This window comes from Rhodoferax sp., assembly GCF_023700745.1.
Classification (GTDB): domain Bacteria; phylum Pseudomonadota; class Gammaproteobacteria; order Burkholderiales; family Burkholderiaceae_C; genus Rhodoferax.
The window spans coordinates 56,077-109,933 of record NZ_JAMPYG010000010.1; the positions used below are offsets into that span (position 1 = coordinate 56,077).

At 59.9% G+C, this 53,857-nt stretch carries 55 protein-coding genes (1 of these 55 cut by a window edge); 18 read left to right on the plus strand and 37 right to left on the minus strand.

The features are described 5' to 3' along the window. From NDJ10_RS09595 to NDJ10_RS09620, 6 genes are all read right to left on the minus strand, one after another. Positions 1 to 1,187, minus strand: partial view of an amino acid deaminase gene (locus NDJ10_RS09595; RefSeq protein WP_296161563.1) — the 5' portion only. It extends 112 nt beyond the left edge of the window; 1,187 of the gene's 1,299 nt are visible here — the first part of the coding sequence; it begins with the start codon at positions 1,185 to 1,187; its stop codon lies beyond the left edge, outside the window. A 17-nt stretch (positions 1,188 to 1,204) separates the two neighbouring features. Next, the gene (locus NDJ10_RS09600) at positions 1,205 to 2,173 is read right to left on the minus strand and encodes an oligopeptide/dipeptide ABC transporter ATP-binding protein (RefSeq protein WP_296161566.1); all 969 of its coding nucleotides are present in this window, start codon (positions 2,171 to 2,173) and stop codon (positions 1,205 to 1,207) included. Then, positions 2,170 to 3,231: an ABC transporter ATP-binding protein gene (locus tag NDJ10_RS09605; protein ID WP_296161568.1), complete on the minus strand. Its 1,062-nt coding sequence runs from the start codon at positions 3,229 to 3,231 to the stop codon at positions 2,170 to 2,172. The genes NDJ10_RS09600 and NDJ10_RS09605 overlap by 4 nt, the downstream gene beginning before the upstream one ends. A gap of 14 nt (positions 3,232 to 3,245) precedes the next feature. Beyond that, entirely contained in the window at positions 3,246 to 4,085 is an 840-nt protein-coding gene (locus NDJ10_RS09610) for an ABC transporter permease (RefSeq protein WP_296161570.1), read from the minus strand. 4 nt (positions 4,086 to 4,089) lie between these two features. Beyond that, positions 4,090 to 5,031 (minus strand): ABC transporter permease, encoded by a 942-nt coding sequence (locus NDJ10_RS09615; protein WP_296161572.1) that lies wholly within the window; start codon positions 5,029 to 5,031, stop codon positions 4,090 to 4,092. A 127-nt stretch (positions 5,032 to 5,158) separates the two neighbouring features. Further along, the gene (locus NDJ10_RS09620) at positions 5,159 to 6,718 is read right to left on the minus strand and encodes an ABC transporter substrate-binding protein (protein WP_296161574.1); all 1,560 of its coding nucleotides are present in this window, start codon (positions 6,716 to 6,718) and stop codon (positions 5,159 to 5,161) included. A gap of 237 nt (positions 6,719 to 6,955) precedes the next feature. Here NDJ10_RS09620 and NDJ10_RS09625 point away from each other — a divergent pair, with 237 nt between their 5' ends. Then, on the plus strand, positions 6,956 to 7,348 hold the full coding sequence (locus NDJ10_RS09625; RefSeq protein ID WP_296161576.1) for a RidA family protein: 393 nt from the start codon (positions 6,956 to 6,958) through the stop codon (positions 7,346 to 7,348). Positions 7,349 to 7,439: 91 nt separating this feature from the next. On the opposite strand, the gene NDJ10_RS09630 is transcribed toward NDJ10_RS09625, so the two are convergent. The 12 genes from NDJ10_RS09630 to NDJ10_RS09685 all read right to left on the minus strand — a co-directional run bounded on the left by NDJ10_RS09630 (position 7,440) and on the right by NDJ10_RS09685 (position 18,326). Continuing rightward, positions 7,440 to 8,396, minus strand: coding sequence for a Gfo/Idh/MocA family oxidoreductase (locus tag NDJ10_RS09630; RefSeq protein WP_296161577.1), 957 nt, complete (start codon positions 8,394 to 8,396; stop codon positions 7,440 to 7,442). After that, a complete protein-coding gene (locus NDJ10_RS09635) occupies positions 8,397 to 9,263 on the minus strand; it encodes a class III extradiol dioxygenase subunit beta (RefSeq protein WP_296161580.1) in 867 nt (288 codons plus the stop codon). Between the two features lies 1 nt (position 9,264). Further along, the gene (gene ligA, locus NDJ10_RS09640; protein ID WP_296161581.1) at positions 9,265 to 9,708 is read right to left on the minus strand and encodes a protocatechuate 4,5-dioxygenase subunit alpha; all 444 of its coding nucleotides are present in this window, start codon (positions 9,706 to 9,708) and stop codon (positions 9,265 to 9,267) included. A gap of 3 nt (positions 9,709 to 9,711) precedes the next feature. Further along, positions 9,712 to 10,617 carry an amidohydrolase family protein gene (locus tag NDJ10_RS09645; RefSeq protein ID WP_296161582.1) on the minus strand — a complete coding sequence of 302 codons (906 nt, stop codon included), beginning with the start codon at positions 10,615 to 10,617 and terminating at the stop codon, positions 9,712 to 9,714. 13 nt (positions 10,618 to 10,630) lie between these two features. Further along, a complete protein-coding gene (gene ligK, locus NDJ10_RS09650; RefSeq protein WP_296161584.1) occupies positions 10,631 to 11,314 on the minus strand; it encodes a 4-carboxy-4-hydroxy-2-oxoadipate aldolase/oxaloacetate decarboxylase in 684 nt (227 codons plus the stop codon). 13 nt (positions 11,315 to 11,327) lie between these two features. Continuing rightward, positions 11,328 to 11,855, minus strand: coding sequence for a hemerythrin domain-containing protein (locus NDJ10_RS09655; RefSeq protein WP_296161585.1), 528 nt, complete (start codon positions 11,853 to 11,855; stop codon positions 11,328 to 11,330). Positions 11,856 to 11,869: 14 nt separating this feature from the next. Beyond that, a complete protein-coding gene (locus NDJ10_RS09660; protein WP_296161587.1) occupies positions 11,870 to 12,901 on the minus strand; it encodes an amidohydrolase family protein in 1,032 nt (343 codons plus the stop codon). 29 nt (positions 12,902 to 12,930) lie between these two features. Beyond that, complete coding sequence (gene pobA, locus NDJ10_RS09665) at positions 12,931 to 14,124, minus strand: 4-hydroxybenzoate 3-monooxygenase (RefSeq protein WP_296161667.1); 1,194 nt, start codon at positions 14,122 to 14,124, stop codon at positions 12,931 to 12,933. A gap of 17 nt (positions 14,125 to 14,141) precedes the next feature. Then, entirely contained in the window at positions 14,142 to 15,473 is a 1,332-nt protein-coding gene (locus tag NDJ10_RS09670) for a TRAP transporter large permease (RefSeq protein ID WP_296161588.1), read from the minus strand. After that, complete coding sequence (locus tag NDJ10_RS09675) at positions 15,470 to 16,015, minus strand: TRAP transporter small permease (protein ID WP_296161591.1); 546 nt, start codon at positions 16,013 to 16,015, stop codon at positions 15,470 to 15,472. Before NDJ10_RS09675 ends, NDJ10_RS09670 begins: the two co-directional genes overlap by 4 nt. Before the next feature lie 93 nt (positions 16,016 to 16,108). Then, positions 16,109 to 17,143 carry a TRAP transporter substrate-binding protein gene (locus tag NDJ10_RS09680; protein ID WP_296161595.1) on the minus strand — a complete coding sequence of 345 codons (1,035 nt, stop codon included), beginning with the start codon at positions 17,141 to 17,143 and terminating at the stop codon, positions 16,109 to 16,111. A gap of 58 nt (positions 17,144 to 17,201) precedes the next feature. Then, positions 17,202 to 18,326 carry a 4-oxalomesaconate tautomerase gene (locus tag NDJ10_RS09685; protein ID WP_296161597.1) on the minus strand — a complete coding sequence of 375 codons (1,125 nt, stop codon included), beginning with the start codon at positions 18,324 to 18,326 and terminating at the stop codon, positions 17,202 to 17,204. Between the two features lie 137 nt (positions 18,327 to 18,463). Between NDJ10_RS09685 and NDJ10_RS09690 the strand changes: the two genes are divergently transcribed. Further along, on the plus strand, positions 18,464 to 19,372 hold the full coding sequence (locus tag NDJ10_RS09690; protein WP_296161599.1) for a LysR substrate-binding domain-containing protein: 909 nt from the start codon (positions 18,464 to 18,466) through the stop codon (positions 19,370 to 19,372). Between the two features lie 12 nt (positions 19,373 to 19,384). Here the strand turns inward: NDJ10_RS09690 and parC are convergent, their stop codons facing one another. Beyond that, positions 19,385 to 21,757, minus strand: a complete 2,373-nt coding sequence (gene parC / locus NDJ10_RS09695) for a DNA topoisomerase IV subunit A (RefSeq protein WP_296161600.1) — start codon at positions 21,755 to 21,757, stop codon at positions 19,385 to 19,387. Between the two features lie 405 nt (positions 21,758 to 22,162). Next, positions 22,163 to 24,133, minus strand: a complete 1,971-nt coding sequence (locus tag NDJ10_RS09700; RefSeq protein WP_296161603.1) for a DNA topoisomerase IV subunit B — start codon at positions 24,131 to 24,133, stop codon at positions 22,163 to 22,165. A 97-nt stretch (positions 24,134 to 24,230) separates the two neighbouring features. Between NDJ10_RS09700 and NDJ10_RS09705 the strand changes: the two genes are divergently transcribed. From NDJ10_RS09705 to bamC, 7 genes are all read left to right on the plus strand, one after another. Then, entirely contained in the window at positions 24,231 to 25,235 is a 1,005-nt protein-coding gene (locus tag NDJ10_RS09705; RefSeq protein WP_296161606.1) for a diguanylate cyclase, read from the plus strand. Positions 25,236 to 25,343: 108 nt separating this feature from the next. Continuing rightward, positions 25,344 to 26,492, plus strand: coding sequence for a branched-chain amino acid ABC transporter substrate-binding protein (locus NDJ10_RS09710; protein WP_296161609.1), 1,149 nt, complete (start codon positions 25,344 to 25,346; stop codon positions 26,490 to 26,492). Positions 26,493 to 26,571: 79 nt separating this feature from the next. Beyond that, a complete protein-coding gene (locus NDJ10_RS09715; protein WP_296161610.1) occupies positions 26,572 to 27,765 on the plus strand; it encodes an MFS transporter in 1,194 nt (397 codons plus the stop codon). Positions 27,766 to 27,769: 4 nt separating this feature from the next. Further along, positions 27,770 to 27,895: a hypothetical protein gene (locus NDJ10_RS09720; RefSeq protein WP_296161612.1), complete on the plus strand. Its 126-nt coding sequence runs from the start codon at positions 27,770 to 27,772 to the stop codon at positions 27,893 to 27,895. 14 nt (positions 27,896 to 27,909) lie between these two features. Then, on the plus strand, positions 27,910 to 28,470 hold the full coding sequence (locus tag NDJ10_RS09725) for a class I SAM-dependent methyltransferase (protein WP_296161615.1): 561 nt from the start codon (positions 27,910 to 27,912) through the stop codon (positions 28,468 to 28,470). 26 nt (positions 28,471 to 28,496) lie between these two features. Continuing rightward, positions 28,497 to 29,390, plus strand: coding sequence for a 4-hydroxy-tetrahydrodipicolinate synthase (gene dapA, locus NDJ10_RS09730; RefSeq protein WP_296161617.1), 894 nt, complete (start codon positions 28,497 to 28,499; stop codon positions 29,388 to 29,390). 41 nt (positions 29,391 to 29,431) lie between these two features. Then, positions 29,432 to 30,514, plus strand: a complete 1,083-nt coding sequence (gene bamC, locus NDJ10_RS09735; RefSeq protein ID WP_296161618.1) for an outer membrane protein assembly factor BamC — start codon at positions 29,432 to 29,434, stop codon at positions 30,512 to 30,514. Between the two features lie 153 nt (positions 30,515 to 30,667). Here bamC and NDJ10_RS09740 read toward each other — a convergent pair whose 3' ends face one another. The 6 genes from NDJ10_RS09740 to NDJ10_RS09765 all read right to left on the minus strand — a co-directional run bounded on the left by NDJ10_RS09740 (position 30,668) and on the right by NDJ10_RS09765 (position 35,852). Further along, positions 30,668 to 31,321, minus strand: coding sequence for a nitroreductase (locus tag NDJ10_RS09740; protein WP_296161669.1), 654 nt, complete (start codon positions 31,319 to 31,321; stop codon positions 30,668 to 30,670). A 65-nt stretch (positions 31,322 to 31,386) separates the two neighbouring features. Continuing rightward, positions 31,387 to 31,818, minus strand: a complete 432-nt coding sequence (locus NDJ10_RS09745) for a thioesterase family protein (RefSeq protein WP_296161620.1) — start codon at positions 31,816 to 31,818, stop codon at positions 31,387 to 31,389. A 3-nt stretch (positions 31,819 to 31,821) separates the two neighbouring features. Beyond that, positions 31,822 to 33,261, minus strand: a complete 1,440-nt coding sequence (locus NDJ10_RS09750) for a LutB/LldF family L-lactate oxidation iron-sulfur protein (protein WP_296161623.1) — start codon at positions 33,259 to 33,261, stop codon at positions 31,822 to 31,824. Beyond that, complete coding sequence (locus tag NDJ10_RS09755) at positions 33,258 to 33,980, minus strand: LUD domain-containing protein (protein WP_296161624.1); 723 nt, start codon at positions 33,978 to 33,980, stop codon at positions 33,258 to 33,260. Before NDJ10_RS09755 ends, NDJ10_RS09750 begins: the two co-directional genes overlap by 4 nt. Beyond that, entirely contained in the window at positions 33,977 to 34,789 is an 813-nt protein-coding gene (locus NDJ10_RS09760) for a (Fe-S)-binding protein (RefSeq protein WP_296161670.1), read from the minus strand. The genes NDJ10_RS09755 and NDJ10_RS09760 overlap by 4 nt, the downstream gene beginning before the upstream one ends. Before the next feature lie 112 nt (positions 34,790 to 34,901). Continuing rightward, a complete protein-coding gene (locus NDJ10_RS09765) occupies positions 34,902 to 35,852 on the minus strand; it encodes a histone deacetylase (RefSeq protein WP_296161625.1) in 951 nt (316 codons plus the stop codon). 192 nt (positions 35,853 to 36,044) lie between these two features. Between NDJ10_RS09765 and NDJ10_RS09770 the strand changes: the two genes are divergently transcribed. Continuing rightward, a complete protein-coding gene (locus tag NDJ10_RS09770; protein ID WP_296161626.1) occupies positions 36,045 to 36,581 on the plus strand; it encodes a phasin family protein in 537 nt (178 codons plus the stop codon). A 208-nt stretch (positions 36,582 to 36,789) separates the two neighbouring features. Here the strand turns inward: NDJ10_RS09770 and NDJ10_RS09775 are convergent, their stop codons facing one another. Next, a complete protein-coding gene (locus NDJ10_RS09775; RefSeq protein ID WP_296161629.1) occupies positions 36,790 to 37,725 on the minus strand; it encodes a DHHA1 domain-containing protein in 936 nt (311 codons plus the stop codon). Positions 37,726 to 37,745: 20 nt separating this feature from the next. Between NDJ10_RS09775 and NDJ10_RS09780 the strand changes: the two genes are divergently transcribed. Further along, positions 37,746 to 38,042 carry a 2Fe-2S iron-sulfur cluster binding domain-containing protein gene (locus NDJ10_RS09780; RefSeq protein ID WP_296161631.1) on the plus strand — a complete coding sequence of 99 codons (297 nt, stop codon included), beginning with the start codon at positions 37,746 to 37,748 and terminating at the stop codon, positions 38,040 to 38,042. On the opposite strand, the gene ylqF is transcribed toward NDJ10_RS09780, so the two are convergent. The 5 genes from ylqF to NDJ10_RS09805 form a co-directional block, all read right to left on the minus strand. Next, entirely contained in the window at positions 38,017 to 38,970 is a 954-nt protein-coding gene (ylqF, locus tag NDJ10_RS09785) for a ribosome biogenesis GTPase YlqF (RefSeq protein WP_296161632.1), read from the minus strand. The genes NDJ10_RS09780 and ylqF overlap by 26 nt on opposite strands. A 31-nt stretch (positions 38,971 to 39,001) precedes the next feature. Further along, complete coding sequence (gene arfB / locus NDJ10_RS09790) at positions 39,002 to 39,412, minus strand: alternative ribosome rescue aminoacyl-tRNA hydrolase ArfB (RefSeq protein WP_296161634.1); 411 nt, start codon at positions 39,410 to 39,412, stop codon at positions 39,002 to 39,004. A gap of 118 nt (positions 39,413 to 39,530) precedes the next feature. Next, complete coding sequence (gene yegQ / locus NDJ10_RS09795) at positions 39,531 to 40,931, minus strand: tRNA 5-hydroxyuridine modification protein YegQ (RefSeq protein ID WP_296161672.1); 1,401 nt, start codon at positions 40,929 to 40,931, stop codon at positions 39,531 to 39,533. A gap of 7 nt (positions 40,932 to 40,938) precedes the next feature. Continuing rightward, positions 40,939 to 42,033: a chorismate synthase gene (gene aroC, locus NDJ10_RS09800; RefSeq protein ID WP_296161636.1), complete on the minus strand. Its 1,095-nt coding sequence runs from the start codon at positions 42,031 to 42,033 to the stop codon at positions 40,939 to 40,941. 49 nt (positions 42,034 to 42,082) lie between these two features. Then, positions 42,083 to 42,547, minus strand: coding sequence for a CBS domain-containing protein (locus tag NDJ10_RS09805; protein ID WP_296161638.1), 465 nt, complete (start codon positions 42,545 to 42,547; stop codon positions 42,083 to 42,085). Between the two features lie 155 nt (positions 42,548 to 42,702). On the opposite strand from NDJ10_RS09805, the gene NDJ10_RS09810 reads away from it, so the two are divergent. Then, on the plus strand, positions 42,703 to 44,001 hold the full coding sequence (locus NDJ10_RS09810; protein ID WP_296161640.1) for an O-acetylhomoserine aminocarboxypropyltransferase: 1,299 nt from the start codon (positions 42,703 to 42,705) through the stop codon (positions 43,999 to 44,001). Further along, a complete protein-coding gene (locus NDJ10_RS09815) occupies positions 43,998 to 44,819 on the plus strand; it encodes an alpha/beta hydrolase (RefSeq protein ID WP_296161642.1) in 822 nt (273 codons plus the stop codon). The genes NDJ10_RS09810 and NDJ10_RS09815 overlap by 4 nt, the downstream gene beginning before the upstream one ends. An 84-nt stretch (positions 44,820 to 44,903) precedes the next feature. Here the strand turns inward: NDJ10_RS09815 and NDJ10_RS09820 are convergent, their stop codons facing one another. Then, positions 44,904 to 45,860 carry a helix-turn-helix domain-containing protein gene (locus NDJ10_RS09820; protein ID WP_296161644.1) on the minus strand — a complete coding sequence of 319 codons (957 nt, stop codon included), beginning with the start codon at positions 45,858 to 45,860 and terminating at the stop codon, positions 44,904 to 44,906. A gap of 117 nt (positions 45,861 to 45,977) precedes the next feature. Between NDJ10_RS09820 and NDJ10_RS09825 the strand changes: the two genes are divergently transcribed. Together NDJ10_RS09825 and NDJ10_RS09830 are read left to right on the plus strand one after the other, a co-directional pair. Next, complete coding sequence (locus NDJ10_RS09825) at positions 45,978 to 46,865, plus strand: MBL fold metallo-hydrolase (protein ID WP_296161646.1); 888 nt, start codon at positions 45,978 to 45,980, stop codon at positions 46,863 to 46,865. A gap of 58 nt (positions 46,866 to 46,923) precedes the next feature. After that, positions 46,924 to 47,412: an isochorismatase family protein gene (locus tag NDJ10_RS09830; protein WP_296161648.1), complete on the plus strand. Its 489-nt coding sequence runs from the start codon at positions 46,924 to 46,926 to the stop codon at positions 47,410 to 47,412. A 449-nt stretch (positions 47,413 to 47,861) separates the two neighbouring features. Here NDJ10_RS09830 and NDJ10_RS09835 read toward each other — a convergent pair whose 3' ends face one another. Next, positions 47,862 to 48,536 (minus strand): LysE family translocator, encoded by a 675-nt coding sequence (locus NDJ10_RS09835; protein WP_296161650.1) that lies wholly within the window; start codon positions 48,534 to 48,536, stop codon positions 47,862 to 47,864. A 107-nt stretch (positions 48,537 to 48,643) separates the two neighbouring features. On the opposite strand from NDJ10_RS09835, the gene NDJ10_RS09840 reads away from it, so the two are divergent. Beyond that, complete coding sequence (locus tag NDJ10_RS09840) at positions 48,644 to 49,123, plus strand: Lrp/AsnC family transcriptional regulator (RefSeq protein WP_296161652.1); 480 nt, start codon at positions 48,644 to 48,646, stop codon at positions 49,121 to 49,123. Positions 49,124 to 49,331: 208 nt separating this feature from the next. On the opposite strand, the gene NDJ10_RS09845 is transcribed toward NDJ10_RS09840, so the two are convergent. After that, positions 49,332 to 49,580: a DUF3297 family protein gene (locus tag NDJ10_RS09845; RefSeq protein ID WP_296161655.1), complete on the minus strand. Its 249-nt coding sequence runs from the start codon at positions 49,578 to 49,580 to the stop codon at positions 49,332 to 49,334. A gap of 72 nt (positions 49,581 to 49,652) precedes the next feature. Further along, on the minus strand, positions 49,653 to 50,891 hold the full coding sequence (locus NDJ10_RS09850) for a YihY family inner membrane protein (protein WP_296161657.1): 1,239 nt from the start codon (positions 50,889 to 50,891) through the stop codon (positions 49,653 to 49,655). Positions 50,892 to 50,912: 21 nt separating this feature from the next. Here NDJ10_RS09850 and NDJ10_RS09855 point away from each other — a divergent pair, with 21 nt between their 5' ends. After that, positions 50,913 to 51,365 carry a DUF2069 domain-containing protein gene (locus tag NDJ10_RS09855; RefSeq protein ID WP_296161659.1) on the plus strand — a complete coding sequence of 151 codons (453 nt, stop codon included), beginning with the start codon at positions 50,913 to 50,915 and terminating at the stop codon, positions 51,363 to 51,365. Beyond that, the gene (locus NDJ10_RS09860) at positions 51,346 to 52,785 is read left to right on the plus strand and encodes an FAD-binding oxidoreductase (RefSeq protein ID WP_296161661.1); all 1,440 of its coding nucleotides are present in this window, start codon (positions 51,346 to 51,348) and stop codon (positions 52,783 to 52,785) included. Before NDJ10_RS09855 ends, NDJ10_RS09860 begins: the two co-directional genes overlap by 20 nt. Positions 52,786 to 52,807: 22 nt before the next feature. Here the strand turns inward: NDJ10_RS09860 and dmpG are convergent, their stop codons facing one another. After that, a complete protein-coding gene (gene dmpG, locus NDJ10_RS09865; RefSeq protein WP_296161663.1) occupies positions 52,808 to 53,833 on the minus strand; it encodes a 4-hydroxy-2-oxovalerate aldolase in 1,026 nt (341 codons plus the stop codon). Positions 53,834 to 53,857: the final 24 nt, after the last annotated feature.

Below are 53,857 nucleotides of genomic sequence, written 5' to 3' on the forward strand. Positions count from 1 at the left end.
TCACCCACCTGTAGGGCGGCATGCTCGGGGCCGGTGCCGCGCAAATAAGCGTGCTGGTCGTTCAAGCCACTGATCTTCCAGTCGGCGGGCGCATCCGTCACAGCAGCGCTTCCCGGCTTGTAAAAAGACAGCGGGATGGGCAAGTCAAGATCGTAAGAAATATCGCGTTTGCCCACCGCCAGGATCACCAGCCCGGGCTCGGGGCAGGATTGCACCGAGGCCCAGACCTCCATGGCCGCCTGCAAACCGTCACTGCAATGCAGACGCGAATTGACCGCACTGACCATGCGTTTGTAAAACCCGTGGTCGTGTGTGACGTAGCAACCCGATCGCAACAGGCCGCGTACCGGACGCGACAGCTGAGGCTTGAGCCGGTTCGCCACCAAATCGAAAATCGCCGAACCGCCAGCCGTTAGGAGCACTTCCTCGTTGTCGAATAAATGCTGCTGGTCACAAACCACGGCAATGTCACAAACACGCTGCATCAGCGCTGCAGCATAAGTCTCATCCGCCGCTGACTGGCCGGTCGCGCCCAGGCCTTCATAGCATTCGATGCCAACCAGACGGCAAGCTGGACTGCCATGGAGGCGGCGGGCCAATGCCTGCGCCTCATCCTGGCTGCGGCAACCGGTCCGTCCACCCGCAACACCGATTTCCAGCAGAACCTCAAAAGGCTGCACGTCTGCCTGGGAGTCGTTCTGGGACTGGTACCAGGCTTCAATCAAGCCAAGTTGTGCCAGCGAATCCACCAGAAACACCACACGCAACCCGGCGTGCTCACGCTGCAGGTCCTGAATGCCGGCCAGATCGACCGCAGCGAAGACCTGGTTGGCGATCAGGCAACGGCGTGCACCCGCCAAGACACCGGCTCGCATCTGGACCACGGTGGCAAAGGTCAGACCCCAGGCCCCTTCATCGAGCTGGCGCCTGAACAACTGGGGCGACATGGTGGTCTTGCCATGCGGCGCCATGTCCAGGCCGTTGTCGACAGCGAAGCGCTGCATCCACGACAGGTTGTGCTGCAAGGCCTCTTGCTTGACCAGCGCCAGCGGCAGAGGCAGGTCACCGTCCAGCACGCACCAGCGCTGCGCGGCAATTTGCGAGCAGCGCAAGGGTGCGCTGGTGTGCGGAAAGCCCTTGAATGAATGGTCAATCTGCGGATCGAGAATGTCTTGCAACGTGGTCATGGAAACTTCCTTTTTGGTTACGCTGTCAGCAGCGTGATGTCATCGCGGATACAGGCTTTGAAACGGCCCTGCCCCATGTCCCGCAATTCGGGACGGGTACTGGCACAGGCGTCTGTCGCATGCGGGCAGCGGGTTCGAAACACACAACCGGAAGGCGGATTGACAGGACTGGGGATATCGCCCTTGAGTGCAATATAGTCGTTTTTTTGCTCGGGATCGGGCTTGGGCGAAGCGGCCAGCAATGCCTGGGTATAAGGGTGCCAAGGCTGCGCAAACAGCTCCGCCGTTGGCGCCACTTCCATGACACGTCCCAGGTACAGCACCACCACACGGTCGCACAAGTACTCAACCACATCCAGGTCATGCGAAATGAACAGCATGGTCAGCGACAGACGGTCGCGCAGATCGCACAGCAAGTTGACCACCTGCGCCTGAATCGACACATCCAGCGCGGACAAAGGCTCGTCGGCCACGATGAACTCGGGTTCGACCGCCAACGCCCGAGCCACCCCAATACGCTGGCGCTGGCCACCGGAAAACTCGTGCGGGTAGCGGCTCGCATGTTCGGCGCGCAATCCAACCAGTTCCAGCAATTCGGCGATACGCGCCTCCCGGGCTGCACGGCCCTTGGCCAAACCGTGCACCTGCAAGGCCTCCCCCAGAATATCCTTCACCCGCATTTTTGGATTCAGGCTGGCATAGGGGTCTTGGAAAATCATTTGCAGCTTGCTGCGCAAGCTTCGCATGCGGGCGCTGGAGGCCGCACCCAGGTCTTCACCCCGATACAGCACCTGGCCTGCGGTGCTTTCAATCAGGCGCAGCAGGGTGCGTCCAATAGTGCTTTTACCCGACCCAGATTCCCCGACCAGTCCCAGCGTTTCGCCGGCCTGAATCGAAAAGGACACATCGTCTACAGCCCGCACCGGTTTGACCCGTGAGCCGAAATAGCGGTGCAGTTGCTTGACTTCGACCAACGGTGCGCTCATGCAATACTCCTGGGTGGCGTCGCAGCGCGTTCGGCTGGTGAAAGCATGCAACGTACGAAGCGCTGTGCATTTTCTTGCAGCAAGGCCGGCATGGCACTGCTGCAGCCAGCCTGAGCGTAGTCACAGCGCGGCTCGAACGCACAGCCCGGCGGTGGCGCCAGCGGGCTGGACACCTGGCCGCGAATGGCATAGAGGCGCCGCGTGCCGCTGCCAGCCAACTCCCGCTTGCGCTGCTGTGCAGGCAGGCAAGCGAGCAAACCCTGCGTATAGGGGTGCCGGGGTGAAGCGAAGAGTTCTCGCACCGGGGCCGACTCGACAATGCGCCCGGCATACATCACCGCCACATCATCGGCGTGGTGGGCCACTACCCCCAGGTTGTGCGTGATGAAAAGAATACTCATGCCGGTTTCAACCTGCAGGCGACGCATCAGCTCCAGAATCTGCGCCTGGATGGTCACATCGAGTGCCGTGGTCGGCTCGTCGGCAATCAACAGCGTCGGATTACAGGCCATGGCCAGCGCAATCATCACGCGCTGGCGCATGCCACCCGACAGCTGGTGCGGGTACTCACGCAGCCGTTGTGCCGCAGCTGGCATCTCGACCAGCTCCAGCATGCGCTGGGCGTGAGCCATGGCAGCCTGGCGGTCCAGCCCCATGTGCAGGCGCCCCGCCTCCGCAATCTGTTCGCCCACCGTGAAGACGGGGTTCAGGCTGGTCATGGGTTCCTGAAAAATCATCGCAATCTCATTGCCACGAACGTGGCGCATGGCCGGCTCGGGCAAGGCCAGCAAATCTACCGTCTGACCTTCGCGGTTGGTAAACAGCGCCTGGCCACTGACCTGTGTGGATGCGGTGCGCGACAACAGGCGCATCAGCGTCAGGCTGGTCACCGATTTTCCGGACCCAGACTCACCAACCAGGGCCGTGGTTTTCCCGGGGCGGATGCTGAAGCTGACATCGGCCACCGCGCGGATCAGCCCCTCGTCGGTGTCAAAGAAAGTACTCAGATTACGGACATCGAGCCGCAGCGGTTCAAGAGAAGCAGGAGGCAAGTTCATGGGCTAGGACGGTCTCACATCGACTTTTTAAGCCGTGGATCAAGCAGGTCACGCACACCATCACCCAGCAGTTGCAAGGACAGCGCCGTCAGGATGATGGCAAACCCGGGAAACAAAACAATCCAGAGTGCCTGGTAGGCATACTGCTGACTACCAGCCACCATGGTGCCCCAGGTCGGAATCTCAGGCGGGACACCCACACCCAGAAAGGACAGCGCAGCCTCGGCCAGAATGGCATAGGCAAAGATGAACGAAGCCTGTACCAGAATGGGCGATATGAGATTGGGCAAGATGTGCCGCCACAGAATACGGGTGGTCGACACGCCCAGAGCTCGCGCCGCTTCAATAAAGAGCAGTTCACGCACCACCAGGGTCGAGGCACGCACCACCCGCGCCACGCGCGGCGTGTACACCAGCACCAGTGCCAGCACCACGTTGTACATCGACGGCTCCAGAATGGCCACCAACGCGATGGCCAGCAGAATGTCGGGGAAGGACATCATCGCGTCCACCACCCGCATGATGGGTGCATCGAGCCGGCGGAAAAAACCCGCCACCAGCCCAAACAGCGTTCCCAACGCAATGGCGCCCATAGCCGTCAACGCGGCAATGGTGAGCGAATAACGGCCACCAAAGGCAATCCGCGCAAACAGGTCGCGACCGAGTTCGTCTGTCCCCATGATGTGGCTGGCCGTAGGGGCCGCAAGGCGCTGGCTGATCGCCGTGTCATTGGGGTCAAAGCCGGTAATCACGTTGGCCAGCAACGCCATCACGACCACCATCAACAGGCAGATGGCGGCCAGCAGCACGATGCGCCGGCGGAACAGCTTTTTGAGAATCAGCGGGAATTTCATGGGGCTAATACTTCACGCGTGGATCGACTGCCATGTACAGCAGGTCGGTCAGAAAATTGATCACCACATAAATCATGGCAATCACCAGCAAGGCACCCTGGATCACCGGATAGTCACGCCGCAGCACGGCGCTCACCACCAGGTTGCCGACGCCGGGCAGACCAAACACGGTTTCCGTGACCACGGCCCCGCCGATCATCATCGCCACGGTCAGACCCAGTACGGTGATGATGGGCACCAGCGCATTGCGCAGCGTGTGCTTGAGCACCACCACATGTTCAGACAACCCCTTGGCGCGGGCGGTGCGCACATAGTCTTCACCCAGCACATCCAGCATGGACGCGCGCGTAAACCGGATGATCAGGGCCGAGTTGAGCACGCCCAGGACCACCGATGGCAGCACCAGATAGTGAATGCGTTCCATCAGTGCAGCGCCGGGGTCGCCATAGCCCGACACCGGAAACCAGCCCATGGACACCGCAAATATCTGCATCAGCACCAGCCCCATCCAGAAGCTCGGAATGCTGGCACCCAGCATGGCAAAGCCGGTAAGCAGCTGGTCAATGAATCTGCCTCGAAAAACCGCCGAAACAATACCGCAAGGCACACCGATTACCGTAGCAATAAAAACCGACATCAATGTCAACAAGGTGGTGGGTTCGGCCCGCTCCCACAGCGCCTGTGTGACCGGACGCTGCAGAAAGATAGACTCACCCAGATTGCCGTGCAAAAGTTCTTTGACCCAGTAGCCGAACTGCACCGGCAGTGGCCTGTCCAGGCCATACTCCTTCTGCACACGGGCAATGTCTTGCGCCGTCGCCTGATCCCCCAGCAACACCGCGATGGGGTCGCCCGCAGCGGCGTGCGTCAGCACAAAAACGATGACGGCAACCAGCGCCATGACCACCAACATGCCCATAGCGCGCGACAACAGATAGCGTGTCATGACGATCTTTCTTTAACACCCTAGGAACACAGAACTGACGGGCGCCCACCCAGCCACCCCAAGTCACCACACTGCACCCCGCGATGCAGCGCCGTACGCAAAGCAACAAGCGCGAGGGGCCGGATCATCAATTTTTCAAGCCGGTATTCCAGAAGAATGGCCAGGTCGAAGGAATGTAGCCCTGCAGCGCAGGCGATCTGGCCGACAGGCTGTTGAACTTACCCACATTGATATACGGCACTTCGTCATAAATCACCTGCTGGACCGCACCCCACAAGGCACCGCGCTTGGCAGGATTGGATTCCTGGTTCAGCTTGGCCAGTGCAGCCTGCTTGGCCGGCGAACTCCACCAGCCCGGGGCTCCCTCGCCAAGTTGCGGCGGCGACAGCATGGGTTCCGGGAACTGGCCCGAATGCGTGATGTAGATGTCCCAGAGCCTGGAGTCGCTGCGGCGTTGCACCAGCGTGGCCCAATCAACCACATTCAACTCAGGTTTGAAGCCGGCGCGCTTGAGCTGCTCGGCCATGATCAGCGCCATGTTGTAATGGAAGTCGTACTGACGGCTGGTCAGGATGCGGATGGGTTCACCCTTGTAGCCTGCCATAGCAGCCTGTTTTTTGGCCTTGGCTGCGTCACGTTCGTTGTATTTGTCTGCCCCTGCCGCCGAGTAAAACGGGGTGCCTTTGGGGAAATGGTTGGGTTCAGCCACAAAGAAACGCGTGTCACCAAAACCGGCAGCCAGCATTTCACCTTCGCCAATGCTGGTTTGCACTGCCTGACGCAAGGCCTGCGAGGCCAGCACACCTTCTTTGGTGTTGAACACCATGTACGGGAAACCAAAGGAAGGTGTCAGGATCGGAACGGTCTTGCCGCCTGATTTTTCCAGGCGACCCAGCGCCTCGGTCGGCAGCAGGTCGGCGAATTGGTATTGCCCGGCCAGCGAACCTTCCACGCGCGTGTTGGCGTTGGGCACGGGGATAAAACGCAGCTCATCGGCAATGGCAGTTTTTTTGCCACCATAGCCACTGGGAGCCTCTTGGCGCGCAGAGTAATGATCGAATCGGGTCAACAGCACATACTGGTCAGGACGGCGCTCCTTGAATTTGTAAGGGCCGGTTCCAATGAACTCCCTGAGTGGCGTGGCCATCGATTCCTTGGCCATGATGGCTGCCATGCCGGAAGGCATCGCCAGCTGCGACAGCAATGGTGCATAAGGTGTCTTGAGTGTGATCTCGATACCATGCTCACCCTTGGCTGAGAGGTCTGCCACGTCCTTGGACAATGCCTTGCCACGCGGTGACACATCCATCCAGCGCTTGAGACTGTCCACCACGTCTTCGGAATTCATTTCGCGACCATTGTGAAACTGCACCCCCTTGCGCAAGCTGATGCTGTAGTGTTTGCCATCGGCCGACACCTTGGGCAGGCCTTCAGCCAGCATCGGTGTGATCTTCCAGTTGGCATCAAAGGTGTAGAGCGGTTCATACACATGTTGCATGATGGTTGCCACAAGATCGATCGGGGACGCCATGGGGTCCAGCGTTTGCGGCTCAGCCGTCATGGCCAGGTTGAGGGGGGCTTTTGACAGCGTTTGTGCCTGTACACCCATCGGCAACAGGGCCGTGCCACTCACCACCAGTGCTAAAGCCACCGCCTCGCGACGGTTGATCCAGAATTTTTTCAACATGCATAACTCCTTATGATATGAAAGTATTTTTCAAGATATAAAGAATATTCCAGCAATAATCACAAAAAAATCAGTAAAAACCCTTGGATTGTGCATTTAATATGAAAATATATTTCACTTTGAAGCGCAAGGCGCATGACGTTGGGGCATGGAGCCTTAACATACAGACCAGCCTGGATCGTTCGGGCTGGCACCCTTCATTTTTTATTTATTGTTCGCCTAACAGGAATCTTCACAATGTCCGCACTTGAATACTTTGGTAACCCGCCCGTCGCCTCCGACCACCAGCCCCGTCCGTTTTCACCAGCCGTGCGCGCTGGCGACTTTGTCTATGTATCAGGCCAGGTTCCCGCTGACGAAAACGGTGAAATCGTGCTGGGTGGAATCGAAGCACAAACGCGGCAAGTCATGAAAAATCTTTCCGCAGCGTTAGCACTGGCCGGCTGCACACTGGACGACGTTTGCAAAACCACGGTATGGTTGCAGGACGCGCGCGACTTCGGCAGTTTCAATCGCGTCTACATGAGCTACTTTGGCGACAAAAAGCCGGCCCGCTCCACCACTGAGGCACGTCTGATGGTGGAGGCCAGGGTTGAAATCGATGTCGTGGCTTACAAGCCCCGCGCTTAAGACTGCACACCCCCAATCCTTTCCTCGCCTGTACCCGGATAGCACCAGCCAGCAGGCGGTGCGTTGGGTTGATGACGGCCTATGGCTTGCCTTACCCAACCAACTGTTGCTCCAATTCATGCAGCACGCGGTAACACGGCAACACGCTGGCCACACTGCTGTTGGGCTGGCGACCCTCGCGGATGGCGGCAAAGAATTCGCGGTCTTGCAGTTCGATGCCGTTCATGCTCACCGCCACGCCTGACACGTCGATTTTTTCTTCCTTGCCGTTGAACAGGTCGTCATAACGCGCGATGTAGGTGGCCGTGTCGCCGATGTAGCGGAAAAATGTGCCCAGCGGGCCGTCGTTGTTGAAGCTCAGGCTCAGCGTGCAAATGGCGCCATTGGCGCTTTTTAGCTGGATGCTCATGTCCATGGCAATGCCCAGGGTGGGGTGGATCGGCCCCTGGATGGCGTTGGCCTTGACCACCGGACTGCCGCATTGGTAAGCGAACAGGTCCACCGTGTGGGCGGCGTGGTGCCACAGCAAATGGTCGGTCCAGCTGCGCGGCTGGCCCAGCGCGTTCATGTTGGAGCGGCGAAAAAAGTAGGTTTGCACGTCCATCTGCTGGATGTTGAACCGGCCCGCCGTGATTTGCTGGTGCACATACTGGTGGCTCGGGTTGAAGCGGCGGGTGTGGCCACACATGGCGACCAGGCCTGAGGCCTCTGCCACCTGCGCCACCGCCTCACCATCCTTCAGCACATCGCACAGCGGAATCTCCACCTGCACATGCTTGCCCGCTTGCAGGCAGGCCAGCGTTTGCGCGGCGTGCATTTGCGTGGGTGTGCACAAAATGACCGCGTCCACCTCTTTCAGCGCTAGGCTGTCAGACAGTTCTGTGGTGACGTGGCCAATGCCGTATTTGGCAGCGATCTCTTTGGTTTTGCCGAGCTCGCGGCTCACCAGAGAGACGACTTCAACGCCTTCGATGTTCTTGATGCCGTCCAGGTGCTTGATGCCAAAGGCACCGGCACCGGCCAGGGCGACCTTGATGGGTTTCGTCATTCAGTTGTTCTCCAGGATCAGGTGGCCCACAGCGGTGTTGCTGGCAGGCACATGGTAGAAACGGTGCTTGACCACAGGCGGCTTGCCGCCGGCCACGTCGGCCATGGCACCACGTGCGATGAGCCACATCACCAGCTCGATGCCTTCGCTGCCGGCCTCGCGCACGTAGTCGATGTGCGGCACGTTAGCGCAAGCGGCGGGGTCGGCAATCATCTGATCAAGCCAGGCGTTGTCCCATTCGCGGTTGATCAGGCCGGCACGCGGGCCCTGCAACTGGTGGCTCATGCCGCCGGTGCCCCAGATGTGCACATTCAGGTCCTGGTCATAACTTTCCACCGCCTTGCGAATGGCCTGCCCCAATGTGAAGCAACGCTGGCCCGACGGCACCGGGTACTGCACCACGTTCACCGCAAACGGAATGACCGGGCACGGCCAGTGAAACGCGCCGGCAGGTGGCTGGCCGCACATCAGGCTCAGCGGCACCGTCAGGCCATGGTCCACCGGCATCTTGTTGACAATGGTCAGGTCGAAGTCCTGCTGGATCACCGACTGGGCAATGTGCGCGGCCAGCTCTGGGTGGCCCATGACGGGCGGCACCGGGCGCGGGCCCCAGCCTTCGTCGGCCACCGGAAATTGGGGCGCGGTGCCGATGGCAAAGGTGGGAATCATGTCGAGGCTGAACGCGGTGGCGTGGTCGTTGTAGACCAGAAAAATCACGTCCGGCTTGTTCTCTTTCATCCATTGTTTGGAGAAGTCGTAGCCGGCAAAAACCGGTTGCCAATAAGGCTCCTTGTCTTTGCCCAGGTCGAGCGCCGCGCCAATGGCAGGCACATGCGAGGTGTATACGGAAGCGGTGATGCGCGCCATGTCAGGCCTGCACTTTCTGGCCAGCTCGGCCCTGGGGTTGATGTTGGGGTTGGGCGTCGCCGTCTTCGCCGGCAAAGCGGTTGCCTTCAATGCTGCGGCCGCCGTGCAGCATCATGTCGCGGTACTCGGCTTCGGTCATGCCGGTCATGGAGCCGGCCATTTGCTGAAAACTCAGTCCATCGGTGGCGCCAATGCGCGCCAGAAAGTAGATGTTGCCGCCCAGCGCCATGCAGCGGTTCAGGTCACGCGCCAGGACGGCCAGTTTCTGCTCTTCGGTCATCGGCCATTCGTCAAGGTAAGCCCGCTCGCCCTGTTTGAAGCGGGCACGGTTCTCAGGCTTCATCAGCGAGACGCAGAACTGGTTCAGGTGGTAGCCCTTGCGGCTTTGCTCGGCATCAAAGATCGTGGTGCCGGGGACGTCGAGGTAAGGTTTGTCGAGTGCCATACGTTAGCTCCAATAGAGTCGGTTGGGGTTGTCCACCAGCAGCTTGTGCTGCAGCGCTGCGCTGGGGGCGATGTGCGGAATGAAGTCGACCAGCAGGCCGTCGTCGGGCATGTGGTCCTTCAAATTGGGGTGCGGCCAGTCGGTGCCCCAGAGCACGCGATCCGGAAACTCTGCAACGATGGCCCTGGCAAATGGCACCACATCGCGGTAGGCATTTTGCTCGCCGTTCAGGGCTTTCGGGCCGGTCAGGCTCAAGCGCTCGGGGCAGCTCACCTTGCTCCAGACGTTGGCGTGCTCACGCATGAACTTCTGGAACAGGGCAAATTGCGGGCCGTCCACGGGCAGCGACACATCCGGGCGGCCCATGTGGTCGACCACCACGGTGGTGGGCAAGGCGGTAAAAAAGTCCCACAGCTCGGGCAGGTCCACGGCTTCGAAATAGATCACCACATGCCAGCCCCAGGCCTTGATGCGCGCGGCAATTTCCAGCAGCTCGTCCTTGGGCGTGAAGTCCACCAGGCGTTTGACAAAATTGAAACGCACGCCGCGTACACCGGCGTCGTGCATGGCCTGCAGTTCAGCATCACGCACGCTGCGCTTCACGGTGGCCACGCCGCGTGCCCGGCCGTTTGAATGCAGCAGCGCATCGACCAGGGCGCGGTTGTCGGCCCCATGGCAGGTGGCTTGCACGATCACATTTTTGTCGAACCCGAGCTGGTCGCGCAGGGCAAACAACTGGGCCTTGGAGGCATCACACGGCGTGTACTTGCGCTCAGGGGCATAGGGAAATTCGGCGCCCGGGCCGAACACATGGCAATGTGCATCGACCGCGCCAGCGGGCAATTTGAAAACGGGTCTGGACGGGCCGGCGTACCAGTCCAGCCAGCCGGGGGTTTTGATAAATTCCATTGTCTTTTTCCTGTCAGTCAATGTATTTCAGCCCGGCTTTCTCCAGCCCTTCACGCATCTTGTAGTAGTCCAGCCCGAGTACGCCCGAGGCAAAGATGGCACGTTTGGCGCCTTCGTTGGCTTCACGCGCCTCGGCTGCGTCGGCCACCTGCTGCGCGATGGCTGCGGGCACCACGACCACACCGTCGATGTCGGCAATGACCACATCGCCGGGGTTGACCTGGGCACCGGCGCACACCACCGCAATATTGACCGAGCCCAGCGTGGCCTTGATCGTGCCTTTGGCATGGATGGCTTTGCTGAAGACAGGAAAATTCATTTCGGTCAAATCTTTCACATCGCGCACGCCGCCATCGATGACCAGGCCGACGGCACCACGCGCCTTGAACGACGTGGCCAGCAGGTCGCCAAAAAAACCGTCTGCGTTGTCGGTGGTACAGGCGGCCACCACCACGTCACCGGGCTGCAATTGCTCGGCGGCCACGTGCATCATCCAGTTGTCGCCGGGTTGCAGCAGCACCGTCACCGCCGTGCCACAAATTCTGGCGTCGTTGTAGATCGGGCGCAGGGTGGGTTTCATGAGGCCGACGCGACCCATGGCCTCATGGATGGTGGCGACACCAAAGCGTGAAAGTTTTGCCACCGCTGCCTTGTCGGCGCGGCTGATGTTGCGTTTGACGATACCGAGCTGGTTCATGTTTTTCTCCGGTTCAGGTGGGGGACGGCGCCTGGGTGATGTGCCTCACATGCAGTGACAGGCCGAGCGCCGCCATGTGGTTGCTGTTGCGGCTGAGAATGGTCTCGGACAGGGGCAGAAACAGCGCCTCCTCGAAGGCAGCGTGGGCTTGGTAATCGTTCACCAGTTGCTGCATGGCGGCGAGGTCGATCGCCACCGATTGCCCTTTGGCCATTTTTTTCAGTTGCGGTTCCAGCTTGGCCCACAGCGCTTCAATCTGCCGGTGCTCACGCGTCAGCCGGTCGGTGATGACCTTGACGTGGGCCAGCTCGGCACCCGGCTCGGCGCTGGCCAGAACGGCTTCAAACAGCACCCGCTCTTCTTCCTCGTGGTGATTGAAAATGACGTCACGAAAGAAGTTGCGCGTGCTCTCGGCGGCCTGGCGCGCCCGCTCGGCAGCCAGCGCCTGAGCCGGCAACGCTTCCATGGCCTTGAGCTGCCGCAGGATACCTTCGTGGCAATGCGAGAAGTTGGTGATCGGCGCGTTAGGGATGTTGGACATTAGAAAACTCCTGACTAAGCGACTTGCCGGGCTTTGAGGAACGCGTCCAGCCGCGGAAACACGCGCCGCGCGTTGCCTTCATAAATCTGCTGGCGGTCGGCTGCGCTCAAAATTTTGCTGGCTTCGATGTAGCGCCTGGTGTCGTCATAGTAGTGGCCGGTTTCAGGGTCGATGCCGCGCACCGCGCCAATCATTTCACTGGCAAACAGCACGTTTTTCACCGGGATCACCGTGTTGAGCAGGTCAATGCCTGGCTGGTGGTAAACGCAGGTGTCAAAGAAGATGTTGTTGAGCAGGTGCTCTGACAACAGCGGCTTTTTCAACTCCTGCGCCAGCCCCCTGAAACGGCCCCAGTGGTAAGGCACGGCGCCGCCGCCATGCGGAATCAGGAACTTGAGCGTCGGAAAATCCTTGAACAAATCGCTGGTCAGGCACTGCATGAAGGCCGTGGTGTCGGCGTTCAGGTAGTGCGCGCCGGTGGTGTGAAAGCAGGCGTTGCAGCTGGTGCTGACGTGGATCATCGCCGGCAGCTCGTACTCCACCATCTTCTCGTAAATCGGGTACCAATGCCGGTCACTCAGTGGTGGCGAAGTCCAGTGGCCGCCGCTGGGGTCGGGGTTGAGGTTGATGCCGACCGCGCCATACTCCTTGACGCACTTTTCCAGCTCGGGGATGCAGCTGGCCGGGTCCACGCCGGGCGACTGCGGCAGCATGGCCACGGGTACGAAGTTGTCCGGAAACAACTGGCTGACGCGCCAGCACAGTTCATTGCAGATAGCGGCCCAGGTGCTCGACACATGGAAGTCGCCGATGTGGTGCGCCATGAAGCTGGCGCGCGGCGAAAACAGCGTGAGGTCGGAACCCCGTTCGCGCATCAGGCGCAGCTGGTTGGCCTCGATCGATTCACGCAGTTCGTCGTCGCTGATGCGCAGGTCGGTCGCCTTCGGGCTGAGAGCCGGGTCCTGGATACCGGCGATTTGCTGGTTGCGCCAGGTTTCCAGCGCTTTGGGGGCGGTGGTGTAGTGGCCGTGGCAGTCGATGATCATGGCAGTGCTTTCTAAATATCAGGAGTCCATCAAGACCGGGGTTCGGCAAAGTCCAGCGGCAGGCCGACATAGTTTTCGGCAATCGACAGGGAACCGGCGTGCGAGTTCAGCAGGTAGTCGAGCTCGGCCTCCTGGAAGCGGCTGGTGATGGGGCCGTCGTCCGGAAAGCGGTGCATCAGCGTGGTCATCCACCACGAAAAGCGTTCGGCCTTCCAGATGCGGCGCAGGCAGCGCGCGGAATACGTGTCGATGCCGTGCTCGCTGTGGTTCTGGTAGAAGTCCACCAGGGCATTGCACAGGTACTTGACGTCGGTGGCGGCCAGGTTCAGACCCTTGGCGCCAGTGGGCGGCACGATGTGGGCAGCGTCCCCGGCCAGGAACAGGCGGCCAAAACGCATCGGTTCGGTGACAAAGCTGCGCAGCGGCGCAATGCTTTTTTCGATCGACGGCCCGGTGACCAGTTTGGCATTGGCTTCCTCGTCAAGCCGCAGGCGCAGCTCCTGCCAGAAGGCGGCGTCGGTCCAGTCTTCAATGCGGTCGGTCAGCGGCACCTGCAGGTAATAACGGCTGCGGCTTGTGCTGCGCTGCGAGCACAGGGCAAAACCACGCGGGCTGTTCACGTAAATCAGCTCATCGTGCACCGGCGGCGTGTCGGACAGCAGCCCGAGCCAGCCAAACGGGTAGACCTTCTCGAACTCCTGGATCGATTTGCGCGGCACGCTGGCGCGGCAAACGCCATGAAAACCGTCACAGCCGGCAATGAAGTCACACACCAGTTCCACGGCCTGACCCTGGTGGGTGAACCTCACCCTGGGTTGCCGGGTGTCAAAGTCCAGCACCTGCACCTCGCTTGCCTCGTAGTAGGTCGGCAAGCCTGCTGCGGTGCGCGCGTCCATCAGGTCGTGGGTGACTTCGGTCTGGCCGTAAACCATCACGTTTTTGCCGCCAGTCAGGCCGTTCAGGTCCACACGATGGCGGCGACCCGCATAAAGCATGTCAAAGCCGCCGTGCACCAGACCCTCGCGGTGCATGCGCGCGCCCACCCCCGCTTCGTCCAGCAAATCAATGGCAACCTGCTCCAGCACACCGGCACGGATGCGGCTGAGCACATAGTCGCCCGAAACGCGCTCGACGATAACCGCGTCAATGCCGGCCTTGTGCAGCAGCTGCCCCAACAGCAGGCCGCTGGGTCCGGCGCCAATGATGGCCACCTGGGTACGAATGGAAATTGTCATTTGAATCACCCGTTAAACGTATGCACCAGCACCAGTGCAATGGAAGGAAACATCAGCAGCATGGCGATGCGGACGAAGTCGGACACCAGAAACGGCATCACGCCCTTGAAGGTTTCGACCAGCGGCACGTCCCTGGCCAGCCGGTTGATGATGAACACGTTCATGCCGACAGGCGGGTGCACCAGGCCAATTTCGACCACCATCAGCGCCAGGATGCCGAACCAGATGCTCTTGTCGCTGTCGGTCATGCCGAAGAAATCCAGCCCCATCACCACCGGGTAAAAAATCGGGATGGTCAGCAGGATCATGGCCAGGCTGTCCATGACGCAGCCCAAAAAGATGTAGATCAGCAAAATGGCGATCATCACCACCATCGGGCTCAACTGACTGGCCTGCACCCAGGCCGCCAACTCCACCGGCATCTGCGACAGGGCGAGTGCCGTGTTGAGCATGTCGGCGCCCATCAACACCAGAAAGATCATGGCCGTGGCCTGGGCGGTTCCCAGGGCGCTGTCGATCAGGCCGCGCAGGCGCATGCCACCCGACACCACCGCCAGCACACCGCAGGCAGCCGCACCAATGGCCGCGGCCTCGGTCGGGTTGGCCCAGCCGCCGTAGATGCCGACGATCACCACCACAAACACGGCCAATACCGGGGCCACCTGCAACAGCGCTTTCATGCGTTTGGCCCAGCTGGCACGCGGACCTGCCGGACCCGCTTCGGGCTTGAGGGTGACGATGATCTTGATCATCAGCATGTAGCCCAGCATGGCGATGATGCCCGGCAGCACGGCGGCCATGAACAGTTTGCCGATCGATTCCTGCGTCAGAATGGCATAGATCACCAGCGGCACCGAAGGCGGAATCATGATGCCCAGCGTACCGCCCGCAGCCAGCGCACCGGTCGCCAGCGAGCCCGAATAACCAAAGCGCTTGAGCTCGGGCAAGGCCACTTGCCCCATGGTCGCCGCCGTGGCCAGCGATGAGCCGCAGATGGCGCCGAAACCAGCGCAGGCACCAATGGACGCCATGGCCACGCCGCCTTTCATGTGACCCATGAAGGCTTCCACGAACTTGAACAGCGCCGAACTCAAGCCGCCGTGGGTGGCAAACTGGCCCATCAGCAAAAACAGTGGAATCACCACGATGTCGTAATTGGACAAGCGGGCGTAGGCGAGATTTTTCAGGAAGTTCAGGATCGGCAGCGCCTCCCCGCCAGTCAGGTAGAAATAGCCAGCCGCGCCCATGGTGAACATGGCAATGCCAATCGGCACACGAAGCACCAGCAGCACCATCAAACAGGCAAAAATAATGCCCCCAATTGCAATGCCACTCATGCCTGCACCCCGCTGTGGCTCATGCGCCAATGAAAACTCACCATGTAAAAACCTGCCAGTGCCAGCAACAGGAAGCCTGGCACCATCAGCACCTGGGCAATCCAGACCGGCCAGCCCAGGATCATGCTGGTCTCGCCCGCCGCCTTGATGGCAAACGCACCCACGGCAGCCCGCCAGGTGATCACCGCACCAAACAGCCCCACCAACAGGGAGCCAAAGGCATCCAGCCGATGCACCGTGGCCGGACTGGCCTTGGCGGTGAAGAAGTCGACCTTGACGTCGCCGCCATTCAAATGGCAATAAGCAAAAAAGCTGGCTGAAGCAAATGCGGCGGTCATCTGCAGCATTTCCACATCACCCGGCACCGGCGCAGCAAACAGCTTGCGCCCCACAATGCTGATGATGCTCATGAGCACGATGGCCACAAACATCAGGCCGCCCATGATGGCCGAGACCTTGGACGCGCGAAACAAAAGTTGCCCCACGGGACCAAAGGCGCGCGATGCGGCACCAGGGTCGGCGCCGGGAATGGGCTCATGCATGGACAGTTCTCCTCCGACGCTGCCAAACAAGACAACGTCAAACCATTGACTTCAGGGGCACCCGGTGTGACGCCTGTCACACCGGGAAAACATTTACTTGACCGCGTACTTGGCGATCAAAGCACGTGCGTTTTCCAGCAACAACTTGCCATTGGCACCTTTGGCGGTGACGTCTGCCACCCAGTCATTGGTGATTTGCTCGCCGATTTTTTTCCAGCTCTGCAATTCAGCCGCCGGAATCACGTTGTGGGTGTTCTTTTCGGTCAGCTTTTTGCCAATGCCATCGGCCGCCAGAAAAGCCTTGCCGATGGAGCCCGACAGGGCCTGGCCGCTGTTGGCATCGATCACTTTTTTCAGCTCGGGCGGCAGGCTTTCGTATTTCGCCTTGTTCATGGCAAAAGCGAAGGTGGAGGTGTAAATGGCAGGCTCGGACGGATCGGTCTCGGAGTGGAACTTGACCAGCTCCTGGATTTTGACCGAAGGCACCACCTCATAAGGCACCAGCGCACCGTCAATCACCGACTTGGCCAGAGCCTCGCTCACCGCGGGCACTGGCATGGCCACCGGTGTGGCACCCAGCGCCGCCAGCAGCTTGTTGGTCTGGCGGGTCGGGGCGCGGACCTTCATGCCTTTCAGGTCGGCCATGGTCTTGATCGGCTGCTTGCTCATGTGAAACACGCCATCACCATGGACGTGCAGCGCCAGCAGCTTGACGTCCTTGAACTCGGCGGCCACATTCGGATTGGTCTGGACAAAGTCCCACAGCGCCTTGCTGGTGCCCTCAGGGCTTTGCATCATGAAGGGAAGTTCGAACACCTCCGACAAGGGAAAACGGCCGGCCATGTAGCCGGGCAACACCCAGGTCACATCGACCACGCCATCCTTGACCTGGTCGAACAACTGCGGCGGCGTGCCACCGAGCTGCATCGACGGGTAAATCTGGCATTTCATCTTGTCGCCGGATTCCAGTGCAATCTTGTCGCACCAGGGCTTGATAAACATGGTCTGCGCGGCTGAACCGGCGGGCAGGAAGTGGTGCACCTTGAGCGTGACCGTTTGCGCCGAGGCGCTGAAGGCGGCGCAAGCCAGCACCGAAAGTGCCGCGAGAGATTTGAGTGATGCTTTCATGTAGTCTCCTGTTGTAAAAATAAAACCAAGTCTTACGGTTCAAATGGTAGCGGGGGTTTCAGCTCGCTAGGTCATGCGCCGGCCAGACCGCGGCAGGCACCATGACCTCACCCCGCATGATCAGCCGTGCCGTGCGCAATAGCGCCGCCCGGGTCACTTTCTGCGGGTCTTGCGGGTCCAGCCCCAGTGCCACACTGAATTCGCCGGTTGGGTGCTCGACCGATACCGTGGGCATATTGCCCGCCGGCATCACGGCCACACCGTCGCACACCGAGCCCTTGAGCACGCACGCGGTGCCCACCGTGACGGCGGCCAGCACGCCAATGGCGTCGTGACACACATGGGGAATGAAGCTGCGCGTGCTGATGCTGCCACCGGCGCTGGGCGGCGCAATCAACGTCATTTTGGGGTAATTCTTTTGCGCCACATCGCCCAGGCCCATCCTGAGCGAAATCTGCAGGCGCAGCGCTTCGAGGCGACGCTTCAAATCGTCGTCGGCATTGAGTTCTGCCACCGACTCGTAACCGTTACGGCCCAGGTCGCTGGCCTTGAACAGCACCAGCGGCATGCCGTTGTCGATGCAGGTCACGTCCAGCGTGAAGGGTGCAAAACCATCGCCGGTTACAGTGATGCGGTCACGCACCTGGCCTGTGGGCAGCAAGCCGGAACACACCGAGCCTGCGGTATCCAGAAAATTGATGGTCACCGGCGCGGCGCTACCGGGCACGCCGTCAATGCGGGCGTTGCCGGTGTAACGCACCCGGCCGTCTGGCGTGGCCACGGTGATGTCGCACTGCATGCCGGTGTTGAGGGTCAGCACACGCGCCGTGGTGGTGTCGCCCTGCACCGCCACCAGGCCGCGTTCTATGGCAAAAGGCAGCACGGCCGCCAGCATGTTGCCGCAGTTGGGCGTGGTGTCCACCGTGTCGCGCTCGGGCTGCAGCTGGGCAAACAAAAAGTCCACCGCCACGCCGGGCGTCTGGCTCGGGCTGACGATGCCGACCTTGCTGGTCAACGGATGCGCGCCACCCAAGCCGTCGATCTGGCGCCGGTCCGGCGAACCCATCACCGCCAGCAGCACGCGGTCACGCGTGGCCACATCTGAGGGCAGGTCCGAGGCCAGAAAAAATGGCCCGCGTGAGGTACCACCGCGCATGAAATGACAGGGAATAGGCGTTTGCATGCGCCGGATTCTGACGGCATTTACCGGTCTTCAAAAGCCAAAAAGGCCACTACCAGATATAACAACTTGGCATAATTGATGGCTTGTTATGGTTAACCCTTAATCCCCCAACAGAGGTACGTCACAGTCTGCCGTCCATGGACCTGAAACAACTCGAATACTTTGTGCGCGTGGCCGAACTGGGCAGTTTTACCCGTGCCGCCATCGCCCTCAACGTGGCACAACCGGCGCTCAGCCGCCAGGTGCGACTGCTGGAGGTGGAACTGCGGCAAAACCTGTTGACGCGCAATGGCCGCGGCGCTCTGCCCACCGAGGCCGGCAAGCTGCTGCTGGCGCATGGCCGCGGCATCTTGCACCAGGTGGCGCGTGCGCGCGAAGAGCTGGGCCGGGTGCGCGGCTCGCTGGCGGGCCGGGTGGCCGTGGGCCTGCCCACCAGTCTGGCACGGCTGCTGACCGTGCCGCTGATCCGGGCCCATCAAACCGAACTGCCCGATGCCACGCTGGCCATCAGCGAAGGTTTGTCGTTGCCGATGCAGGAGTCGCTCATGGCCGGACGGCTCGATATTGCCGTGCTCTACAACGCCCAGCCCGGTTCAGACATCGACATCACCCCGCTGCTCGAAGAAGACCTGCTGCTGGTGCAACGGCGCCCCCCCGGCCTGGCCGAAGAACCACCACCCGGCCCCATTACCCTGCGCGAACTGGCCAAATTGCCACTGGTGATCCCGACCCGGCCCAACGCCATCCGCATGCAGGTGGAGACCGAACTCACCAACCTGGGCTGCCGCCTGAACATGGCGCTGGAAATTGATGGGGTTTCAGCCATTCTGGATCTGGTAGCCGACGGGGCCGGTAGCGCCGTGCTGTCACGCAACGCCGTAGCCAGCTCGATCCGGCCCTCTGCATTTACCGTGCGCACCATCACCGACCCGGTGCTGCGCACCAAAATCTGCATGGCCACCAGCGCGCTGCGCCCCACCACGCTGACGCAGCAGGCCACACTGGCGCTGCTGCAGCGCACGGTGCAGCAGGTGTTCAAGGTGTAAAACCCGGGGCAGCTATTCAACCCGGGTGATCGAAGCGGGCTTGAAGCCCAGATCGGCCAGCTTGCCCTTGCGCGCCCGGGCCGCGCGGGCGTTGTTGAGGCTGCGGATTTCCAGGGTCTCCTCACGCACCTTGCCGCCACGGCCCATGCCTTCAATGCGCACACTGCGGGTGTAGGCGGCCGCGCCAGCCAGCGTGTCCCTGGTTTCCAGGTCCATCAGCATCAGCCCCCGGCCGCCATTGGCCATGGCCTTGAGTTCGCTGATCTCAAAGGTCAAAATACGCCCGCCTGTGGACGCACAGGCAACATGGGTGGCTGGCGCGACCGCGATGGCGGCATTGGCCACCAAGGACGGCTGGCACAGGGTTTCGCCCTCGTTCACGGTGACAAAGGCTTTGCCCGCCTTCTGGCGTGAAACCATGTTGGCCACGGTCGCGGTGAACCCGTAGGCCGCCGAACTGCTCAGCAACAATGTGGCCTCCATTGGCCCGGCAAAGTAGGACAGCAACTGGGTACCCGCCTCCAGCTCGATCAGGCTGGTGATCGGCTGGCCGTCGCCTCGGCCGCCAGGCAGCAGCGCCACCGCGACCGAATAGACGCGGCCATTGGCGCCAAAGGCCAGCAGGGTATCGACCGAGCGGCACTCAAATGCGCCATACAGCGCATCGCCCGCCTTGAAGTTGTATTCGGGCGCCGCCGTGCCATTGAGCCGGTCACGCGCCCAGCCCTTTTGCGTCCTAACCCAGCCCTTTTGGCTCACCACCACGGTCACGGGCTCATCCACCACCTTCACCTCAAGCACCACTTTTTTCTCGGCCTGGATCAGGGTGCGGCGGTCATCGGCAAAGGTTTTGGCGTCCACCTCGATTTCCTTGATCATCAGGCGGCGCAGCGCCGCCGGGTTGCCCAGAATTTCTTCCAGCTTCTGCTGTTCCTCACGCAGACCGGCCAGTTCCTGCTCGATCTTGATGGCCTCCAGCCGCGCCAACTGGCGCAGCCGGATTTCCAGAATGTCTTCGGCCTGCCGTTCCGAGAGATGGAAGCGTGCAATCAGAGCCGCCTTGGGCTCGTCGGCTTGGCGGATGATGGCGATCACCTCGTCAATATTGAGCAGCACCAGCGCCCGGCCCTCCAGGATGTGAATGCGGTCCAGCACCTTGTTCAGACGGTGCCGCGTGCGCCGCTCGATGGTGGTCTGGCGGAACGCAATCCACTCGGTGACCATCTGGCGCAGCGACTTGAGCGTGGGCCGGCCGTCGAGCCCAATCATGGTCAGGTTGATCGGGCTGGAGGTTTCCAGGCTGGTGTGCGCCAGCAGCGTGTTGATGAGTTCCTGCTGGCCAATCTTGCTGGTTTTGGGCTCGCACACCAGGCGCACGGCGGCGTCCTTGCTGGACTCGTCACGCACGCCGTCCAGCACCGACAGCACGGTGGCCTTGAGCTGGTTTTGCTCCAGCGACAGGGCTTTTTTGCCGGCCTTGATCTTGGGGTTGGTCAGCTCTTCAATTTCTTCCAGCACACGCTGGGTGCTGACACCGGGCGGCAGCTCGGTGACCACCAGCTGCCACTGACCACGCGCCAGTTCCTCGATCTTCCAGCGCGCCCGGCATTTCAAGGAACCGCGACCACTGCGGTAAGCCTCGGCGATTTCCGCGGCGCTGCTGATGATCTGGCCACCGCCAGGAAAGTCCGGGCCTGGCAGCAAGGCAAACAATTCATCGTCCGGCAGGTTGGGCGTCCTGATCAGCGCCACGCAGGCATCGGCCACCTCGCGCAGGTTGTGGCTCGGGATCTCGGTGGCCAGACCCACGGCAATGCCGCTGGCGCCGTTGAGCAGGGCAAACGGCAGGCGCGCCGGCAACTGGTTGGGTTCTTCGGTGGAGCCGTCGTAGTTGGGTGAGAAGTCAACCGTGCCCTCGTCGATTTCGTCGAGCAGCAGGCTGGTGATTTTGGCCAGTCGCGCCTCGGTGTACCGCATGGCGGCAGCGCCGTCACCATCGCGACTGCCAAAGTTGCCCTGGCCGTCAATCAGCGGGTAGCGTTGCGAAAAGTCCTGCGCCATGCGCACCAGCGCGTCGTAGGCCGCGCTGTCGCCGTGCGGGTGGTAACGGCCCAGCACGTCCCCCACCACGCGCGCGCATTTGACCGGTTTGGCCCCGGTGTTGCCGTTGGCACCGCCAAAGCCCAGGCCCATGCGGCTCATGGCGTACAAAATGCGCCGCTGCACCGGTTTCTGGCCGTCACACACGTCTGGCAAGGCGCGTCCCTTGACCACGCTCAGGGCGTATTCCAGGTAGGCCTGCTGGGCATAGGTAGCCAGGTTCAGCGCGTCGTCACCCTCGGGTTGGGACGGGGCCGGGGGGTTAATAATGAGTTGGTCAGTCATGGCAAAACAGTTTCAAAAATTCAAAATTCAAGTAGCAATAGCGTTGCGTCAGGTAACCCGCGAGGCAGGCCCTGTGGGCGGCTTCCTCATACTGGAGTACCAGAAATCGTCAGCCCCCCACAGGGCCTACCTCGCTGGTCGCATTGGGGGTGCAAACCTGGTCAAACAATACACCGCTTGAATTCCGGTTTCCGGTTTTCAAACGTAAGTGAAGCACCCAACTATCAGCGCTGTGACTGGCTTGGGTGGTCACCGATTTCTGGTACCCCAGTATGAGGTGGCCGCCCAAGCCAGTCACGGCGCAGCGCGCAACCAACCAATCTACAAAACCCAAAAATCCCTGGATTGCCACGTCGCTACGCTCCTCGCAATGACAAATTTAGAGGCTGAGGAAATTTCGGATGCCTAAACATCAATCTCCACCGAATCCCCATGCAGTTCCATCAGCTCGCGCCGCGCCGCGGCTTCCCCCTTGCCCATCAGCTTGCTCATGAGTTCGGAAGTTTGCAGCACACTCTGGCTCCCCAGATGCACCGGCAACAAGCGGCGCGTGTCGGGGTTCAGCGTGGTGTCCCACAACTGCTCGGCATTCATTTCGCCCAAACCCTTGAAGCGACTGATGGTCCAGGCGCCTTCGCGCACGCCTTCCTTGCGCAGCTTGTCCAGGATCGCGGTGAGTTCACCTTCGTCGAGGGCATAGGCCTTGGACGCCGGCTTTTTGCCGCGCGCCGGCGCGTCCACACGAAACAGCGGTGGTCGGGCCACAAAGACATGGCCGGCGTCAATCAGCTTGGGAAAGTGCTTGAAAAACAAGGTCAGCAGCAGTACCTGGATGTGCGAGCCGTCGACGTCGGCATCACTCAGAATGCAAATCTTGCCGTAGCGCAGACCGCTTAGATCGGGGCTGTCATCCACGCCGTGCGGATCAACGCCAATGGCCACGGCAATGTCGTGGATTTCGTTATTGGCAAAGAGTCGGTCACGCTCGACCTCCCAAGTGTTCAGCACCTTGCCGCGCAGCGGCAACACCGCCTGGCTTTCCTTGTTGCGGCCCATCTTGGCGCTGCCGCCGGCCGAGTCGCCTTCGACCAGAAACACCTCGTTCTCGGCAATGTCGCGGCTCTCGCAGTCGGTGAGTTTGCCCGGCAACACCGCCACCCCCGAGCCCTTGCGCTTTTCGACCTTCTGGCCGGCTTTCTGGCGTGATTGCGCCGCTTTGATGGCGATTTCGGCCAGTTTCTTGCCGTATTCCACATTCTGGTTCAGCCACAGCTCCAGCGCTGGCCGGACAAAGTTGGACACCAGGCGCACCGCATCGCGCGAATTCAGGCGCTCCTTGATCTGGCCCTGAAACTGCGGGTCCAGCACCTTGGTGGACAGCACAAAACTGGCACGCGCAAACACGTCGTCGGGCAGCAGCTTGACGCCCTTGGGCAGCAGCGAATGCAGTTCCACAAAACTCTTGACGGCGGTGTACAGGCCATCGCGCAGGCCCGACTCGTGGGTGCCGCCGGCCGGGGTCGGGATCAGGTTGACATAACTCTCGCGCACCGGCTGGCCGTCTTCGGTGAAGGCCACGCACCAGGCCGCGCCCTCACCTTCGGCAAAATTGTCGTTGTTGGCGTCGGCAAAACCCTCGCCTTCAAACAGCGGAATGACGGGTTCGCCGGTCAGGGTTTGGGTCAAATAATCACGCAGGCCGCCCTTGAACAGCCAGGTCTGGGTCTCCTTGTTCTTCTCCTGCACCAAAGTCACCGAAACACCCGGCATCAGCACCGCCTTGCTGCGCAGCAGGTGCTCCAGATGCGCCATCGGCCAGGTCAGGGACTCAAAATATTTGCCGTCGGGCCAGACCCGCACCGTGGTGCCTGATTTGCGGTCGCCCTCGCCGGCCTGGCGCACGCTCAGGGGCTCGATCACGTCGCCACCGGCAAACACCAGGCGCGCCACCTGGCCTTCGCGGTAGGTCGTGGCCTCCAGTTTGAGCGACAGCGCATTGGTCACGCTCACACCCACGCCATGCAGGCCGCCGGAAAAGCTGTAGGCACCGCCCTGGCCCTTGTCAAACTTGCCACCGGCGTGCAACTGGGTAAACACCAGTTCGATCACCGGAGCGTGCTCGGTGGGGTGCATGCCGAACGGAATGCCGCGGCCATCGTCTTCCACCGTGATCGAGCCATCGGCGTGCACAATGGTCTTGATCTTTTTGCCGTGCCCGGCAAGCGCTTCGTCGGCCGCGTTGTCGAGCACTTCCTGGATGATGTGCATCGGGCTGTCGGTGCGGGTGTACATGCCCGGACGCTGTTTGACCGGCTCCAGCCCTTTCAGGACACGGATCGAGTTTTCGGAATATTCGGGATTGGGTTTGCTTGCCATGGCGCGCATTGTATGAATACCCAGTTTTCAAAGGCACTCCACAACCCGTGGCTTACGAACTTTTGAACTTGCGCCGCATAATTGGCAGCACACGTTCATGAATACACAAATAACCGTCGACAGCAACATGCTACTGAGCCCTTCCATCCCCAACTTGCCCAGGTTGCTTGAAGTGTGCATTGAGCACATGAACGATGCCATCGTGATCACCGAGGCGGAGCCCATCGATCATCCCGGCCCCCGAATCGTCTGGGTCAACAAGATTTTTTATGAGCGCCACGGCTACCGCCCGGATGAGGTGATCGGCAACACCCCGCGCATATTGCAAGGGCCAGATACCGATCGCGCCACGCTCGACCGGGTGCGCGAGGCGCTTTCCAAATGGCAGCCTGTCCGCGCAGAACTGCTGAATTACCGCAAGGATGGAACGTCTTACTGGAACGAGTTTGAGATTGTCCCCGTGGCCAATGACCAAGGCTGGTTTACGCACTGGGTGTCGGTGCAACGCGACACCACCGAGCGCAAGCAGATGGAAGAACAGGTGCATCAACTCGCCTTCTATGACTCGCTCACCAACCTGCCCAACCGTCGCCTGCTCTGTGACCGCTTGAACCAGGCCCTGGCGGCCAGCAAACGCAGCAGCCACTACGGCGCCCTGATGTTCCTGGATCTTGACAATTTCAAACGGGTGAATGACACCCATGGCCACGGGGTGGGTGATGCACTGTTGTACAAGGTCGCCAAGCAACTGAAAAAATGTGTGCGTGAGACTGACACCGTGTCACGCTTCGGCGGTGACGAATTTGTGGTGCTGCTAAGTGACTTGTTTGTCGATCTGGCCACCTCCATCAAACGCGCTTCCATCATCGCCGAAAAAATTCGCGCCACGCTCACTCAACCCTACCATCTGGCCGTCAGCCAGGACGGCCAAGCCGAACACCAGATCGAATACCGCTGCTCCGCCAGCTTGGGCGTGGTCATGTTCGCCGGCCAGCAGGCCTCTGGGAGCGACCTGCTGAAGTGGGCCGATACCGCGATGTACCAGGCCAAAAATGCCGGCCGCAATGCAATCCGGTTTTATCAACCCACAGAACACGCCTGAAACGCGAGGTGCGTTGGCATGGCATCAGTCAAGCACGGGGTAACATCGGCACATCAGGGAAAACCCCGATATTGCTTTGTTTTTCATTTGAACCCCGGACCTTTGACCATGAAACTTACTCCTACCCATTCCGTTTCACTTCGTCTCACCACTGTTGCCGTGTTGGGGCTTGCCACTGCCTTCGCCTATGCTCAGGACGTGCAAACCGTGCGTATCGCACACGCCGGCCCGACTTCGGGTGGCATTGCCCACATCGGCAAAGATACAGAAAACGGCGTGCGCATGGCCATCGACGAACTGAACACCCAGGCCATTGTCATTGGCGGCAAGAAAATCAAATTTGAACTGGCGGCCGAGGATGATGCAGGCGACCCGCGTCAGGCAACCGCAGTGGCACAAAAACTGTGTGACTCCAAAGTGGCTGGCGTGGTCGGCCACTTGCAGTCGGGCACCACCATCCCGGCTTCTTCTGTGTACAACAAATGCGACCTGCCCCACATCACCGTTGCGGCGACCAACCCCGACGTGACCAAGCGCGGCTACGCCACCACCTTCCGTCTGATTGCCGACGACAACGCACTGGGTGCGGCGCTGGCCGTCTATGCCAGCGACAAACTCAAACTCAAAACAGTCGCCGTCATTGACGACCGCACAGCCTATGGCCAGGGCTTGGCCAATGTCTTCAAGGCCACCGCCAAACAAAAGGGCATGCAGATCCTGGCCGAAGAGTTCACCACGGACAAGGCCACCGATTTCATGGCCATCCTGACCAATATCAAGAGCAAGAAACCAGATGCCATCTTTTACGGCGGTCTCGACTCCCAGGCCGGCCCCATGCTGCGCCAGATGGACCAGTTGGGCCTGAGCAATGTCAAGTTCTTTGGCGGTGACGGCATGTGCACCGAGAAACTGGGAGAGCTTGCCAGCAAGGCGGCTGCACTCAAGGGCGTAACCTGCGCCACGGGCGGTGCCTCCGTGCAAAAAATGCAGGGCGGCGCGGCCTGGAAGAAAAAATACGATGCCCGTTTTCCTGGCCAGTTCCAGATTTACAGCCCCTACGCCTACGATGCCACCTACGTTTTAGTGGATGCCATGAAACGCGCCCAATCCGTCGAGCCCGCGGTCTACACCCCGTTCATCGGCAAAACCAAGCTCAAGGGCATCACCGCCAACATCGCCTTCACCCCGAAAAACGAGTTGACCGTACCCGCCGTGACACTGTACTCGTACAAGGACAACGTGCGCGCAGAGCATTAAGGGTTAAAGGCCTGGCGGGTGCAGGGTAGGCATAGTTCGGTATATTCCAGACATGTCGCATCCTGCCAAAACACTTTCCATGAACCAGGTCCTGCTGTGCGGGGCCGTCATTGTCACGCTCTCCATGGGCATCCGCCACGGCTTTGGGCTGTGGCTGCAACCCATGACGCAAGACCTGAACTGGAGCCGTGAAACCTTTGCCTTTGCCCTGGCCATTCAAAATCTGGTGTGGGGGTTTACCGGCATTTTTGCCGGTATGCTGGCCGACCGATTTGGCGCTTTTCGCGTCATTGTGGGCGGTGCCCTGCTGTACGCCCTGGGGCTGCTGGGCATGGCCCATGCCACCACCGCGCTGATGCTGTCGCTGAGTGCCGGGGTGCTGATTGGCATGGCGCAAGCGGGCACCACCTACGCCATCATTTATGGTGTGATCGGGCGCAACATCAGCGCCAGCAGGCGCTCCTGGGCCATGGGCGTGGCAGCGGCGGCAGGCTCCTTTGGCCAGTTCCTGATGGTACCGACCGAAGGTTTCCTGATTGACAGCCTGGGCTGGCAGCAGGCTTTGGTGGCGCTGGCGCTGTCGGCGTTGCTGATCATGCCACTGGCCTGGGGCTTGCGCGAGCCGGGTTTCAGGGGCGGCGCCGGGCATTTTCGCGAGCAATCCATCATGCAGGCGCTGCGCGAGGCCTTCCAATACCGCAGTTTCCAGTTGCTGATGGCCGGTTATTTTGTCTGCGGTTTCCAGGTGGTGTTTATTGGCGTGCACATGCCGAGCTACCTGAAAGACCAGGGACTTGCATCCAACGTGGCCAGCATCTCACTGGCGCTGATTGGCCTGTTCAATGTGTTTGGCACTTACGCGGCAGGCGTGCTGGGCCAGCGCATGCAGAAGAAAAACATCCTGGCCTTCATTTACCTTTCACGCGCTGTCATCATCAGCATCTTTTTGCTGGTGCCGCTGTCACCCATGAGCGTTTACGTATTTTCGGCCGTGATGGGCCTGCTGTGGCTGTCCACCGTGCCGCCAACCAACGCCACCGTGGCTCAGATTTTTGGCGTGGCGCATCTGTCGATGCTCGGCGGCTTTGTATTTTTCAGCCACCAGATCGGCTCGTTCATGGGGGTTTGGCTGGGCGGCTATCTGTTTGACCGTACCGGCAGTTACGACATTGTCTGGTACATCGCGATTGCTCTGGGCGTGCTGGCAGCGCTGGTCAACCTACCGATCAAGGAAGCCGCCATTGTGCGCACGCCCGTGCCACAGGGGGCATGAGGCCATGAAACCGGTTCAGAAAGTCCTGCTCTACACCGGCCTGCTGCTGGTGCTGGGGTTGGTGTTTGCCATGTACACCCGGCCCGATTTCGTCATGACGCTGGCCAACCAGGTGTGGGGTTGCTTTTAGTGACTGAACACCATGTGAGCGAACCCTCTGACTGGGTGCGACGTTGGCAGCATTTGATTAGCCCAGGTGCGCGCGTGCTGGACGTGGCCTGCGGCTCGGGTCGCCACATGGCATGGCTGGCCCAACGGGCTTGTTTCTGCACCGGCATCGACCGATCGGCGCAAGCGCTAACGGAAGCCGGACGCTATGGCAACACGGTTCTGGCGGATATTGAAAACGGGCCCTGGCCTCTGATCCAAAATGGTCTGCCACAGCAATTTGACGTGGTGCTGGTGACCAATTACCTGTGGCGGGAGCTGTTTCCGGTGCTGCGGCAAAGCCTGGCACCGGATGGCTTGTTGCTTTATGAAACCTTTGCACAAGGGAATGAGGCCGTAGGCAAACCGTCCCGGCCCGATTTCTTGCTGCAAACCGGCGAATTGCTGCGCTTGTGCCAAAGCCTGCGCATTGTGGCGTTTGAGGATGGTTTTTTACCGCATCCCGAGCGCTTTGTGCAACGCATTGTGGCGTTCAGGCAGTCGCATGCCCCTGAAGACGGGCGGCCACCCACGCGTTACCCACTCTCGCTAGAATGAGCGGCTAATCTATTTACCTGCACAAGATGTCACATTCAAAGCCTACTCTCACCGGCAGTATTGTTGCCCTGGTCACCCCCATGCACCCTGACGGCAGCGTGGACTACCCGGCGCTACGCAAACTGATCGACTGGCACATTGCCGAGGAAACGGATTGCATCGGTGTGGTTGGCACCACCGGCGAGTCACCCACCGTCAGCGTGGAAGAACACCGTGAAATCATCCGTGTGGCGGTAGAACAAGCCGCCGGGCGCGTGCCCATCATGGCTGGCTGCGGTTCCAACTCCACCCTGGAGGCCATTGAACTGGCCAAGTTCGCCAAGAAAGTGGGCGCCGATTGCCAATTGCAGGTGGTGCCTTACTACAACAAGCCCACCCAGGAAGGCCAGTACCAGCACTTCAAGACCATTGCCGAAGCGGTTGACCTGCCCATGGTGCTGTACAACGTGCCCGGGCGCACGGTCGCGGACATGGCACTCGACACCGTGCTGCGCCTGACCCAGGTGCCCGGTATCGTGGGCATCAAGGAAGCCACCGGCAACATCGACCGTGCCCAATGGCTGATTCGCGAAGTCCCCAAGCACTTTGCCATTTATTCAGGTGATGATCCCACTGCAGTAGCGTTGATGCTGTGCGGCGGTCATGGCAACATCAGCGTCACGGCCAATGTGGCCCCGCGCCTGATGCACGCGTTGTGCATGGCCGCCCTCGCCGGTGATGTCAAACGCGCCATGGAAATTCAGTTCAAATTGATGCCATTGCATAAAAACCTGTTTGTCGAAGCCAACCCGATCCCTGTGAAGTGGGCCGTGGCACGCATGAACCTGTGTGGCGGTACGCTGCGTTTGCCCATGACAGAGCTGACCCCCGCCTACGTGCCGGTGGTAGAAGCCGCCTTGCGCGACGTTGGCCTGATTTGACGCCAGGTTGCCCCACTGAACCGATATCCGAAGGAACCTTTGTGAACCCTATTTCCAGAATTGCACTCCTTGGCCTGACACTGACACTGGGCGCGTGCTCGGTGCTCGAGACCGACAAGGTGGACTACAAAAGTGCCGGCAAGGCGCCGACACTTGAAGTGCCGCCTGACCTGACCCAGTTGTCGCGCGAAACACGTTATGCCGTCCCCGGCGCAGCAGTCACCGCTTCCAGTTTTCAAATTGGCCAGCTTGCCACCCAGACCACGCCGACAGCGGCAACATCCTTGGGTGATGTGCGCATTGAGCGCGCCGGCACCCAGCGCTGGCTGGTGATCAGCCGCCCGGCCGACAAATTGTGGGAGCCAGTCAAAGATTTTTGGCTGGAAAACGGTTTCTTATTGGTGATGGACCAGGCCAACCTGGGCATCATGGAAACCGACTGGGCAGAAAACCGGGCCAAAATTCCACAGGACATCATCCGCAGCACCATTGGCAAGGTGTTTGATTCGCTATATTCCACCGGCGAACGCGACAAGTTTCGCACCCGTCTGGAACGCAACGTCAGTGGCGGCACCGATATCTTCATCAGCCACCGCGGCATGATCGAGGTCTATAGCAGCACCGCCAAAGACCAGACCGTGTGGCAGCCCCGCGCCGCCGACCCCGAGCTCGAAACCGAGTTTTTGCGCCGCCTGATGGTCAAGCTTGGCATCTCCGAGGTACAGTCCAAAGCCCTGGTCGCCGCCGCGCCGGGCAGCACCGGCGCCCGGATGGACACCGCCAACGGCCAGCCTGTGGTGCGCCTGAATGACGAATTTGACCGCGCCTGGCGCCGGGTGGGTCTGGCGCTGGACCGCACCAATTTCACCGTGGAAGACCGTGACCGCAGCAAAGGTATTTACTTTGTGCGTTACGTGGCGCCCAACGCAGACAAGACCGAACCGGGCTTCTTCGGCAAACTCTTCGGTTCTTCCAAGCCCGACAGTACACCGCAAAAATTCACCATCTCGGTGCAAAGCCAAGGCAACATCAGCACGGTATCAGTGCAAAACGCGGATGGCAGTCAAGCAGCGACGGCTGACGCACAGCGCATCGTGAAAGTGCTGGCTGACGACCTCAAATAGCGCAAAAGAGTACTGTCATTGCGAGCCAGCAGTCCGTGGCTTTGCAGGAGGCCCGCCCTCGGGCCAAAAACAGTTCGGGTGCAATCGCGGCGAGGGCGCCGCTCCCACAGGGGCTGACGTTATTTTTAGCGCGTTCGCAATGACATCTCTGATTCAGTCCAGCCAGTGGGTGAACCCTGACACCGCCACGCGCGGGGTGTGAAAGCTGTTGACCGTCGCCTCGTCCGCATAGCCCAGCGCCATGCCGCACACCAGCATTTCATCGGCACCCGCGCCAATGTGCGGCAGAATGATGCTGGCATAGCCGTTCCACGCCGCCTGCGGGCAGGTATGCAAGCCGCGGGCGCGCGCCGCCACCATGATGTTCTGCAAAAACATGCCGTAATCGAGCAAGGAGCCACGCCCCATGACACTGTCGATGGTAAACATCAGGCCCACGGGTGCGTCAAAAAATCTGTAGTTGCGCTGGTGCTGCGCATGCATTTTGTCCTTGTCCCCCTTGCCAATGCCGAGCAGGCTGTACAGGCCCCAGCCATTTTCGCGGCGCCGGTCAATGTAGGGGCTGACCCACTTTTCAGGGTAATAGTCATAGGCTTCGCGGTACTCGGCGGCCAGCGCCGGATCAGCACGCAGCGCGTCGTGGGCGGCGCAGACCTTTTCCACCAGCCTGTTGCGGCTATTGCCTTGCAACACATAGACCTTCCAGGGCTGGCAGTTGGTGCCCGACGGAGCCCGGCTCGCCACCTGGAGGATGTCGTGCAGGGTTTGCTGCGGGACGGCCTGCTGGGTAAAGGCGCGAGTGGACATGCGCGAAATGATGGCGGTGTCCACGGTGGCAACGTGGAGGTCTGAATCAGGCAATTTTTCAGGAATCAAACGAGTTTCTCCAGAACAGTTTTCAGAGGAAGGGATAAGGGGGTTGGCCGGCGCGTTGGGCGGTCCACATACACATGGATGAAGTGGCCCTTGGCGGCCGTCAGTAATGCACCCTGCGCAAACAGCCCTATCTCGTAGCGCACGCTGGAATTGCCCAGGCGTGCCACGCGAATGCCGGCCTCGACGGTTTGTGGAAACGCCAGCGGCTCGAAGTAATTGCACTGGGTTTCAATCACCAGCCCAATAGTTTGGCCCTGTTCGACGTCAAGCACACCCTGCTCGATCAAGTAGGCGTTCACAGCCGTGTCAAACCAGCTGTAGTAAACGACATTGTTGACGTGCCCGTAGGCATCGTTGTCCATCCAGCGGGTGCTGATGGAACGAAACACCTTGTAGGCGCTGCGCGGTTCAGGTTGTGGCTTGTGCATGGGTCAGGATTTTCGGTCCTTTTCCTTGAGCAAGTCACGCAGACGCCTGGGAGCGGGCACCAGCGGCGTGCGACTGCGCGTCCAAGCGCCCTGATCCGTGGGCGACAGGGCGCGACCCCGGCTCATGAACCACGATGCCAGCTTGTACAGCCCGGTGCGGCCATACACCTGCGCCCAGACATTCCAGACCGCGCTGCTGGCCACGGTACGCCCGGCGCCGCTGCCACGCAGCGTGGCCTCTTCGCTGTCAGGCTTGGCCTGCGATTCGTTGCGCAGGCGCACCAGGATGTCGGTGATCGGTATCTTCACCGGGCACACTTCGACACAGGCGCCGCACAGGGTGGAGGCAAAGGCCAGCGGGTAGGTGGCATCCAGACCCAGCATGTGCGGCGAGATGATGGCGCCGATCGGTCCCGGGTAAGTGGTGCCGTAGGCATGGCCACCAATGCGCGCATACACCGGACAGTGGTTCATGCAGGCGCCGCAGCGAATGCACTTGAGGGTTTCGCGCAGTTCTTCGTCGGCATAGGCCTGGGTGCGGCCGTTGTCGAGCAGGATCAGGTGGACTTCTTCGGGACCGTCTTTTTCACCCGGTTTTCTTGGTCCGCTGATCAGGTTGAAATAAGTGGTGACCGCCTGACCCGTGGCCGAGCGCGACAGCAGGCTGTACAGCGGCGGGACATGCTCCAGCTTTTCCACCACTTTCTCAATACCGGTGATGGCAATGTGCACCTTGGGTACGGTGGTGCACATGCGGCCGTTGCCTTCGTTCTCCACCAGGCACAGGGTGCCGGTTTCGGCCACACAAAAGTTCACCCCTGAGAGGCCAATGTCGGCATCGGCAAACTTGCGCCGCAGCACCTTGCGGCCGATCCTGATCAGCGCATCGACGTCTTCGGTGTAGGCCACGCCCGGAATTTCTTCGGCAAAGAGCTGGGCAATGGCCTGCTTGGTCTTGTGAATGGCCGGCATGATGATGTGCGACGGCGCCTCGCCAGCCAACTGCACGATGTACTCGCCCATGTCGGATTCCAGCGCCTCGATGCCGGCCGCTTCCAGGGCGTGGTTGAAACCCACTTCTTCGCTGACCATCGACTTGCCCTTGATGACGCGCTTGGCGTTGACCCGGTTGGCAATGGCCAGGGCAATGGCGTTGGCCTCCTCGGGGTTCTGCGCCCAGTGCACCTGGATACCGTTGGCGCTGAGTTTGGCTTCCAGTTGCTCCAGCAAGCGTGGCAGGTTGGCCAAACTGTAGCGGCGAATCTGCGAACCCAGTTCGCGCAGACCTTGCAACTCGTCCTGGTCCGGGAACTGGGCACGGCGTTTGGCCTGCAGGAAGTCCATGGCACCGCGAAAATTCTTGCGCTGACCCGGATCGTTGAGCACGTCGCGACTGCGCTCCTTGAAATCTTCCATCGGATGGATTTTGATGACCTGGCTCATGCGGCTGCTCCTGTTTGGGCGGGGTCGGCGTGACGCAGCAGCACCACCAGTTCGCGTGGGCCGTGGGCGCCGTAGGCCAGTGTTTGCTGGATGTCGGCGGTCTTGGACGGGCCGCAAATCAGCAGCGCGTTGGTCGGCAGGCGGTCCTTCCAGCCTTCGTCGGTCATGGCCGAATAAAAGTCGGCATGGATGGTGGCCACATCCAGCAACACAAAGTGCACCGGGGGCACCAGCGACATCAACCGGGGTTCGGCCGGGGTGGGCCACAGGATCAGGCTGCCCACTTCGGCAATGGCGCTTTTGGCCAAGGTCAACGAGGCATCCACTTCGTCAAACAGCACATCGCGCCAGGAATCGATGGACTCGGCATAACGCTTGATTTCCAGATTGGCAGGCTGGCGTGCCTCCAGCTCGGCACCATGCGGCGTGTCGCTGCCGATGAGCAGATTGCGCAAGCCTTTGGCCTCCACCAGGCGCAACAGGAGGTCAGGCCACCCGGCGGCCGTGGTGTCATGTACCTCGGTCTTGACGGCTTCCAGCGCGGCGCGCAGGCGGCTGACGCGCTGGGCGCTGTTCTCGTGGCGCTGGTGCGCCGCAAACCAGGCACTGACATCCGGCAGCGGTAGCGGCGCTGGCGTGGCCGGGGCACGCAGGCGCGCAAAAATGCTGCTGCGCGCCTTGGCTTCTGCTGCCGCTGTGGGCGTGGGGTTGGCGTTCATGCGGCGTCTCCCAAAGTGGTTTGTGTGGTCGTGCGGCGCCACAGGAAGCTCGCCAGATGTTCACCCGGCAACGTGGCTTGCGGCAATCCCGCCAACTCATCCTGCTTGGCGGCACGGCCGGTGATGTTGAGCAGGCAGCCGCAGTCGGCACTGACCACCGACGCCGCCCCGGTATCGCGGATGGCAGCCACCTTGTCACTGACGATGGCCTCGGAAATGTCGGGGTAGCGCATGGCAAAGGTGCCACCAAAGCCGCAACATTCCTCAATGCGCGCCTGCACCACCACGTTCACCTGCGACAGGCTGTCGAGCAGCGCCACGCTGGTTTCGTGCACGCCCATCTCGCGGCGCGCATGGCACGAGGTGTGCAGCGCAACAGTGCACGGCGCGCCCAGGTCGGGCTGGCTGAAATTGACCACATGGACCAGGAACTCACTGAGTTCATAGACCCGCTCGGACAGGTCCACAGCCTTGGCATGCAGCACCGGATCGTCGGCAAACAGGTGCGGGTAATGCTTACGGATCATGCCGCCGCAGGAGCCCGACGGGATCACCACCGGCCAGGGCTCGACAAACAGGTTCAATTGCTGCAAGGCCACGGCGCGGGCCTCATCCGGAAAGCCGCTGCTGTGGGCGGGCTGACCGCAGCAGGTCTGCTGCTCCAGATAGTGCACCCGGATGCCTTCGCGTTCCAGCAAACGCACCGTGTCAAGCCCCGCCTCGGGCGTGAACTGGTCAATCAGACAGGTGGCAAACAGATAGACATCGGTCGGTTTTTCCGGGTAGCTTCGCGCTTCAAAAGTGGTCATCGCCATGGATCAGTCTCCTCGTTATTGCATACGTTTGGCCTGCATGGCTGGATTGTGGAACATTTGACTGTCTTGTTCTTGTGATATTCACATGCCTGACTTTTCAATAATTTCAAAAATCCAAACCGACCTGTTGACCTGGCTTGTCCTGCCAGCACTGTGAATAGGACAGTCCCAGACGGAAAGTACGGCTTTGAATCCGGACGGTCTCCTCAATCTGTCGGCCATAGCCACCCGCCATCACGAACGCAATCGGAATCCGGCGTTCATGACACCAGTCAAACACCCGCCGGTCCCGCGCCTCCAACCCGTCCTCGGTCAAAGCCAGGCGGCCCAGGCGGTCACCCTGGTAGGGATCGGCGCCGGCCAGATACAGCACCAGCCGGGGCTCAAAGCGCTGGCTCAGTTCAAGCAGCGCCTGTTCCAGTGCGACCAGATAATCCGCATCGCCACAACCATCGGCAAGCGCCACGTCCAGGTCACTGGCCTCCTTGCGAAACGGAAAATTCTTGTCGCCATGCAGTGACAACGTGAACACGCTGTCGTCTCTTTGAAAAATGTGCGCCGTGCCATTGCCCTGATGAACGTCCAGGTCGATCACCGCCACGTTCAAGGGCCCGCGGTTTTGCCGCTGCCACTCTGCTTGTGCCAGACGTGCAGCCACCGCCACATCATTGAAAACACAAAATCCACCGCCCTTGTCGGCGTAAGCGTGGTGCGTGCCCCCTGCCAGATTGGCGGCCACACCGGTTTGCAGTGCCGCGCGCACCGCCGCGACCGTGGCCCCCACCGAACGCCGCGCCCGCTCCACCATAAGTTCACTCCAGGGGAAACCAATCTCGCGCATGGCTACGGCACTCATCTGGCCACTCACCAGACTTTCGATGTAGCCCGGCGTGTGCGCCAGGGCCAATTGACCGTCACTGGCAGCGGGCGCCTCCAACAGCGCTATATCAGGCAACTGCTGTGCGATGGATTCACGCAGCATGGCGTATTTGGCCATTGGGAACCGGTGCCCTGGCGGCAAGGGCAAGACGAAATGGTCTGAATAAAAAGCCTGCATCGTTCTATTTTGTCCTGATGACAAAGTTGAATTTATAGAAATGCGTCTCTAAATTGCTGCGATGCAACAAAAAAGACTTGCGCTGACTCGGGATAACCCTATAATTCAAACCATGCTGCACTGCAACATAGACCGGGTTCTCACTCAGTTTCGGCGCAGATACTTTTTTACTAACCTTCTGGAGAATTGAATATGCTGACCGTAGAACAAGTGATGGCCTCACAAAAAGCCAACGTTGAAACCCTGTTGGGCCTGACTTCCAAAGCCTTTGAAGGCGTGGAAAAGATTGTCGAACTCAACCTGAGCGCCTCCAAAGCCGCTTTGGCTGAAACCGGTGACGCCGCCAAGGCCATGTTGAGCGTCAAAGATGCCCAGGAATTGCTGGCACTGCAATCCGGCCTGCTGCAACCCCTGGCTGAAAAGACCGCTGCCTACAGCCGTCACCTGTACGAAATCGCCACCGGCGCTTCCAGCGAATTCACCAAGGCTTTTGAAAACCAGGCTGCTGAAGCCCAGCAACAATTTGCCGGTCTGGTTGAAGCGGCTGCCAAAAACGCACCTGCCGGCTCGGAAACCGCCGTGGCGGTGATGAAGAATTCGGTGGCTGCTGCGACCAGTGCCCTTGAGTCCGTGCAAAAAGCGGTCAAGCAAGCCACAGATGTCGCCGAAGCCAACTTCAATGCCGTGGCTTCCACTGCGACTGCCAAGCCTGCTGCCAAAAAGCGTTAATGTTTGCGTTCTGCAAGTCAAAAATCAAATTAATTTAAGGATTTGACATTAAAACCAAGGGGAAACCCTGACTTGCTTGGTATCATTAAGTATCTTGAAAACGAAAGTTTTCTAACAGTTGTCTCCTCGGGTCCTTTCGAAACCTTCAGGTTCAGGGACTCCTTAAGGGTTGGTCGCAAGATCAACCCTTTTTTTTGCCTTGTTCGGATCAGGTCGGTGCATCCGTCATGGTTCCCGTCAGGGTACCACCGAGCAATTCAGGCAGGCGATCCATTGGTATTTTGAAACCACTGGCCTGGGCATGACCGCCTCCTCCCATGCTGGCCGCCAGCGGGATGCAATTGAAATCAGACCTGGAGCGCAGACCGCACTTGACCCTCATTGTTTTGTCGACACTCCAGAGCAGGGCAAAGGTGCCGGATTTCTGACACAGCAAATCACCCACCAGACTGTGAAACACCCCGGGTGCATTGACCATCAGGCCCGCAACACCGTTGAAGACCACAGGGCTCGCCGCATCCGCGATCAATTCGGCCAGTTTGGTAAATTTTTCGTCCATGGCGTGGCCACGTTCGATAAAAGCCGCCAGTTGCACGGCATCCATTTGTGCAATGTGCTGCCAGCGTGCGAAGTCAAACGGTTCCATATCAAGGGCCGCCAGAAAACTGGCGCTTTCAGGGTATTGCCAGACCCAGATGTCACGGTCTTCGACGAACCGGACCAGATCCGGCACTGGATGTGCTGGATGAAAAAACTCCCAGGCCAGTCGGGCACCCGATTTCTTCATGTCGAAATGCACCACACCACAGCGGCAAACAAAACCGGTCAATTTTTCAGCCGCACTCAGATGGTGGTCCAGCATGACCAGTTTGGCGGCACGCTCTTCGATGGCGCGCAAAATCGGTTCGCCAAAGGAAAAGTCCAGGATGTACACAGCGCGCCCGGCCAGCGCCGGCAAGTCATCCACCGACCGGACATCCCCATGGTCCAGGGCCAAAAATTCGGCTTTGCCCTGGTAATACGTCCAGGCCGCCAGCGCTGCCGCAAAGCCATCCGGGCAGGTATGGCCATGGTAGATGATGAGGGGCTTGGGGTCGTTTGGGTCGGGCTTGACCAGCAAGCTCAGTGGCAATATGGATTTCATTGGCTAAATATAATTAATCGATGAGTGTAGACAAGAACCCGACGATTTTCACTGGCTTTGCCGAGCCCGACGCGCGACAGTTTGACGCCTGGTCGCACCAACCACTGCTGATGTCAATGGAACAAGGTGGTATCGACTGGCCAAGCTCCTGCCGCAACGGCACCTGCCGCACTTGTTTCAGCAAGCTGGAGAGTGGCCAGGTGCGCTACGAGATCGAATGGCCGGGCTTGAGTGCCGAAGAAAAAGAGGACGGCTACGTGCTGCCCTGTGTGGCCTACCCCTGCTCGGACGTCAGGCTGGATTACGCGGGTTTTTGATCTGCTTGAAGCGGATCTTTCGGTCCAGCTCAATGGCATCCTTTTTCACTTGGCGCTGGGCGTCCAGCGTCTTCCCCACTGCCAGCCATTGGGCAAATTCCTCGGGCGTTTCCAGCGTCATGCGACCGATCACGCCTGAACGAAAGTCGTAAATCGCGATCTCGGCGGCTTTTTGCAAATTCACCTTTTTGCCGCCCTGCAAAGCGCCGCGCTGGCGACCAATCGCTTCCAGCAATATTTCATCCGTCATGGCGGCCACGCCTGCGAGCTTGAAGCGGGCCTCCAGCAGCGCCGGGTAATGCGTTTTCAAGTAATCCAGCAACTCCAACGCCACTTCTTCTTCATTGAAGGCGTTGCGGCCAATGGCGCCGCTGGCGGCCAGGTTGTAGCCGCTCTTGGCCACAATGATGCGCGGCCACAGCATGCCCGGCGTGTCGTACAGATAAAAGTCGTCGGCCAGGCTGATGCGCTGCTCCATCTTGGTGATGCCTGCCTCGTCACCGGTTTTGGCAGCACGCTTGGCGGTAAGCGTATTGATCAGGGTCGATTTGCCAACATTCGGAATGCCGCAGATCAGCACGCGCATCGGCTTGACCATGCCACCACGGTTGGGCGCCAGCTCAAAACAGGCCTTGATGAGCGCCTTGGCGGGTGCCGCCATGCTGGCATCCAGGCCCATGGCACGGGTGCCGCTCTGGCTGTTGTAATGCGCCAGCCACTGCGCCGTTCGCACCGGGTCGGCCAGGTCCTGCTTGTTCAGTACCTTGAGTGTCGGCTTGCCCTGCGTCAATTCGGCCAGCATCGGGTTGGCGCTGGAGCCAGGCAGGCGGGCATCGAGCAATTCGATCACCACATCAATGTTTTTGATGCGTTCGGCAATCGCCTTTTGCGTCAGGTGCATGTGGCCGGGAAACCATTGAATTGCCATGTTTTATCAATCCGGTTCGAACCTTAGTCCATCAATGCTCATGCTGTACCCGGGCACGCGTGGCCTTGACCTGAGAGCGCTCTGTCTTGGCCTGGCGCACCCGCTTGACCGAAGCCCGTGTTGGTTTGGTGGGTTTGCGCGCTTTGGGCGGCTGCGACACACTGTTGACCAGTTCGTGCAGGCGAAGCAAGGCGTCAAAGCGGTTCATCTCCTGCGTGCGGTGCTGTTGCGCCTTGAGCACCAGAATGCCGTCCTTGGTAATGCGGCTGTCATGCAGCGCCAGCAAACGCTCCTTGACATCGTCGGGCAGGCTTGATGCAGCAATGTCGAAGCGCAAATGGATTGCGCTGGACACCTTGTTGACGTTCTGGCCGCCCGCGCCCTGCGCCCGGATGGCGCTGAGCTCAACCTCAGCTTCTGGTATGTGCAGGGGCTCGGTCATGGCCAGACATCCATCGGCCCGAGAGCGGGCCTCCTACAAAGGCATCGGGATTCCTGTGGGAGTGGCGCCCTCGCCGCGATGGCGTTGGACTCATGGACCGCTGCGACAGACAAGAACATCACGCCAACAGGCCTTCAGAAGAGGCCTCTGGCGCATGCACATAACGCGCCACAAACGCGCCCACGGCGCGCTCGGGCAGGGGCAGCCACACGGTGTGTCCACTGCCCGGCGCCACCGTCACGGCGCTACCGTCAGCGCTTTCCATGCGGCTGATCTGCACATCAAAATTGCCATCCGGGTGGATGATCTCGAGCCAGTCATCCAAAGCAAAGCGGTTCTTGACCCGCACCTCGACCAAGCCGCGCACCGCCTCAAACGACAGAGCATCGCCCACATACAGGCTGCGACCCGATTCAGAATAACCGCGCAGGTAATTTTGCGTGGCTTCGGGTGTGTGGCGCTGGAAAAAACCCGAGGTATAGCCGCGATTGGCGAGGCCTTCGAGCTGCCCGAGCAAGGCTGGGTCCAGTTCGCGCCCGGCCACCGCGTCGTCGATGGCGCGGCGGTAGCTTTGCACCGTGCGCGCCACGTAATACGGGCTCTTGGTGCGGCCCTCGATCTTGAGGGAATCGACGCCAATTTCGACCAGCCGTTTGACATGCTCGATGGCGCGCAGGTCTTTGGAGTTCATCACGTAAGTGCCGTGCTCGTCTTCCTCGATCGGCATGTAACTGCCCTCGCGCTGGCTTTCCTCAAGCATGTAGACCTGATCGGCTTCCGGGGAGCGTTCGACGTCACCCCCGTCAGACAACACGCCGCCGCCGGTTCGTTCGTCGTGTTCACGTTCGCGCGCCATGGCCGCCTGGCGTGTCAGTACATCACCCGACGCATCGACCACGCCCTTTTGCGTCTTGTAGTCCCAGCGGCAGGAATTGGTGCAACTGCCCTGGTTGGCATCGCGGTGGTTGAAGTAGCCCGACAACAGGCAGCGGCCCGAATAGGCAATGCACAACGCGCCGTGCACGAACACTTCAAGCTCGGTGTCAGGGCAGTCCTGGCGGATCTGCGCGACCTGGTCCAGCGACAACTCGCGCGACAAAATCACGCGGCTGATGCCAACGGTTTTCCAGAACCTGACGGCGGCGGAATTCACCGTATTGGCCTGCACCGACAGATGGATTTCCATGTCGGGCCAGGTTTCGCGCACCATCATAATGAGACCAGGGTCCGACATGATCATGGCGTCGGGCTTGAGCGCGATCACCGGCGCCATGTTGTCGATGTAGTGCCTGATCTTGTTGCCGTGCGGGAAAATGTTGGACACCAGAAAAAATTTGGCGCCCTTGGCGTGGGCCGTGTCAATGCCTTGCTTCAACACGGCTATGTCGCCAAAATCGTTGTTGCGCACACGCAGGGAATAACGCGGCTGGCCGGCATAAATGGCCGTGGCGCCAAAGGCCAGCGCCGTTTCCAGCATGGCCAGTGAACCGGCCGGAGCCAGCAGTTCAGGGATCTTCATGACCGGCTCAGGCTTGCGCAGGAATGGGTGCCAGCCCAGGATGCACGTCGCCGCACTGGGCACGTTGGCGCAAGGCATGCTCCATCACCACCAGCGCCAGCATGGCTTCCAGAATCGGGGTCGCACGAATGCCCACGCAGGGGTCGTGGCGGCCTTTGGTAACGACTTCAGTGGGCTGGCCCGCCATGTCGATCGAGGCGCGCGGCGTCAGGATCGAGCTGGTCGGCTTGATGGCCACCGACACTTCCAGGTCCTGCCCACTCGTGATGCCGCCGAGCACGCCACCCGCGTTGTTGCCCATGAAGCCCTGGGGGGTCAGCGAATCACCATGGGTGCTACCGCGCTGCGCCACGCTGGCAAAACCAGCGCCAATTTCCACACCCTTGACGGCGTTGACGCCCATCATGGCGTAGGCAATGTCGGCGTCCATCTTGTCAAACAGCGGTTCACCCAGGCCCACCGGCACGTTCGATGCCGACACGCGCAGGCGCGCACCACAGGAGTCGCCGCCCTTGCGCAACTCGCTCATGTAGGTTTCCAGCTTGGACACGTCGGCCACTGGCGCAAAAAATGGGTTCTGCGACACGTAGTCCCACGACTCAAAAGCTATCGGCAGCTCGCCAATTTGCGTCATGCAGCCGCGAAACACCGTGCCATATTGCTCAAACAGCCATTTCCTGGCCACCGCGCCAGCCGCCACCATGGGCGCCGTCAAGCGGGCGCTGGAGCGGCCACCGCCGCGCGGGTCACGAATGCCGTATTTCTGGAAATAGCTGTAGTCGGCGTGGCCCGGACGAAAGGTTTGAACGATGTTGCCGTAGTCTTTACTGCGCTGGTCGGTGTTTCTGATCAGCAGGCAAATCGGCGTGCCGGTGGTTTTGCCCTCAAATACACCCGACAAAATTTCGACCGTGTCAGGCTCGTTACGCTGGGTGACGTACTTGCTGGTGCCCGGCCGGCGCCGGTCCAGATCGGGCTGAATATCAGCCTCGGACAGCGCGAGCCCTGGCGGGCAGCCGTCAATCACGCAGCCAATGGCCGGACCGTGGGATTCACCAAAGTTGGTGACTGCGAATAAATTTCCAAAGGTATTGCCGCTCATGGGGCGCGATTATCCCAGAGCGGACCGCCCAGTGGGCGAAGCCCTGAAACTAGAGCTTGGGCGCGTCTGCCGGTTCCTGGCCTTCGGGCCAGTCATGGATGTAGGCCTTGAGCATCTTGTTCTCAAAGTTCTGGCTGTCCACCACGGCACGGGCCACGTCGTGAAAGCTGATCACGCCCATCAGCACTTTTTTGTTCATGACCGGCATGTAACGCGCATGGCGCTCCAGCATCATGCGTCGCACCTCGTCCATGTCGGTCTCGGTGGTGCAGGTCAGCGGCGAATCGTCCATGGCCGTGCGCACAACGGTGCTGCTGATGCTGCCACCAGTTTTGACCAGTACCTTGGTGAGCTCGCGAACCGTGAGCATGCCCACCAATTCACCCTGCTCCATGACGACCAGTGAACCAATATCGCGGTCATCCATCAACTTGAGTGCGTTTATCAGAAGCTCGTCGGGTGAGACTGTAAACAGCGTGCCGCCTTTGATGCGCAAAATATCACTGACTTTCATGGTGCTCCTCGTGATGAACAGGTCACAGATGACCGAATAAGTAATCCGAAATATAGCCCACAATCAGGGCGTCTTGGTCAGTGATTTCCATCAGCTTGCGGCTAATTGTTTAAAAATATTGATCCCAAGCAGTTTGATTACCTCGAAAGGCAACCATGCCCGGCTATTCCGACCCAGGTTTTGACACCCTCGCCCTGCACGCAGGCGCGGCACCTGACCCCGCCACCGGCGCCCGCGCGCTGCCGATTTACCTCACCACCTCGTTTGTCTTCGAGTCCAGCGACCACGCCCAGTCGCTGTTCAACCTGGAGCGCGCCGGCCATGTCTACAGCCGCATCAGCAACCCCACCAACGCCGTGCTGGAGCAGCGCATCAGCGCGCTCGAAGGCGGCATAGGCGCGATTGCGGTGGCCAGCGGCCAGGCCGCGCTGCACCTGAGCATTGCCACGCTGATGGGCGCCGGCAGCCACATCGTGGCCAGCACGGCGCTCTATGGCGGCAGCCAGAACCTGCTGCACTACACGCTGCGCCGCTTTGGCATCGAAACCACCTTTGTCAAGCCCGGCGACATCGACGGCTGGCGTGCTGCGGTGCGGCCCAACACCCGGCTCTTTTTTGGCGAAACCGTGGGCAACCCCGGCCTCGACGTGCTCGACATTCCCACGGTAAGCAGCATCGCCCATGAAGCCGGCGTGCCGCTGCTGGTGGACTCGACCCTGACCACACCCTGGCTGATGAAGCCGTTTGAACACGGCGCCGATCTGGTCTACCACTCGGCCACCAAGTTCCTCAGCGGCCACGGTACGGTGATTGGCGGGCTGGTGGTGGATGGCGGCAGTTTTGACTGGGAGGCATCAAGCCGGTTCCCGGAGCTGTGCCAGCCCTACGACGGGTTTCACAACATGGTGTTCTCCGAAGAATCCACCGTTGGTGCATTTTTGCTGCGCGCTCGCCGTGAAGGCCTGCGCGACTTTGGCGCCTGCCTGTCATCGCACTCGGCCTGGCTCATTTTGCAGGGCATGGAAACCCTGCCGCTGCGTATGGCGCGGCATATGGGCAACACGCAGAAAGTGGTCGAATTCCTGGCCAGCCAAGCCTTTGTGGCGCGTGTCGGTCACCCCATGCTGGACAGCCACCCCAGCCACGCGCTTGCCGCAAAGTTGCTGCCGCGCGGCGCGGGCTCGGTGTTCAGTTTTGATTTGAAGGGCAGCAGGAACCAGGGCAAGGCCTTTGTCGAGGGGCTCAAGCTGTTCAGCCACCTGGCCAACGTGGGCGACTGCCGCAGCCTGGTCATTCACCCGGCCAGCACCACACACTTCCGCATGGATGATGCGGCCCTGGCCGCGGCCGGCATCACGCAGGGGACGATCCGCCTGAGCATCGGGCTGGAAGACCCCGATGATCTGATCGACGACCTGAAACGGGCCCTCAAAGCCGCGGAGAAAGCAGCATGATCCTTACCGTCAACGGCCACCCCAGCTACTGCTACACCGGCGGCAAAGCCTTTGATGCCACCCAACCGACCGCCATCTTCATCCACGGCGTGCTCAATGACCACAGCGTCTGGATTCTGCAGACACGCTACCTGGCGCACCATGGCTGGAACGTGCTGGCGGTGGACCTGCCCGGCCACTGCCGCAGCGGCGGCGAGCCACCGGCCAGCGTTGAAGACGCGGCCGACTTTGTGCTGGCCCTGATGGACGCAACGGGTCTGGAAAAAGCCGCGCTCATCGGCCACAGCCTGGGCTCGTTGATTGCACTGGAAGCTGCCGCCAGAGCGCCCAGTCGCGTAAGCCAACTGGTGCTTGTCGGCATTGCCTTCCCGATGCGCGTATCCCCTGCCCTGCTGGAGACTTCAGTCAGCGCGCCGATGAAGGCATTGGAAATGGTCAATGTGTTTTCCCGCGCCACGCTGGCCCCACCACCCTCCGCCCTCGGACCGGGCACCTGGGTTTATGGCGCGTCGATGGCGCTGGGGCGCCGGGTCATGGCCAGCAACACAACAGTGAATGTTTTTTATACCGGCTTCAAGGCCTGTGACAGCTACCAGAACGGTCTGGAGGCCATGGCCCAAGTGACCTGCCCGGTGCTGTTTGTACTGGGCAAAATGGACCAGATGACGCCACCCAAGGCCGCCCAGGAACTGGTCAAACTCGCCAAAGATGGCCGGGTGGTCTATTTGCCTGGCGGGCACCAGCAGATGAATGAAACGCCTGAGGAGATGCTGGCGGCATTGAACGGGTTTTTGACGGTTAAAAAGCGGGAAGAGTGACTGAATCAATGTCTCGTAAAGTCTGATTGCGTTTAGTCGATGCGATATTTCGTGCGGTCACTTCCGACCCAAAGCGGACGACGCTCAGCCGCATCCAAAGGTTCTTCTCCATTCGCTGGGACTGACTTGGTTTCTGCGTTTGAAGTGCTGACGCAGTGAGGTAGGGGTTTGAAACCCGACCAAGTCAGAGATGGTCTCCACAGGCAAAGAGGTGCTCTCCAGTAACTCTCGTGTGCGTTGCAGGCGTTCGTTGATTAACCAGTCTTTAAATGACATGCCGGTAGCCTTGCTAAAGTGGCGCGTGAACGTGCGCCGGCTCATAGCGGCGCGTTGTGCCAGCGCATCGACGGAGTGGGTCTGGTTCAGATGCTCCCGCAAATAGTCCAGCAACGGATTGATCCTGGCGTCTTGCGTTGATGGGGCAACAGGTTGCTCAATAAACTGCGCTTGCCCACCTTCTCGGTGAGGCGGTACAACCATCATCCGGGCGACTTTGTTCGCCGTTTTTTGGCCGTAAAACTTGCGCACGATGTAGAGACAGCAGTCCAAGCTGGCCCCTGTACCGGCAGATGTGATCAGGCCGTCATCATCTACATACAGCGCATTCATATCTAACTGCACTTGCGGAAAGCGAAGCTTGAAATCTTGCTCCGCCATCCAGTGTGTGGAAGCGCGTTTGCCATCAAGCAAGCCTGCATAGGCCAGTGCATACGCGCCGTAGCACAGACCCACTATATGGGCTCCTCGCTGGCGTGCCTGGAGCAAGGCGGCTATCAACTTTGGCTCAGGACTTTCGTCCAGATCATGCCAACCGGGAATCACGACGATGTTCGCCTGGGCAAGCAACTCCAGCCCGCCATCGGGTTGAACAAGCAATGCGCGCTCGGCAGGCAGTGCTGTGCCTCCCGGCGTGACGATCTTCAGGTCGAACAGAGCATGCTCGGGCACATGGGAGCTGAAAATCAAGTACGGCACGCCAAAGTGAAACGGGCTGAAATGCGGGTAGGTAACGAGGGCTACGAGGGGAAGTGGCTTTGACATGGCGTTAAAAAGCGAAGTGGCCCGAATCTTTCGAAGATTGACTTAAAGGTCAATTCTACAAAGAAGCTTGAGGTACCACAATAGAGGCTTCTTCAAATTCAATTCTGGTGGTTATGTATGTACTCGCTGAAAACCTTTGCTCCCTTGATGGTGTCGCTGTCGCTTGGAACCTTTGCGGCTACCGCTTGGTCATCCCCTGAAACTGCCACCGACACCTCAGTCGAGGTGCAGCTGATCCGTAACGCAACGGTCAAGATCGACTTTTCTGGTACGACCTTTTTGGTAGATCCTATGTTGTCGGCTAAAGGGGAATGGCCAGGCTTCCCGGATACTTACCGCAGTGAACTGAGAAACCCTTTGGTAGACCTGCCTTTTTCAGCTAAAGATGTGCTCGACAGCGTGGAAGCGGTGGTCGTGACCCACACCCATACGGACCACTGGGATGAGGCCGCGCAAAAAACGATTCCCAAGAGTCTGCCTGTATTCACGCAGAACGAAGCTGATGCAAAGATGATTCGTAGTCAAGGCTTCAAAGATGTACGCGTACTCGAAGGCTCCACTACATTTATGGGCGTCAAGCTGAGCAAGACCGGCGGTCAGCATGGCACTGATTTGTGGTTTGCGGACCCCGTGCGTTCTAAGGCGATGGGCCCAGTCATGGGCGTCGTGTTTTCTGCTCCTAAGGCCAAAACGGTCTACGTGGCCGGCGACACTGTGTGGCGTCCAGAAGTGGATCAGGCGCTGGAGCAGCACAAGCCAGACGTGGTGATTCTTAACACTGGGAGCGCGCTCATGAGTGGTTTTGAGCAGCATCCCATCATCATGGGCAAGCAGGACACACTACAAGCTACAAAGGCCGCACCCAATGCGGCAATCGTGGCCGTGCATATGGATTCTGTGAACCACATGTCACTTAGCCGGAAAGAGCTGAGTGAATTTGTGAAAGACCAAAAAATTGAGAAAAGTGTGATGATACCTGCGGATGGTGAGAGCATGAAGTTCTGATGAAATAAAGCCGCCTAAAAGTTTAGGCGGTCTCTCTAACACTAGAAAAGGAAACCCAATGAAAAAGGCACTAATCGTTATCGATATTCAGAATGATTACTTTCCTGGCGGCGCATTCACACTGGAAAATGCCAACGAAGCTTGCAAAGGGGCCGTTGAGGCCATTGAACAAGCGAAGCGCGATGGATGGCTGGTTGTTGGGGTGCAGCATGTCAATTCTGCCGATGCCCCGGCTTTCAAGCCCGACACCGAAGGCGTGAAAATCCACAATACCATTGCTGCCGCATTGGGTGACGCGCCCATCGTTGTAAAAAGTGAAGCCGACAGTTTCTTCAAAACAAATTTGGTGCAAATCGTGCGCGACGCTAGCATCACCGACCTTTATCTCACCGGCATGATGACTCAGCACTGTGTAACCCATACCGCACTGTCTCCACAAGCGAGCGACATGAAAGTCCATATCATCGCCAAAGGCTGTGCCGCACCCGCCAAAGCCTTGAGTGACTTGGCCCTGCAAGGTCTGAGCGCTCGATGCGACGTTGTATAGAACCATCACTGCGCGCTATTAAGTTCGAGCAAGCCCTGCGCAACGGCCCCAGTGCACGCAGGGCAATCTTCCAAAAAACAGCCTAGAAAGTCGAAGGCAAATTGGCGCAAATAGATATATTTGGTATATGTCTGGACATGAAAAAAATGACTTTATCGTCCCAACATTTCAAGGCTGCTTTCATTCTTCGACGGCATCACCACTTCCCACCGGTTATTGTTATCTCTCGGGTTCGGCATTGATTTTAAAAGTGACAAGGCACGATGAACCCAAAAGTCCGTTTTTGGCGATACTGGAGGTCACGCAGGAAGGTCCGATTATGGCCGATGGCCGACCTTCAATTTACTCAGAGTCGGGAAAGCAGTTTCAAGCCATCCGGGCGCAACTCCCCCTTGGGTGACACATGCCGGTACAGCGTCTGCCGGGTAATGTTCATCTCAGCACACAGATCACCCACCTTGGTTTCGGGCTGGCCCATCAACTGCCAGACGAAGGCCAAACCCGATTAGCAGAGCGGCGAATGTCCAACGCTGGATGACTTGAATAGTTGGATTGTGCTCCATCCAATAGCCCAGGGCTGCGCCTGTCAACGCATAACAAACATCAAAAAGAAAGCCGAGCGCCACGAGCACAATGCCCAGCAGCAAGAATTGTCCCGCCACGTTACCAGCGTCTGCATGAACGAACTGGGGCAGCAATACCGAACAGAATAGCAGTGCCTTAGGATTAATGACATTGGTCAATATGCCTCGCAACACTGCTGTGCGATGCGTCGATGCCAAGGTCGCTGAGGGTGAGGGCGAGAGTTTAGGAACCAGCGAAGACGTGCGTACAATCTTGATGCCTAGCCATATCAGATAGGCAGCACCAATGATGCGCATCGCCTCAAAGGCCCAAGGTACTGTTTTTAGAAGCGTGGCTAGGCCTACTGCGGCGAGCGTTACGTGCATTGCGCGTGCAATGCACAGACCCATCGCGGTCAATAAGGCCGTTTTGCGGCCCTGCGAGCTGGAAGTCTGCAGGACCAGCAACATGTCAGGGCCAGGTACCAAGTAAACCGCGACCAGTGCGCCAATGAACAATCCCAATTCCGCCATGATTTTCGCTTCCAAATGTGTTTCCATGGCTATAAAGTTTATCCAATAATGTATCCGATTGGATTGCGAAATATTATAAAAATTAGTACATTATTGGCATATTTATCTATTTTCATATTGTTTTATTGAAATTTATGCCAATCCTTAAGCTTGATTCGATTGACCACCGAATTCTGACTGCTCTCCAGCGTGACGCCCGACTCACCAATGTGCAACTTGCCGAGGAAGTCAGCTTGTCGCCATCGCCTTGCTTGCGTCGTGTACGCCTGCTTGAAGAAGCGGGGTTCATTCGTGGTTACCATGCTTCGCTGGATAGAGCGGGAGTTGGGCTAGGGTTAACGGTGTTCGTAGGAGTCAAGGTCGAGCGGCATCAAGATGAGACCTCTACTGCTTTTCGCAATGCCGTAGTTCTATTGCCAGAGGTCATCTCCGCTCACCTAGTATCGGGTGAATCCGATTTTCTGCTGCAGGTCGTCGTACCGGATTTACCTGCTTACGAGAAATTTCTGTTAGGTGCACTGCTCAAACTGCCGGGTGTCAGCGATATCCGCAGCAACTTTGCGATTGCCACTGTCAAGGCACAGACCCCATTGCCACTCACGCAGTTGGCTTAATGTCGATGAGTCAGACCAAGCCGCTCACGCATACGACGTTGTGAAAGCTTGTCATACCTACTTCCGCCTCGCTGCGGTGACGGAGAATGGTGCCTTGGGATTAAGTACGGCTGCTTCTGGCCCGAAACGGCCGTTTGAGCTTTTCCGATGAGCGACCGCCTCAGCTAAAAAGAGTCAGGCAGTTGCAGTACCGATTCAACTGCATTTTTTATTTATAAAACGCCTCCACCCTGCCCTTGAGCTTGATCAGCAGCGGGTTGCCCTTGCGGTCGCGGGTTTTACCGGCGGGCACTTTGACCCAGCCTTCGCTGACGCAGTATTCCTCGACGTTGAAGAGCTCCTTGTCGTTGAGCCGGATGCCGATGTCGTGTTCAAACACAGCCGCAACATGGTGCGGGCTGCGCGCGTCGGTCGACAGGTGGTCGGGGAGTTCGGGCTTTTGTGGGGTGTCGGTCATGAGGTTTTTCGTGTGAATACAGATAAAAGTGGTCTATTTTCCAACATTCGGCCGCAGCAATTTGCAGACCCGTCAAAGCGCTTGGCGCAGCGTCAACTCCTGCCAGCGTCCGTTTTCCCACAAATGCAGGGTGCTGGGCTCGTAGGGCAAGAGCAGCGTGTGCAACAAGGCCCGCAAAGGCGTGGTGTCGGGGTCGGCCAGCAACACGTAACGCGCTTCGCCGTCGGCACGCTCTTCCTGCAACTGGCCGACCCAGTCCAGCGCCACCAGCGTCTCCATGACAGGCTCCAGCTGCAGGGCATCCACCCGGAGCGCCTGCGTCAACGCGGCCATGGTCAAGCCTCTATCAGAGCGAATGCGCAGCGGCGCCAACTGCTGCAACACCTCAATGGCCAGCAAAAACTGCCAGCCCTGGGGGGAGGCGCGGCGCTGAACACCACTGAGCAGGCTCGGCAAATAGGCGGCAATCACGGCGCCCAACAGCACAATCACCCAGCCCACATAAATCCAGATCAGCATGATGGGCAGCGTGGCAAAAGCGCCGTACAACACCGAATACGTCGGCACCTTGCCCAAATAGATCACAAGCAGTTTTTTGGCTATCTCAAAACCGACCGAAACGAACAGCCCCCCGACCCAGGCATGGGCCCAGCGCACCCGCGTGTTGGGCACATAACGGTAGAGCGCAGCCATACCCCAAGCCAGCAGCACAAATTGCAGGATTTCCAGCAACAACTCGACACCGCCCGGCAAGCCGCCCACCAGTCCTTTGGAGGCAGACAGTGCGTAAGACGTCACACTCAGGCTAAGTGCCAGCAATATGGGGCCAAGCGTCATCACCGCCCAGTACACCAGCACCCGTTGCCCCAGGGGGCGCGGTTTGCGCACGCGCCAGACGGCGTTCAAGGTGCGGTCGATCGTCAAAATCAAGGCCTGTGCAGTGATCAACAATACAGCAAAACCAACACCGCCGAGCTTGCTCGCCTTGCCGGCAAACTGCGTCAGGTAGCCCAGCACCTGGCGCGCAATATTGTCCGGAATCAGGCTCTGGATCAGCCACTGCTGCAGCACCCCCTGAAACTTGGCAAACATCGGGAACGCGGTGAACACCGCCAGCAGCACGGTGACCAGCGGCACCAGCGCAATGGTGGTGGTGAAGGTCAGGCTGCTGGCGGTGAGCCCCAGACGGTCTTCACGGAAGCGCTCACGCAGGGTATGGGCGGTATTTTTCCAGGGAAAATGGGACAGATCATTCAAAAAGACATCCAGCCTCCGGGACCAGGGCATACGTACTGTGGGTAATGAGCTCATGGCCGCTATGATGCCACCGTCATGAACACTTTTCGCACCTCTTCCCCTACCCCGGCCACAACAAGCGTGGCTTTGACCCGAATTCTGGCGGTTGGCAGCCTGCTGGGCCTGATTGTGCTGGGCCTGGCCTGGGAGCTGCTGCTGGCGCCACTGCGCCCGGGCGGCTCCTGGCTGGCGCTCAAGGTGTTGCCGCTGTGCCTGCCGCTGGCGGGCTTGCTGAAAAACCGCATGTACACCTACCGCTGGGTGAGTTTGCTGGTGTGGTTGTACTTTACCGAAGGCGCGGTGCGCGCCTACAGCGACGCCGCACCTGGCAACTATCTGGCCATGGTGGAAGTTGTCCTGTGCCTGACCTTGTTTACCGCCTGCGCGCTGCATGTGCGGCTGCGACTCAAGAACGCCGCCAAGGCAGTTGATCCGGCCATTGAACCCACAACGCCTCCTGCGACCAGCCATGCAAAACCTGCTCACTGAACTCAATGCCATCGTCGGCAGCGCCCATGTATTGACCGAAGGCGACCTGAGCGCCTGGACCCAGGACTGGCGCAAGCGCAGCCACGGCAAGGCGCTGGCCGTGGTGCGCCCGGCCAGCACGCATGAGGTCGCGCAAGTGGTCAAAGCCTGCGCCAACTACCTGATGCAGCACCCTGACAGCGGTTTGAGCATCGTGCCGCAAGGCGGCAACACCGGCCTGGTGGTGGGTTCGACACCCGACGAGACGGGCCAGCAAATCGTGCTCAGCCTGCAGCGCATGAACGCGGTGCGCAACATTGATGCGGCCAACCTGACGATGACGGTGGAGGCCGGCTGCATCTTGCAAACCGTGCAGGAAAGCGCCGAATCAAAAGGCTTTTTGTTCCCGCTGAGTCTGGCGGCCGAGGGCTCGTGCACCATTGGCGGCAATCTGGGCACCAATGCCGGCGGCACGCAGGTGCTGCGTTTTGGCAATGCGCGTGACCTTTGCCTGGGGCTGGAAGTGGTGACGCCGCAAGGTGGTGTCTGGCAGGGTTTGAGCGGTCTGCGCAAGGACAACACCGGTTACGACCTGAAAAACCTCTACATTGGTGCAGAAGGCACACTGGGCATCATCACCGCGGCCACACTCAAGCTGTATCCACAGCCCAAGGCGCAACTCACCGCATGGGCCGCCGTGCCCTCCATGGAGGCGGCAGTGCAACTGCTCGGTTTGGCGCACCAACACCTGGGGGCTAGCCTGACAGGTTTCGAGATGATGGGCCAGTTTGCCCTGAGACTGGTGGCCAGCCACTTTGAGACATTGCGCGTACCGCTGTACCAAGACACGCCCTTTTGCGTGCTGTTGGAAAGCGCCGATGCCGAGTCAGAGCCCCATGCCAGAAGCCAGCTGGAAAGCCTGTTGGAAGCAGCGCTGGAAGATGGCTGCGTAACCGACGCCGTGGTGGCAGAGAACCTGACGCAGGCGCAATCCCTGTGGCAGATTCGCGAGAGTATTCCGCTGGCACAAGCACTGGAGGGGCTCAACATCAAGCACGATATTTCGGTGCCGGTGTCCGCTTTCGCCGCGTTTGTGAGCAGCACCGATTCCCTGCTGGCACAAGCCATTCCTGGCGTGCGCCTGGTCAACTTCGGCCATTTGGGCGACGGCAACCTGCACTACAACGTGCAGGCACCTGTCGGCATGGATGCTGCGATCTTTTTGCAGGAGCAGGAAGCGCGCGTGAACCAGATCGTGTTTGACGCGGTGCTGGCGCATGGCGGCTCCATTTCTGCCGAACATGGCGTGGGCAGCCTCAAGGTGGACCACCTCACCCACTACAAATCGCCGGTGGCCTTGCAAACCATGCGCGCCATCAAGCAAGCGCTGGACCCGCACAAGCTGATGAACCCGGGGCGGGTGGTGCGCCTCAGCGCCTAGCCCGGTCGGGCCGCTTGCACGCTTAATTCCTGCGTTCGCGCGCCAGTGTCATGGCGGTGTCTTCGATCATGTCTTCCTGGCCGCCGACCATGCCGCGCCGTCCCATCTCGACCAGAATGTCGCGTGCCGCTACGCCGTACTTCTTCTCGGCCCGCTTGGCAAACAGCAGGAAAGAGCCATAAACCCCGGCATAACCCAGTGTGAGCGCGTCACGGTCAATGCGAATCGGGAAATCCATGATCGGCACCACCAGGTCTTCGGCCACGTCCTGGATCTTGTACACATCCACCCCGGTGTTGACTTTCATCAGGTCCAGCACCGACACCAGCACCTCCATCGGTGTGTTGCCGGCCCCCGCACCCAGACCGGCGGCGGCAGCGTCAATGCGGGTGGCACCCACTTCAATCGCAGCAATCGAGTTGGCCACGCCCATGGCCAGGTTGTGGTGGCCGTGAAAGCCCAGCTCGGTCTCGGGCTTCAAGGCCGCACGCACCGCGCTGAGTTTGGTTTTCACATCACCGGGCAGCATGTGGCCGGCCGAGTCAGTCACATAGATGCAGTTGGCGCCATAGCCTTCCATCAGCTTGGCCTGGCTCACCAGCTTCTCGGCGCTGGCCATGTGCGCCATCATCAGGAAACCGACGGTGTCCAACCCCAAAGCGCGGGCCTTGGTGATGTGCTGCTCGGACACATCGGCCTCGGTGCAGTGGGTGGCCACACGGATGGTGGCCACCCCCAGGTCTTTGGCCATCAGCAGGTGGTCCACGGTGCCGATGCCCGGGATCAGCAGGGCCGAGACCTTGGCTTGTTTCATCAGCGGGATGACGGTGCTCAGGTATTCTTCGTCGGTGTGCGCCGGAAAGCCGTAGTTGACCGAGGAGCCGCCCAGGCCGTCGCCGTGGGTGACTTCGATCAGCGGGATGCCGGCGTCATCCAGACCGCAGGCGATGTTTTTCATCTGCTCCAGCGTCATGAGGTGGCGCTTGGGGTGCATGCCGTCACGCAGGGTCATGTCGTGCAGGGTGATGGTTTGGGTGTGGGGTGTCATGGTGTTCTCCTTGGGGTTCAGGCC

What these genes read in the sequence shown, in the direction of transcription:
- NDJ10_RS09770 (WP_296161626.1), top strand. Translation starts at nt 36,045, where the DNA reads ATGCTGACCGTAGAACAAGTGATGGCCTCACAAAAAGCCAACGTTGAA.
- NDJ10_RS09605 (WP_296161568.1), bottom strand. Translation starts at nt 3,231, where the DNA reads ATGAACTTGCCTCCTGCTTCTCTTGAACCGCTGCGGCTCGATGTCCGT.
- NDJ10_RS09675 (WP_296161591.1), bottom strand. Translation starts at nt 16,015, where the DNA reads ATGCATGAGCCCATTCCCGGCGCCGACCCTGGTGCCGCATCGCGCGCC.
- NDJ10_RS09750 (WP_296161623.1), bottom strand. Translation starts at nt 33,261, where the DNA reads ATGAGCCAGGTCATCAAAATCCATCCGATGGAAGATTTCAAGGAGCGC.
- ylqF (WP_296161632.1), bottom strand. Translation starts at nt 38,970, where the DNA reads ATGGCAATTCAATGGTTTCCCGGCCACATGCACCTGACGCAAAAGGCG.
- NDJ10_RS09625 (WP_296161576.1), top strand. Translation starts at nt 6,956, where the DNA reads ATGTCCGCACTTGAATACTTTGGTAACCCGCCCGTCGCCTCCGACCAC.
- NDJ10_RS09745 (WP_296161620.1), bottom strand. Translation starts at nt 31,818, where the DNA reads ATGCACAAGCCACAACCTGAACCGCGCAGCGCCTACAAGGTGTTTCGT.
- NDJ10_RS09700 (WP_296161603.1), bottom strand. Translation starts at nt 24,133, where the DNA reads ATGGCAAGCAAACCCAATCCCGAATATTCCGAAAACTCGATCCGTGTC.
- NDJ10_RS09680 (WP_296161595.1), bottom strand. Translation starts at nt 17,143, where the DNA reads ATGAAAGCATCACTCAAATCTCTCGCGGCACTTTCGGTGCTGGCTTGC.
- NDJ10_RS09630 (WP_296161577.1), bottom strand. Translation starts at nt 8,396, where the DNA reads ATGACGAAACCCATCAAGGTCGCCCTGGCCGGTGCCGGTGCCTTTGGC.
- NDJ10_RS09780 (WP_296161631.1), top strand. Translation starts at nt 37,746, where the DNA reads ATGAGTGTAGACAAGAACCCGACGATTTTCACTGGCTTTGCCGAGCCC.
- NDJ10_RS09855 (WP_296161659.1), top strand. Translation starts at nt 50,913, where the DNA reads ATGAACACTTTTCGCACCTCTTCCCCTACCCCGGCCACAACAAGCGTG.
- dapA (WP_296161617.1), top strand. Translation starts at nt 28,497, where the DNA reads ATGTCACATTCAAAGCCTACTCTCACCGGCAGTATTGTTGCCCTGGTC.
- NDJ10_RS09660 (WP_296161587.1), bottom strand. Translation starts at nt 12,901, where the DNA reads ATGATCATCGACTGCCACGGCCACTACACCACCGCCCCCAAAGCGCTG.
- NDJ10_RS09830 (WP_296161648.1), top strand. Translation starts at nt 46,924, where the DNA reads ATGAAAAAGGCACTAATCGTTATCGATATTCAGAATGATTACTTTCCT.
- NDJ10_RS09820 (WP_296161644.1), bottom strand. Translation starts at nt 45,860, where the DNA reads ATGTCAAAGCCACTTCCCCTCGTAGCCCTCGTTACCTACCCGCATTTC.
- NDJ10_RS09765 (WP_296161625.1), bottom strand. Translation starts at nt 35,852, where the DNA reads ATGCAGGCTTTTTATTCAGACCATTTCGTCTTGCCCTTGCCGCCAGGG.
- NDJ10_RS09610 (WP_296161570.1), bottom strand. Translation starts at nt 4,085, where the DNA reads ATGAAATTCCCGCTGATTCTCAAAAAGCTGTTCCGCCGGCGCATCGTG.
- yegQ (WP_296161672.1), bottom strand. Translation starts at nt 40,931, where the DNA reads ATGAAGATCCCTGAACTGCTGGCTCCGGCCGGTTCACTGGCCATGCTG.
- NDJ10_RS09620 (WP_296161574.1), bottom strand. Translation starts at nt 6,718, where the DNA reads ATGTTGAAAAAATTCTGGATCAACCGTCGCGAGGCGGTGGCTTTAGCA.
- NDJ10_RS09850 (WP_296161657.1), bottom strand. Translation starts at nt 50,891, where the DNA reads ATGAGCTCATTACCCACAGTACGTATGCCCTGGTCCCGGAGGCTGGAT.
- NDJ10_RS09845 (WP_296161655.1), bottom strand. Translation starts at nt 49,580, where the DNA reads ATGACCGACACCCCACAAAAGCCCGAACTCCCCGACCACCTGTCGACC.
- NDJ10_RS09805 (WP_296161638.1), bottom strand. Translation starts at nt 42,547, where the DNA reads ATGAAAGTCAGTGATATTTTGCGCATCAAAGGCGGCACGCTGTTTACA.
- NDJ10_RS09655 (WP_296161585.1), bottom strand. Translation starts at nt 11,855, where the DNA reads ATGTCCAACATCCCTAACGCGCCGATCACCAACTTCTCGCATTGCCAC.
- NDJ10_RS09815 (WP_296161642.1), top strand. Translation starts at nt 43,998, where the DNA reads ATGATCCTTACCGTCAACGGCCACCCCAGCTACTGCTACACCGGCGGC.
- NDJ10_RS09615 (WP_296161572.1), bottom strand. Translation starts at nt 5,031, where the DNA reads ATGACACGCTATCTGTTGTCGCGCGCTATGGGCATGTTGGTGGTCATG.
- dmpG (WP_296161663.1), bottom strand. Translation starts at nt 53,833, where the DNA reads ATGACACCCCACACCCAAACCATCACCCTGCACGACATGACCCTGCGT.
- NDJ10_RS09600 (WP_296161566.1), bottom strand. Translation starts at nt 2,173, where the DNA reads ATGAGCGCACCGTTGGTCGAAGTCAAGCAACTGCACCGCTATTTCGGC.
- NDJ10_RS09840 (WP_296161652.1), top strand. Translation starts at nt 48,644, where the DNA reads ATGCCAATCCTTAAGCTTGATTCGATTGACCACCGAATTCTGACTGCT.
- ligK (WP_296161584.1), bottom strand. Translation starts at nt 11,314, where the DNA reads ATGAACCAGCTCGGTATCGTCAAACGCAACATCAGCCGCGCCGACAAG.
- NDJ10_RS09685 (WP_296161597.1), bottom strand. Translation starts at nt 18,326, where the DNA reads ATGCAAACGCCTATTCCCTGTCATTTCATGCGCGGTGGTACCTCACGC.
- NDJ10_RS09825 (WP_296161646.1), top strand. Translation starts at nt 45,978, where the DNA reads ATGTACTCGCTGAAAACCTTTGCTCCCTTGATGGTGTCGCTGTCGCTT.
- parC (WP_296161600.1), bottom strand. Translation starts at nt 21,757, where the DNA reads ATGACTGACCAACTCATTATTAACCCCCCGGCCCCGTCCCAACCCGAG.
- NDJ10_RS09715 (WP_296161610.1), top strand. Translation starts at nt 26,572, where the DNA reads ATGAACCAGGTCCTGCTGTGCGGGGCCGTCATTGTCACGCTCTCCATG.
- aroC (WP_296161636.1), bottom strand. Translation starts at nt 42,033, where the DNA reads ATGAGCGGCAATACCTTTGGAAATTTATTCGCAGTCACCAACTTTGGT.
- NDJ10_RS09645 (WP_296161582.1), bottom strand. Translation starts at nt 10,617, where the DNA reads ATGGAATTTATCAAAACCCCCGGCTGGCTGGACTGGTACGCCGGCCCG.
- NDJ10_RS09860 (WP_296161661.1), top strand. Translation starts at nt 51,346, where the DNA reads ATGCAAAACCTGCTCACTGAACTCAATGCCATCGTCGGCAGCGCCCAT.
- NDJ10_RS09775 (WP_296161629.1), bottom strand. Translation starts at nt 37,725, where the DNA reads ATGAAATCCATATTGCCACTGAGCTTGCTGGTCAAGCCCGACCCAAAC.
- NDJ10_RS09835 (WP_296161650.1), bottom strand. Translation starts at nt 48,536, where the DNA reads ATGGAAACACATTTGGAAGCGAAAATCATGGCGGAATTGGGATTGTTC.
- NDJ10_RS09710 (WP_296161609.1), top strand. Translation starts at nt 25,344, where the DNA reads ATGAAACTTACTCCTACCCATTCCGTTTCACTTCGTCTCACCACTGTT.
- NDJ10_RS09705 (WP_296161606.1), top strand. Translation starts at nt 24,231, where the DNA reads ATGAATACACAAATAACCGTCGACAGCAACATGCTACTGAGCCCTTCC.
- NDJ10_RS09720 (WP_296161612.1), top strand. Translation starts at nt 27,770, where the DNA reads ATGAAACCGGTTCAGAAAGTCCTGCTCTACACCGGCCTGCTGCTGGTG.
- NDJ10_RS09635 (WP_296161580.1), bottom strand. Translation starts at nt 9,263, where the DNA reads ATGGCGCGCATCACCGCTTCCGTATACACCTCGCATGTGCCTGCCATT.
- NDJ10_RS09755 (WP_296161624.1), bottom strand. Translation starts at nt 33,980, where the DNA reads ATGAACGCCAACCCCACGCCCACAGCGGCAGCAGAAGCCAAGGCGCGC.
- ligA (WP_296161581.1), bottom strand. Translation starts at nt 9,708, where the DNA reads ATGGCACTCGACAAACCTTACCTCGACGTCCCCGGCACCACGATCTTT.
- NDJ10_RS09670 (WP_296161588.1), bottom strand. Translation starts at nt 15,473, where the DNA reads ATGAGTGGCATTGCAATTGGGGGCATTATTTTTGCCTGTTTGATGGTG.
- NDJ10_RS09690 (WP_296161599.1), top strand. Translation starts at nt 18,464, where the DNA reads ATGGACCTGAAACAACTCGAATACTTTGTGCGCGTGGCCGAACTGGGC.
- NDJ10_RS09740 (WP_296161669.1), bottom strand. Translation starts at nt 31,321, where the DNA reads ATGTCCACTCGCGCCTTTACCCAGCAGGCCGTCCCGCAGCAAACCCTG.
- arfB (WP_296161634.1), bottom strand. Translation starts at nt 39,412, where the DNA reads ATGACCGAGCCCCTGCACATACCAGAAGCTGAGGTTGAGCTCAGCGCC.
- NDJ10_RS09760 (WP_296161670.1), bottom strand. Translation starts at nt 34,789, where the DNA reads ATGACCACTTTTGAAGCGCGAAGCTACCCGGAAAAACCGACCGATGTC.
- NDJ10_RS09810 (WP_296161640.1), top strand. Translation starts at nt 42,703, where the DNA reads ATGCCCGGCTATTCCGACCCAGGTTTTGACACCCTCGCCCTGCACGCA.